Source organism: Flavobacterium aestuarii (assembly GCF_040049115.1).
Taxonomy (GTDB): domain Bacteria; phylum Bacteroidota; class Bacteroidia; order Flavobacteriales; family Flavobacteriaceae; genus Flavobacterium; species Flavobacterium aestuarii.
Map to the genome: position 1 here is coordinate 1 of NZ_JBDLZZ010000005.1, position 57,671 is coordinate 57,671.

Sequence of the window (57,671 nt, forward strand, 5' to 3'; positions counted from 1 at the left end):
AAAATTCCTGTTTTAACAACAGTATTTTACTATATTTGTTTGCAATTAAAACGGAGGTTTTTTCACAGACTGACGTTAGGTCGCATAACACCAAAATTGCAGATAATGAAGAAATTTTACTTTTTAATTTTAGTTTCTATTGGACTTGCAAGCTGCCATAAAAAGGAATCTGCAAAATGTGATTCTTTGAAAACGTACATTTATTCAGATGCAACTGAAGAAGAAGTTTATACATTGAAATTAACTTGCAATGACACAGTATTTCTAACAGAATATTTACCTAATCAAAAATCATTTTTCGCTATAAATGAGACAAAACATAAAATAAAAATAGATTCTTTAGTTGACAACATTGATTTTTCCAATTTAAAAGAATCATATTCTGAATCATCTGTACAAGACAGACACGCCTTTAAATTATTGATACAAAATGGAAAAAAACTTGATTCTGTATTCGTTTATGGAAAGAAAGCCCCAACTAATATCTATAAAATATCCGCTGAATTCAGGAAAATAATTAAATCATTAAAATTTTCTCCTTACACGAAAGATATAGATTACGGAAAACATATTGTTAGATTTCCTCCGCCACCACCACCGCCATCTGACAAAGAAACTGTTAATCAAACTATATTTAAAACTTGGAATTAGAAAAAAATGTAAAAGTTACGCTACCTAACAGCAACTCCTATGTAAAAACATCGTAAAGTTATTCACAACTTCAAACGGGATAGATCAGGAAAAACGCTTTAATTTTTGTTAATTATCAAAGAGTCTAAAAAACTTAGATAGGCAAAACCGTTGTGCTCTTCACTTCGGAAATAATAAAAAAACTGTTTATCAAAGACACTTCGGGCAGAATCGATAATTTCATCTGATGAAAATGATGATAACTTTCCATATCGGGCAATACAATCTTTAGCATATAATCAAAACTGCCTGAAACAAAATTACATTCTACTACTTCGGGCAAATTCAAAATCGCCTGATTAAAGCTATCGGAAATATCATAAGTCTGTTTAACCAAAGTCACCTGGCAGTAAACAGTGAGGTTTTTGCCTAGTTTTTTCTTATTCAAAATAGACACATACCGCTCTATAATCCCCTCTTTTTCAAGACGTTTAACTCTGTCATGAACAGGTGTCAGCGAAAGATTTATACGATTCGAAATATCTTTTAATGTCAAATGGGCATCTTCCTGCAGGAGGTGAAGTATTTTTCTGTCATTTTCATCTAAATTCATAACAAAAAACAAGTTTTATAGATTGATTTATAACAAAACAATCCGATTAATTTTCTCTTTAGGAATAAAAAAAGCTTTCAAAAAAGAATTATTTTATGCAAAAATACTAAATAAAAATAATATTTTCTTATTTCAACATCAACAGAACAAAAATTTTCTTTCTCCCTTAAATTTGTAATGTAATCTTGAATCAATCATTTAAAACATAAGTTATGATAATTGGAGTTCCAAAAGAAATTAAGAATAACGAGAATCGTGTAGCACTGACTCCCGCAGGTGCAGCTGAACTGAAAAATAATGGCCATACTGTTTATATTCAGGCAGCAGCAGGCGAAGGAAGCGGTTTTGCTAATGAAGAATATGAAGCCGCTGGTGCTGTTATTTTACCGACAATTGAAGAGGTTTATGCAATTGCTGAAATGATTATCAAAGTAAAAGAGCCAATCGCTTCAGAATATCCTCTTATCAAAAAAGACCAGTTACTTTTCACATACTTCCACTTTGCATCATCAGAGCCATTAACTCATGCTATGATTGAGCGCCAAGCCATCTGTCTGGCATATGAAACTGTTGAAAAAACAGACCGCAGCCTGCCATTATTAGTTCCAATGTCTGAAGTTGCAGGACGCATGTCTATTCAGGAAGGCGCTAAATACCTTGAAAAACCTTTGAAAGGAAGAGGAATTCTTCTTGGCGGTGTTCCTGGTGTTCCTCCTGCAAAAGTATTAGTGTTAGGCGGCGGTATCGTAGGAACTCAAGCTGCAAAGATGGCCGCAGGTTTAGGAGCTCAAGTAACTATTATGGATGTGAGTTTACCGCGTTTGCGTCAATTGGACGATATTATGCCTGCAAATGTTACAACTCAGATGTCTAACGAATATAACATCAGAAAAGCAATTACTGAAACGGATTTGATCATTGGAGCTGTATTGATTCCAGGTGCAAAAGCACCGCATCTGATTAAACGCGACATGCTGAAATCTATGCGTCCGGGAACCGTTCTTGTTGATGTAGCCGTAGATCAGGGAGGATGTATCGAGACTTGTACTCCAACAACTCACGAAAACCCAACATTTATTATTGACGATATTGTACATTACTGCGTGGCCAATATGCCAGGCGCAGTACCCTATACTTCAACACTTGCACTTACCAATGCTACTTTGCCTTATGCTTTACAATTAGCAAATAAAGGATGGCAGAAAGCATGTGCTGAAAATGAAGAACTAAAAAAAGGATTAAACATAGCCAGCGGAAAAATCCTTTACAAAGGAGTAGCCGAAGCTTGGAATCTTCTTTTTAATGAAGAGTTAGTATTAGAAAACGCAGTTTGTTAATATTAAATAAGTGCTTACTACACTAGAAGAACCCGTTTTGTTTATCAAAACGGGTTTTCTGTTTTAAAAAAATCCGTCTCGATTCATGAGACGGATTTGCTTAACTATTTTAAAACTGCAGACTTCAACTTGAGATCCAATTTCTGAATATTCTGAAGACTGCTATCTGAGTTCTGAATATTACTCTTTCGGTTTAGTTATATAGTAAATCGGAATTCCAATCAGCATTATAAAAACTCCCCAGCCGCATGTATCAGGTTTTGTATATAAAAGTGCAATACCAATGGCGAGAGCAATGACAATGTAAAGTGCTGGCAGAAAAGGATAACCAAAAGCCTTATAAGGTCTTTCTGCATTTGGCATTTTTTTGCGAAGAATAAAAATTCCGTAAATGGTCAGGATGTAAAACACCAAAACGATAATTACAACGAAGTCCAATAAATCACCATACCTCCCAGTCAAACATAAGGCGGAAGCCCAAAAACACTGTACCCATAATGCCCAAGCGGGTACGCTTGCATGATTAAGAGCTGCAGCTTTCTTAAAAAACAAACCATCCTGCGCCATCGTATAATAAACCCTTGCCCCCGACATAATCAAACCATTATTACAGGCAAAAGTAGAAATCATAATCATTAAGGCTATAATTAAGGTTCCAATATTACCGAAAATATTCTGGGATGCTACAACTGCCACTCTATCCGATTCTGCCGTAGCAATATCCTGCAGAGGAACCACCGCCAGATACATCACATTCGCTAAAATATAAATACAGCTCACAATCAGGGTTCCCAGAAACAAACTCAATCCTACATTGCGTTTTGGATTTTTGATTTCGCCTGCTATAAAAGTAACGCCTTCCCAAGCCACACTCGAAAACAATGAGCCCACCAATGCCGCTGACATTGCCGAAATTAAGGCTACACCGCTAATTGGAAGCCAAGAACCTGCTTCAACATCCAATGATTGAGAAGTCCAGGCGTTCGCCCAATTGGCATCCCAAACCTCAGATTTAGCAGCTAGAAATCCGAAGATAATTAATCCGAAAATCGAAGCAATTTTAATAACCGTCAAGACAGTCTGTAAAATTTTGCTGTTTTTTACCCCTCGGCTATTAATATAACTCAATAAAATAATGGTAATTATCGAAACAATCTGAGCAGCACTGAGCTTGAAATCACCCACTTCATAAATAATATTTTTTTCGCTGACAACAGGATACAAATAAGCAGTAAATTTCGAAAAAGCAACACCCACAGCGGCTATTGTACCCGTTTGTATCACCGCAAAAAAGCTCCAGCCGTATAAAAACCCAATCAGTTTTCCGTATGCTTCTTTTACATAGACATATTGTCCGCCCGCTTTGGGAAACATTGCACTCAGCTCGCCATAACTCACGGCGGCGATCACGGTAATGAATCCGGTAAGTACCCACATTGCAATGAGCCAGCCAGCAGAACCCAATTGGCGCACCATATCCGAGCTCACAATAAATATTCCAGAACCTATCATAGATCCTACGACAAGCATAGTTCCGTCTAATAATCCGAGTTCTCTTTTAAATTCTCCTGGTTTGTTTTCTTCCATTTTTTGGTTTATTTTTTTGGTTGGCTAAAGATATACTTTTTTGGGAAATTTGAAAGACAAAGAAAATAGAGAAAAGAGTATAGATAAAAGACAAAAAAACTCCTAAGTTTCCTTAAGAGTTTTAATAAATTTATTTTTAAAAGCTATTTAATTACACGATTCACCTGTGCAAAATTCCGCTGATAATAAGGTTCTTTAGTCGATGAGATAATCACTCCAGAATGTGTCGAGGAATGAATGAATTTAATCTCATCGGCAGCCACTTCAATAACCATTCCTACATGATTGATTCGGCTTCTGCCGTTGGTTCTAAAAAAAATCAAGTCTCCTTTCTGGGCATTTTCATTATTGATTTTTTCTCCTATAGAAGACTGCTCTATTGAAGATCTTGGCAATTTTATATCAAAGGCTCCAAAGGTGGAATACATCAGGCCAGAACAATCAAATCCTGCAGCCGAAGTCCCTCCGCTTCTATATCGTGTTCCTATTTTATCTGATGCAGACTGTATCAATTGATTAATTAAATCTTCATTGGCAAGTGGCAATTTTATAATTGTACTATCCAGTTTTTTTTCAGCTTGAACCACTGCCGTTTCTTCTTGTTTTATAGGCAATGCAATTGAATTATCAGAAACACGAATAGTTAATTTTGCACCTACTTCCAACTTTTGCTGAATTGCAGGATTCTGTTTTTCGAGATCAGCTACAGTGATGCCGTATTTTTTTGCAATACCATATTTAGTTTCTTTTGTTACCACTACATGAATAATTTCGGCAACGCTCTTATCAGAGTCGATTTTAGTTTCATTTACTTTGCTTTCGGCAGGAGCTGTCGATTTATTTTCTGCAACAGGAAGTTCTTTAGCTTTTATGATTTGGTCATCAGCAACAGCAGTTTGATTAGCAGCGGCAACTTCACCTGCTGTCAATTTTCCATCATTTGGAATGGTGATGGACTGCCCAATACTCAGCCCTTTTTTGCCAATATTTGGGTTTGCATTTTGCAATTGCTTTAATGTAATTCCGTATTGTTTTGCAATAGCATACAAAGATTCCTTCGCTTTTACCTGATGCATGATTGGCTGCAATGTTTCAATAGTTTCTTGCGGCTTGGCGTTTACTGCATTGGCAAGCTCCTGTTTGCTTAATCCTGAAGGCACAACAATAGTCTGGCCTATTTTTAAGCCTTCAGTTTCTAATTTTGGATTGGCTTTGTATAGTAATTCTTTTGTTGTTTTGAATTGCTTTGCTATCCCATATAATGTTTCCTTAGCCAATACCTGATGGTTAATGTCGGTGGTTTGTTCTGAAACTAAATTTTCGGAAATGGCTTCTTTTTTAGATTCAGAATTTGGAATTAATAAGATTTGATTAAGATGTAAGGTTTTTTTAGCTTTAGGATTCAGCTTGTAAATGGATGCAATAGAAACATTGTATTTTTGAGCAATACTGGAAATTGTTTCCCCTTTTACTATGCTGTGCTTGATGTTATTATCTTGCGAATATACACTAATGCTGCAGAAAAAAAGCGCTAAAACAACTACTCTAAAATATTTCATTCCTTTTTTAAATTTTTATCCGATTCTCATAATAGAAACGCCTTATTTGGCGAATTATTATTTTTCTATATTTTTCGCTTCAATAACTGATATTTTATCAAGAATTACAAATATATGTTTTTAACTAAATATGTGTGCTATGAGGCATGCAAAAAATTTAAAAAAAATCACATAGCTTTGATCAACAATTCATTTTATCTATTGAGTTTCTGTTCTGTTTTTAAATAAAATTGCTGCTTTTTTTTAGCCCTGATGGAATGGAAAGCCTTGTGAAATAGACTTGCATTTTTTATTGAAATAAAAGAGCGACCAGCGGAAGCTCCTTTTATTGCAATAAAAAAACAAGGATATGAACAAGCTTGAAAGGAGAGCAGGATTCAGCTCCTAATTATGAATTAATCAAAAAAAACTCCCAAGAACGTTGAGAGTTTTTTGATTATTATATTGGTAAGTGATTATGCGTTAGCTGCAATCAAATTTAGTGCAGAACCTGCTTTGAACCAGCCAATCTGCCCTTCATTATAAGTATGATTAGCCAAAATTATTTCTTTGCTTCCATCTGTGTGAACAAGTTCCAGACTTAATGGTTTCCCTGGTGCAAAATCAACTAAATCTGTGAAATTGATTGTATCGTCTTCCTGAATTTTATCATAATCTGCTTCGTTAGCAAAAGTCAATCCCAATAATCCTTGTTTTTTAAGATTGGTTTCGTGGATACGGGCAAATGATTTCACCAGAACTGCTTTTACACCCAAAAAGCGAGGCTCCATAGCGGCATGCTCACGGGAAGAACCTTCGCCGTAATTGTGATCCCCAACAACTATTGAAGGCACACCAGCTGCTTTGTAAGCACGAGCCACTGCAGGAACTGCATCAAACTCGCCTGTTAATTGATTTTTAACTGAATTTGCTTTTTGATTGAATGCATTAATGGCACCAATCAGCATATTGTTAGAAATATTATCCAGATGCCCGCGGAAACGAAGCCATGGTCCTGCCATAGAAATATGGTCTGTAGTACATTTTCCGAAAGCTTTAATCAATAATTTAGCTCCAGTAATATTTTTACCGTCCCAAGCTTCGAACGGTGCTAATAATTGTAAACGATCTGAAGCTGGGTCAACATTTACCTGAACATTCGACCCGTCTTCGGCCGGTGCCTGAAAACCTGCATCTTCTACATCAAAACCTCTTTTTGGCAATTCGTCACCATAAGGAGCATTCAATTTTACTTCCTCGCCGTTGTCATTCAATAAAGTATCAGTTAATGGATTAAAATCTAATCTTCCTGAAATTGCCAATGCAGCAACCATTTCCGGCGATGTTACAAAAGCATGGGTGTTTGGATTACCATCCGCTCTTTTAGAAAAATTACGATTAAAAGAGTGAACGATGGTGTTTTTTTCGCCTTTATCAGCACCAGCTCTGTCCCATTGTCCTATACAGGGTCCGCAGGCGTTTGTAAATACTTTTGTCCCCATTTTTTCGAAAGTGGCAATGATACCGTCTCTTTCGATGGTGTAACGAATCTGTTCCGAACCTGGATTGATTCCAAATTCTGCTTTTGGAGTTATTCCGTGTTCTACAGCCTGATTCACAATTGAAGCAGCACGTGCCATATCTTCGTACGAAGAGTTGGTACAAGAACCTATTAATCCCCATTCTACTTTTATTGGCCATCCATTTGCAGCAGCTTCCTCTTTCATTTTAGAAACTGGTGTTCCGCGGTCTGGTGTGAAAGGTCCGTTGATATGCGGTTCCAATTCGGATAAATTAATTTCAATAAGCTGATCAAAATACTGTGATGGATTAGCATTTACTTCTGGATCTGCGGTTAAATATGAAGCTACTTTATCCGCAGCATCCACTACATCCTGACGGCCTGTTGCAGAAAGATATCTCCGCATAGAATCATCATAACCAAATGTAGATGTTGTAGCACCTATTTCGGCACCCATATTACAGATTGTTCCTTTTCCAGTACAGGACATATTTGTAGCTCCTTCGCCAAAATATTCAACGATAGCACCTGTTCCTCCTTTTACAGTAAGAATATCAGCTACTTTTAAGATCACATCTTTCGGAGCTGTCCAGCCGGATAATTTTCCAGTCAATTTTACTCCGATTAATTTAGGAAACTTTAATTCCCAAGACATTCCGGACATTACATCTACAGCATCAGCACCTCCAACTCCAATAGCCAGCATCCCTAATCCGCCTGCATTTACAGTATGCGAATCGGTACCAATCATCATTCCTCCTGGAAAAGCATAATTTTCCAAAACAATCTGATGAATAATTCCTGATCCTGGTTTCCAGAACCCAATTCCATATTTATTTGAAACAGAGGACAAGAAATCAAAAACTTCTTTTGATTGAGTATTTGCAACAGCCAAATCTGCAGAAGCACCCACCTTTGCCTGAATCAGGTGATCACAATGAACCGTTGTAGGAACTGCTGCTTTTGATTTTCCAGCATGCATAAACTGCAGCAAAGCCATTTGAGCCGTTGCATCTTGACAAGCAACTCTATCTGGAGCAAAGTCAACATAATCAACTCCTCGAGAAAAAGCTTTTGAAACTGTTCCATCCCAAAGATGGCTGTATAAAATCTTTTCTGTCAAAGTAAGAGGACGACCTGTTATCTCGCGTGCAGCATCAACACGGCTAGTCATGTTGGCATACACTTTTTTAATCATTTCAATATCAAAAGCCATAAGATTTGTATAATGTTACTATTTCATTTTAAACATAACAAGGTACAAAAAAATAGAGTAAACTGCACAAAAAAAGCCCAAGTCATAGACTCAGGCTTTTAGATGATATAAAAAATTTATGCAATTACATTACCAATTGCTTATTAGAAGGAGCAAACTTAGTCAAGTTAATACCATCAACTGCAGCCGTATACTCATCCATAGTAGGAGTTCTTCCTAAAATTGTGGATAGAACCACAACAGGTGTAGACGAAAGCAGAGACTCTCCTTTTTTACCTTCAGTATCTTCAACAACCCTCCCTTGGAAAAGACGTGTAGAAGTTGCCATAACAGTATCCCCTTTAGCTGCTTTTTCCTGGTTACCCATACAAAGGTTACATCCCGGGCGCTCTAAATACAACATGTTTTCATATTCTGTACGCGCTGCACCTTTAGGAGCATTATCGTCAAATTCGAAACCTGAATATTTTTGTAAAACTTCCCAGTCACCTTCGGCTTTCAGTTCATCTACGATATTATAAGTAGGAGGCGCTACCACAAGAGGTGCATTAAATTCAACTTTCCCATTTTGTGCTTCAACATTTTTAAGCATCTGGGCAAGGATTTTCATATCTCCTTTATGAACCATACAAGAACCTATAAATCCAAGGTCTACTTTTTTTACACCACCATAGAAAGACAAAGGTCTAATAGTATCGTGCGTATATCGTTTAGAAACATCTGCATTGTTTACATCGGGATCAGCAATCATTGGTTCTGCAATCTGATCAAGGTCCACAACAACTTCAGCATAATATTTAGCATTTGCATCAGGAGTTAAAGCTGGTTTCTCGCCTGATTTAATCTCTGCAATTCTCTTATCAGCCTTGTTGATTAATCCCTGAAGAACCTGTCTGTGATTATCCATACCTTTATCGATCATAATCTGGATTCTGCCTTTAGCAATCTCCAATGATTCAATTAAAGTATCGTCTTCAGAAATACAGATTGAAGCTTTCGCTTTCATCTCTGCAGTCCAGTCTGTAAATGTAAATGCCTGGTCAGCTGTAAGAGTTCCAATGTGCACCTCGATAATTCTTCCCTGAAATACATTTTCTCCACCAAATTGCTTTAACATCTGGGCTTGTGTAGCGTGAACTACATCACGGAAATCCATGTACCCTTTCATGTCTCCTTTGAAAGTCACTTTTACAGATTCCGGGATTGGCATAGAAGCCTCTCCTGTAGCCAGTGCAAGAGCTACTGTTCCTGAATCAGCACCAAAAGCAACACCTTTAGACATTCTTGTATGAGAGTCACCACCAATAATGATGGCCCACTCATCAATTGTAATGTCGTTAAGAACTTTATGGATTACGTCTGTCATTGAGTGATAAACACCTTTTGGGTCACGAGCAGTAATCAAACCGAAATCGTTCATGAATTTCATTAATTTCGGAATATTTGCCTGCGCTTTTTTGTCCCAAACCGAAGCAGTATGACAACCTGATTGATAAGCACCGTCAACAATTGGCGAAATCACAGTAGCTGCCATAGACTCTAATTCCTGAGCAGTCATAAGACCAGTCGTATCCTGAGAACCTACGATATTTACTTCTACACGAACATCTGAACCTGCGTGTAATACTTTGCCCGGAGTTGTTCCAACAGCATTTTTATTAAATATTTTTTCTACTGCAGTAAGGCCTTGTCCTTCATGTGAAACCTCTTTTGATGGAGCAAACACAGTCGGTGCATCTATTCCTAAAGTTTTTGCAGCGAATGTCTGGATTTTTTTACCAAATACAATTGCATATGACCCGCCAGCTTTAATGAATTCTACTTTCTGGGGAGTAAAAGCTTTCGAAATATCAATTAGCTCCTGATCGCCATTGTATAATTTCTTCTTCTTTGTATTTATTGTAAGCACAGTACCCGTAGCAACAGAATAAGCTTGTTCCAAGATTGGATCACCGTTTGCATCACGAACAGGATTTCCATCTGCATCAAGCTTTTTTACCCAGTTTTTAAGGTCAAGACCAATACCTCCGGTAACATCAACAGTCGTCAGGAAGATTGGAGAAATACCATTTGTACCACCCACAATTGGAGCAATATTTACGAATGGAATATATGGACTTGCTTGTTTACCTGTCCAAAGAGCCACGTTATTTACACCAGACATTCTCGATGAACCAACACCCATAGTTCCTTTTTCTGCAATCAGCATTACTGATTTGTCAGGATGCTGCGCCTGAAGAGCTTTAATCTCTTCTTGCGCCTGAGGTGTAATCATACATTTACCGTGAAGTTCACGATCTGAACGTGAGTGAGCCTGATTTCCTGGGGAAAGCAAATCTGTAGAAATATCTCCCTCACCAGCAATATAGGTAACCACTTTAATTTCTTCAACTACCTCTGGCAGCTTTGTGAAGAATTCAGCTTGTGCGTAGCTTTCCAGTATTTCTTTTGCGATAGGATTACCGCTTTTGTAAGCTTCTTTTAAACGATCTGTATCAGCATCATATAGAAAAACCTGAGTTTTAAGAACCTCTGCCGCCTGTTTAGCAATTGAAGCATCACTACCCAAAGCCAAGTCAAGAAGCACTTCAATAGACGGGCCTCCTTTCATATGTGACAATAATTCGAAGGCAAAAGCAGGGGTAATCTCTTTTACTTCAGATTCACCAAGGATAATTTCTTTTAAAAACTTAGCTTTCTCACCAGCCGCACTAGTGGTTCCAGGCAAAGTATTGTAAATAAAAAACTTAAGAGAATCTTCTCTATAAACGTTATCTACATCTTTAATTTGCGCAATAATTTCGCTTAGCAATTCAGCACCATCAATTGGCTTCGGGTGTAACCCTTGACCTTTTCTTTCTTCGATTTCTTTGAGATAATCGTTATAAATATTCATAATAGAAGTTTTTTTCAATGTTAGAGGCCTATTTTCTTGATTATTTCAAAAAAAAAGCCCTTTATAATAAATGTTTTGTTTTTTTTGTCTCGCAAATTTAATAATTAAAGATGAGAGTTTAAAAGAATTTAATGTACTCAGAATTTTAAAAAAATATTATTGCAAAATTAGAAATTTGACCGCCTTAAATTGAGAAATAAGCATATTTCAAGTGTCATATTTACACAATTCACAATTTGAATTTTGATTTTAACAAAAATAAAAACTATTGTTAAACAAAAAAGTGTCACATCCCTACCAGAATACAACACTTTTCAATAATTTCTTATTTTTATCTTTTAAATCAGCTTTTCAATTATCATTTCCTCAGAAATTCCTTCTGCATCAGCTTTGTAGTTTTTAATAATTCTGTGACGCAAAATACCTATCGCTACTGCTTTTACATCATGTATATCCGGAGAAAACTTACCATGAAATGCGGCATGTGCTTTTGCTGCCAAAATTAAATTTTGCGAAGCCCTTGGACCAGCTCCCCAATCAAGATAATTTTTCACAAATTCATTCGAAAGAACATTATCAGGGCGGGTTTTACTCACTAACGTCACAGCATATTCCACCACATTATCTGCAACTGGAATACGACGGATTAAATGCTGGAAATCGATAATCTCCTGACCAGTAAACAATGCGTTTATTTTTACAGCAGAATCTGCTGTGGTTTGTTTTACCACCTGCACTTCTTCTGCAAAAGAAGGGTATTCTAATTTTATAGCAAACATAAACCGGTCTAATTGCGCTTCTGGCAGAGGATAAGTCCCTTCTTGCTCAATAGGATTTTGCGTAGCCAGTACAAAATAAGGCAAACTCAATTTATGATTAGCACCTGCTATTGTAACGGAACGCTCCTGCATAGCTTCTAACAGCGCAGCTTGGGTTTTGGGCGGTGTCCTATTGATTTCGTCTGCCAGAATAATATTAGAAAATATGGGGCCTTTTATAAATTTAAACTGTCGGTTTTCGTCCAGTATTTCACTCCCTAATATATCCGAAGGCATTAAATCTGGCGTAAATTGAATTCTTTTAAAATCCAAACCTAACGCCTGGGCTAAAGTATTCACCAGCAAAGTCTTAGCAAGACCTGGCACTCCAACTAATAAGGCATGGCCTCCAGAAAAAATACATAGCAAAATCTGATCGACAACAGCTTCTTGGCCTACTATAATTTTGGATATTTCTTTTTTTAATTCATTGCGTTTTTGAACTAAATCTTGAATTGCTGCTACATCAGACATTTTATATTTTTTTTTAATTAAAAAAGAGTTAGAATCATGAAAACATAAAACTAACTCTTTTATTTATTGAAAATTATTTTTTTACCCAATTATTAGTAAAAGGACAATCTTTGTATTCCTCTACGATCTTAATATAAGTATCTTTTATTTTTGCATCAAACCATTTGGCAATAGCCTTGATTTGTTTTTCTTTTAATGCTAGATCTTTAATTTTAATATAATCCTTAGCATAATCTGCAGTATGCGAATCGATTCTATTCGTTACTGTCATGATTTTATAATATTTCTTTCCTTCTTTATCCTCCAGAGATGGCATCGAAATTTCATTGTCTTTCAAATTAGAAACCTGTCTATATATAGAAGGATCCATGTTTGTCAATTCAAAATGGGTATCTTGGGTTTTAGGATTTATCAAAGCTCCGCCATTAGCTCTTGTTTCTATTTCATCAGACATGGTTCTTGCCGCTTCTGCAAAAGAAATTTCCTTGTCCAATATCTTTTTTCTGATTAAAGCAATTTTTTCTTTGGCCTCTTTTAATGATTCCTGAGAAACAGAAGGCGCCATCAATATATGCCTCAATTCAATCTCTTGTCCTTTTATTTTTTCAACATAAATAATATGATAACCATATATGGTTTCAAAAGGCTCAGATATTTCACCTTCCGCAAGACTAAAAGCAACATCTTTGAACTCTTTTACAAAAGCAGTTTTTCGGTTCATTTTATAATAGCCACCATTCTTGCTCGACCCTGGATCTTCCGAATATAAAACTGCCTTTGTTGCAAAACTGGCTCCTTCCATACACTCCTTCCTAAAACCATTCAACTTATCAATGATTCTTTTTTTATCTTCATCAGTAACTTTAGGCTTAATTGCAATTTGAGCAACCTCAAGTTCAGCACCAAAAACAGGCAGATCAGCTGCAGGTATTTTTTTAAAGAATTCACGAACTTCCTCAGGAGTAATTTCAACCTTTTCGATTATTTTTTTGGTCATTTCACTAGTAAGTTTCTGTTCTTTCAATACATCAAAGAAATAGGTTCTGAATTCCTCTTCAGAGTCTTTTTGATAATACTGCACCAGTTTTTCCATTGTTCCAACTTGCTGCAGCATATAACTCAGCCTTTCGTCCATCATCCCTTTTACTTCCGCATCACTCACTATAATACTATCTTGAACAGCTTGATGAGCATACAATTTTTGCTCCAGCAAAGTCCCTAAAACCTGGCATCTTGTAACATCTGCTGTTGATGCCCCTTGGCTTTTAATTTCCAAAAAACCTTTATCTATATCAGAATCCAGAATAATATAATCTCCAACAGTTGCAACTATTCCATCAACTTTCAGCTTTTTGCCGCTAGTCACATCAGCTTTGGCCACTGCAACAACACTGTCTTTTATAATTTCTTGGGCATTTACAAAAGTTAAAACAGAAAACAAAAGAAAAAAAGTAAACACAACTTTATTAGTTATGAATTTCATTTGTAAAAATTTTGAAGGCATTTTTTATTTTTTATATAATTATTATCTCAAAAAAACTTGCTCCAAAAGACGCATCTATATCAAATACAGCCCTTTAAAACCTAACAAACTGTTCATCATTGATCTTGAATGATTCAAACTCAATAATTTGTCAAAAAACTTACAATTAACCGAACATATAACGAACAAAAATAACAATTCGAATGCATTAAACAAGTTTCCTTAATACTATTAACAAAAAATTATTAAGTTCCCTTAAATACCTCTATTGTTTGTATAAGATCCCATAAATCCATAACTTTTTTTATATGTAATTTCAAAATCAATTGACCCGCATTTACCGTTATATATTTTTTTTCAAATAGCATTTATAAATAGTACTTTTGCAGACAATTGATATATAATTATGAGTTTTTTAAAAGAAATAGAAAGAAGACGCACTTTTGGGATTATTTCACATCCTGATGCCGGAAAAACCACACTGACCGAAAAATTACTTCTTTTTGGAGGTGCAATCCAAGAAGCTGGTGCAGTAAAAAGCAATAAAATTAAAAAAGGAGCCACGAGTGACTTTATGGAGATTGAGCGTCAGAGAGGAATTTCTGTATCAACTTCTGTATTGGCTTTTAATTATAAAGACAGAAAAATCAACATACTTGACACTCCGGGCCACAAGGATTTTGCCGAAGACACTTTTAGAACATTGACAGCTGTTGACAGTGTTATTGTAGTAATAGATGTCGCCAAAGGGGTTGAAGAGCAGACAGAAAAACTGGTTGCTGTCTGCAGAATGCGAAAAATTCCAATTATCGTATTCATTAACAAACTCGATAGAGAAGGTAAAGATGCTTTTGACTTAATGGACGAAGTTGAACAAAAGCTTGGACTAACAGTTACACCTCTTAGTTTTCCAATTGGCATGGGTTATGATTTCCAGGGAATTTATAATCTATGGGAGCAGAATATTAATCTATTTAGTGGTGACAGCCGTAAAAACATTGAAGAAACAATCGCTTTCTCTGATGTTCAAAGCCCTGAATTAGAAAAAATAATAGGCCAAAAACCTGCAGATCGCTTACGTGAAGAATTAGAATTAATAGACGAAGTTTATCCTAAATTTGACCGTCAGGATTATCTGGACGGTAAATTACAGCCAGTATTTTTTGGATCGGCATTAAACAACTTTGGAGTTCGTGAATTACTAGACTGTTTTGTAAGCATTGCCCCATCACCTAGACCAAAGGATTCCGAAACAAGATTAGTAGATCCAAAAGAAGAAAAAATGTCTGGTTTTGTATTTAAAATACACGCCAATATGGATCCGAAACACAGAGACAGATTAGCTTTTATAAAAATCGTTTCTGGAACTTTTGAAAGAAACAAACCGTATTATCATGTCCGCCAGAAAAAGAACTTAAAGTTTTCAAGTCCAAATGCTTTTTTTGCCGAGAAAAAAGAAATTGTAGACATCTCCTATCCGGGTGACATCGTTGGATTACATGATACTGGAAATTTCAAGATTGGCGACACCCTAACCGAAGGAGAAGTTATGAGTTTCAAAGGAATACCAAGTTTCTCTCCGGAACACTTCAGATACATTAACAATGCTGACCCTATGAAAGCCAAACAGCTGGACAAAGGCGTAGATCAATTGATGGATGAAGGTGTTGCACAGTTATTTACCTTGGAAATGAATAATAGAAAAGTAATCGGAACTGTAGGTGCATTACAATACGAAGTCATTCAATATCGTTTAGAACATGAATATGGAGCTAAATGTACTTATGAAAACTTCCCTGTTCACAAAGCCTGCTGGGTAAAACCTGATGATGCCAAAAACGATGAATTTAAAGAATTTATCCGTATTAAACAGAAATTTTTAGCTAAGGATAAATACAATCAACTTGTATTTTTAGCTGATTCTGATTTCACAATTCACATGACTCAAAGCAAATACCCAAGCGTGAAATTATTTTTCACTTCAGAATTTGATTAAAATAATAGAAAAAAAGACACAAAAAAACGCCAATTTTAATTGGCGTTTTTTATATATACAAATTAAATTCAACCTTAAATACTCGCTAGCAAGATTTAATATTAAGCGCTTTTTTCAAAAGCGTTTTAACCAACAAATGGTTTGGTTCTCTTCCAGATGTCATAAAACTTTTCTTAGAATACATACCATCATCTGAATAAGTTTTTCCAAAATCTCCTTTTGTTCCCATAAACCAAAGTATAAAATTCACATTTGAGTTCAATGTAGAACTGGATACTTTTACTGGGGTTTCAATTACTATATTATTGTTATTTAATATATTTTCGGTACTAACTTCTAAATTTTTAATTTGTGCGAATGCACTAGCACTTGAAAAAAAAGTAAACAGAACAATAAATAAAAAAATTTTATTGCTGTTGTTTTTCACAATACTAAAAACGTCATTCATTTCGCTCTCTTTATAAAAGTATATAAACTAAATTCATCGCGAAAGTAAAGGAATAGTTAAGTGAAGGGAAAAATAGTCGTTAAAGTACAGATAAAATCGTTGAAATGCATAAACAATTACACAACTAACAAAAAGATAACATTATAAAGTAAAAAAAAGACTCCATAAAGGAGTCTTTTGATTATAAAATTACGCTTGCCCCGCAGGACCAAAATTCAGCGGAATCGGAGCTTGCTCACCCTCTTTTATTTCACCATGAGCTACTTCAAAACGATGAACATTTTCACCAATTGCTTTAAGCAATCTTTTAGCATGCTGAGGCGTTAAAACAATTCTGGATTTCACTTTAGCCTTAGGAACACCAGGCATAATACAAACGAAATCTAATACAAATTCAGAAGAAGAATGATTGATAATAGCTAAATTTGAATAAATTCCCTCAGCTATTTTTTCATCTAATTCAATATTAATCTGTTCTTGCTGTTGGTTCGAATTGCTCATAAAATTTTAAATTATTCAATACTCTCTCCCTGTTTTCGCAGAGAGAGAGCATTGGGGAAAGAATTAATAAATATACTCTTCTTTATTTGCCATCATATCATTATAGTCTTCTCTAGAACCTACAATCGCATTATCATATTCTCTCATACCTGTACCGGCAGGGATTCTATGACCAACAATTACATTTTCTTTCAATCCTTCTAATAAATCAACTTTACCTGCAACAGCAGCTTCATTTAATACTTTTGTTGTTTCCTGGAAAGAAGCAGCAGAAATAAATGATTTAGTTTGAAGAGAAGCTCTTGTAATACCTTGTAAAACTGGTGTTGCAGTAGCTGTAATTACATCACGTGCAACAACAAGATTTTTATCCGTACGTTTCAATAATGAATTTTCATCACGTAATTGACGTGGAGTTATAATCTGACCTGGTTTTAAAACACTTGAATCCCCAGCATCTTCAACCACTTTCATTCCGTACAATTTATCATTTTCAACGATAAAATCTTTGGTATGAATTAATTGATCTTCTAAGAACAAAGTATCTCCTGGATCTTCAACTCTAACCTTACGCATCATCTGACGTATTACTACCTCAAAGTGCTTGTCATTGATTTTTACCCCTTGAAGACGGTACACCTCTTGAATTTCATTTACCAAATACTGCTGAACAGCAGCAGGTCCCTGAATTCTCAAAATATCATCTGGAGTAATTGCTCCATCAGACAATGGCACACCCGCTCTAACGAAGTCATTCTCTTGAACTAAAATCTGGCTTGATAATTTAACCAAGTATTTTCTAACATCACCAAATTTAGATTCAATGATGATTTCGCGGTTACCTCTTTTAATTTTACCAAAAGTAACAACACCATCAATCTCAGAAACTACAGCTGGGTTTGAAGGATTACGAGCCTCTAACAACTCTGTAATTCTTGGTAAACCTCCTGTAATATCCCCAGATTTAGAAGAACGGCGAGGAATTTTAACCAAAACTTTACCAGCCTTGATTTTCTCTCCGTTTTCTACCATCAAGTGAGCTCCCACCGGCAAGTTGTAAGAACGTATCAACTCTCCTTCTTTACCATAAACCAATAAAGTTGGAATTAATTTTTTGTTTCTTGCCTCTGAGATTACTTTTTCCTGGAAACCAGTCTGCTCATCGATTTCAACCATGAACGATTGTCCTTGCTCTAAATCTTCATAAGCAATTTTACCAGTGAACTCAGAAACAATAACCCCGTTATATGGATCCCATTTACAGATTACTGCACCTTTTGCTACTGACTCACCATCATTCACAAAAATACTTGAACCGTAAGGAATATTATGAGTACTTAATAAGATACCTGTTTTTTCGTCAATCAATTTCAATTCAGTAGAACGAGAAACTACGATATCAACTGCATTACCCTCTCCGTCTTCACCTTTTACAGTTTTTAAATCTTCGATTTCTAATTTACCTGCAAAACGTGTAATGATACTAGATTCTTCAGAGATACCTCCTGCAACCCCTCCAACGTGGAAAGTACGCAATGTCAACTGTGTACCTGGCTCTCCAATAGACTGTGCAGCAATTACACCAACAGCCTCACCTCTTTGAGTCATTTTACCAGTTGCCAAGTTTCTACCGTAACATTTAGCACAAATACCTTTTGTAGCCTCACAAACTAATGGCGAACGTACTTCAACTTTCTCAACTGGAGAAGCTTCGATACCTTTTACTAATGCCTCAGTAATCTGCTCACCAGCATGAACTAAAATCTCACTTGTCAATGGATTAATTACATCTTGCAATGCAACACGTCCTAAGATTCTTTCTCCTAATGATTCAACGATCTCCTCATTTTTCTTCAAAGCAGAAACTTCAATACCTCTAAGAGTACCACAATCCTCAAGATTAACAATAACATCTTGAGAAACGTCATGCAACCTTCTGGTCAAGTATCCAGCATCGGCAGTTTTAAGAGCCGTATCCGCAAGACCTTTACGAGCACCGTGAGTAGAGATAAAGTACTCAAGGATCGAAAGACCTTCCTTAAAGTTAGAAAGAATCGGGTTTTCAATAATTTCACCACCACCAGCAGTAGATTTTTTAGGCTTAGCCATCAAACCACGCATACCAGTTAACTGACGGATCTGTTCTTTAGAACCCCTCGCCCCGGAGTCAAGCATCATATACACAGAGTTGAAACCTTGTTGGTCTTCTCTAATGTTTTTCATTGCCAACTCTGTCAATTGAGCATTTGCTGAAGTCCATACGTCAATAACTTGGTTGTAACGCTCGTTATTGGTAATAAGACCCATGTTATAGTTAGCAGAAATACCTTCAACTTGTTCTCTGGCATCTGCAATTAATTTTGGTTTTTGTTCTGGGATTCTAATATCACCAAGAGAGAATGACAATCCTCCTTTGAAAGCGAATTTATAACCCATATCTTTCATATTGTCCAAGAAAGCTGCTGTTTCAGGTACACTAGTCGAACTCAATACGTGTCCGATAATGTCTCTTAAGTTTTTCTTAGTCAATACGTCATTGATATATCCAGCTGCTTCCGGCACTACTTCATTAAATAATACACGTCCAGCAGTTGTTTGGATAATTTGGTAAACCAATTCTCCATTTTCATTAAAATCTTTTGCTCTGATTTTTACACGAGCATTCAATTCCAATCTTCCTTCATTTAATGCGATATTTACCTCTTCAGCAGAATAGAATGTAATTCCTTCTCCTAAAATAGTTTTCTCTGGTGTAGACAAACGCTCTTTAGTCATATAATAAAGACCCAAAACCATGTCCTGAGAAGGTACCGTAATTGGAGCACCATTTGCAGGGTTCAAGATATTGTGAGAAGCCAACATTAATAATTGAGCCTCCAAAATAGCCTCTGGCCCTAATGGCAAGTGAACCGCCATCTGATCCCCGTCAAAATCCGCGTTAAACGCCGTACACACTAATGGGTGTAATTGAATCGCTTTACCTTCAATCAATTTTGGCTGGAATGCCTGGATACCTAATCTGTGCAAAGTGGGAGCACGGTTTAGTAATACTGGATGTCCTTTGATTACATTTTCTAGGATATCCCAAACTACTGGCTCTTTTTTGTCGATTATTTTCTTAGCAGATTTTACTGTTTTTACAATTCCTCTTTCGATCAATTTACGGATAACGAAAGGTTTGTATAATTCAGCTGCCATATCTTTTGGCAAACCACACTCAAACAATTTCAACTCTGGTCCAACGACAATTACCGAACGAGCAGAATAATCCACACGTTTTCCAAGTAAGTTTTGACGGAAACGACCTTGTTTACCTTTTAACGAATCAGATAATGATTTCAAAGGTCTGTTTGATTCCGTTTTTACCGCAGAAGCTTTACGAGTATTATCGAAAAGTGAATCTACAGATTCCTGCAACATACGTTTTTCGTTACGAAGGATTACTTCAGGAGCTTTAATCTCGATTAATCTTTTCAAACGGTTGTTACGGATGATTACACGACGGTATAAATCATTCAAATCCGAAGTTGCGAAACGACCTCCATCAAGCGGTACAAGAGGACGCAATTCTGGTGGAATAACCGGAATTACTTTCATGATCATCCACTCAGGGCGATTTTCTCTGTTCAAAGTTGACTCACGGAAAGATTCCACAACTTGTAATCTCTTTAACGCTTCAGTCTTACGCTGTTTAGATGTTTCGTTATTGGCTTTATGTCTTAAATCGTATGACAATTCGTCAAGATCAATACGAGCCAATAAATCCATAATACACTCTGCTCCCATTTTGGCAACAAATTTATTAGGATCAAAATCATCTAAATATTGGTTATCCGCAGGAAGAGTATCCAAAATATTCAAATATTCTTCTTCAGTTAAGAAATCTAATCTTTCAATAGATTCTCCATCTGCATTTTTGGCAATACCTGGCTGAATAACCACATATCTTTCATAATAGATAATCATATCCAATTTCTTAGATGGAAGACCTAAAATATAACCAATTTTATTTGGAAGGGAACGGAAGTACCAGATGTGAGCAATAGGCACAACAAGGTTGATGTGTCCTACTCTATCACGACGTACTTTCTTTTCCGTAACTTCAACACCACAACGGTCACAAATGATACCTTTGTAACGTATTCTTTTATATTTACCGCAAGCACATTCGAAATCTTTTACCGGTCCAAAAATTCTTTCGCAGAAAAGCCCGTCACGCTCAGGTTTGTGAGTTCTATAGTTGATAGTTTCAGGTTTCAACACTTCACCTCTTGATTCTTTCAAGATAGATTCAGGAGAAGCCAATCCTATCGAAATTTTGTCGAATCTTTTTACAGTATTCTTTTCTTTATTATTTCTGTTATTTATCATAGTTTTTACTATTGATTTATTTGCAATTAAAAATTGATTTTGTACAAACGTTGCACTGCAACGTCTCTACACCTCGGATTACTTCTCTAAACTTCAAACTCAAATTTGAAGTGCTAGTTATAAAATCTTTTGAAATTTTATAAAAAATCGGAACGGGTTACGGGGCTAAATCCTTAAAAACTCTTATGAAATTTAAATAGAGACGTTGCACCGCAACGTCTCTATCATGAATAATTTATTCTTCTAAACGAAGGTCAAGACCAAGACCTTTCAATTCATGCATTAATACATTGAATGATTCAGGTAATCCTGGTTCTGGCATGGTTTCACCTTTTACGATTGCCTCGTAAGATTTAGCTCTACCAATAACGTCATCCGATTTAACAGTCAAGATTTCACGAAGAGTACTTGATGCTCCATAAGCTTCAAGTGCCCAAACCTCCATCTCTCCAAAACGCTGACCTCCAAATTGAGCTTTACCTCCAAGTGGCTGTTGAGTAATCAACGAGTATGGACCGATAGAACGTGCGTGCATCTTATCGTCAACCATATGTCCTAATTTCAGCATATAGATAACTCCAACTGTCGCAGCTTGGTGGAAACGTTCTCCTGTACCTCCATCATAAAGGTGAGTATGTCCAAAACGTGGTACTCCAGCTTCATCAGTCAAAGCATTGATCTCGTCTAAAGAAGCACCATCAAAAATTGGAGTAGCAAATTTTCTACCCAAGTTCATTCCAGCCCATCCTAAAACAGTCTCATAAATTTGTCCGATGTTCATACGTGAAGGTACCCCAAGTGGGTTCAACACAATATCAACTGGTGTTCCGTCTTCCAAGAAAGGCATATCTTCATGACGAACGATACGTGCAACAATACCTTTGTTACCGTGACGTCCCGCCATTTTATCCCCTACTTTCAACTTACGTTTTTTAGCAATGTATACTTTAGCTAATTTCAAGATTCCTGATGGTAATTCATCTCCAACAGTAATTGTAAATTTCTCTCTACGTAAAGCACCTTGTAAATCGTTCAATTTAATTTTATAGTTATGAATCAAATCATTTACCATAGTATTTGTTGCATCATCAGCAACCCATTGACCTTTACTTAAGTGAGCAAAATCTTCAACAGCATAAAGCATTTTTTGAGTATATTTTTTACCTTTTGGTAAAACTTCTTCACCCAAATCATTCATTACACCTTGAGAAGTTTTTCCGTTTACGATGTTGAAAAGTTTCTCAATCAATCTATCTTTAAGCTCAACAAACTTCACTTCAAATTCCATTTCAAGTGCTCCTAAAGCATCTTTGTCCTGAGTACGTTTACGTTTGTCTTTTACCGCTCTTGCAAATAATTTTTTGTCTAAAACCACACCATGTAAAGAAGGAGAAGCTTTCAATGAAGCATCTTTTACATCACCTGCTTTGTCCCCGAAGATTGCACGAAGCAATTTCTCTTCCGGAGTAGGATCGGATTCTCCTTTTGGAGTAATTTTACCGATAAGAATATCACCAGGTTTAACCTCGGCACCAATTCTAATCATACCGTTTTCATCCAAATCTTTAGTAGCTTCTTCAGAAACGTTTGGTATATCATTTGTTAACTCTTCGTTACCTAATTTAGTATCTCTTACCTCTAATGAGTAATCGTCTACGTGAATTGAAGTAAAGATATCGTCACGAACTACTTTTTCAGAAATTACAATCGCATCCTCGAAGTTGTACCCTTTCCATGGCATAAACGCAACTTTAAGGTTTCTACCTAAAGCCAATTCTCCATTTTGAGTCGCATATCCTTCAGATAATACTTGACCAGGAATCACTCTGTCACCTTTTCTTACGATAGGTTTCAAGTTGATACTTGTTCCTTGATTGGTTTTTCTAAATTTAATTAAATTATATGTTTTCTCATCAGCGTCAAAACTCACCATTCTTTCTTCTTCAGAACGATCATATTTGATGGTAATGATATTAGCATCAACATATTCTACAACTCCATGTCCCTCAGCATTAATCAATACTCTAGAATCTGAAGCCACTTGACGCTCTAAACCGGTACCAACAATTGGAGCTTCAGGACGTATTAATGGTACAGCCTGACGCATCATGTTCGATCCCATCAACGCACGGTTCGCATCATCATGCTCTAAGAAAGGAATCAAAGATGCCGAAATAGAAGCAATCTGGTTAGGAGCAACGTCTGTATAATGTACTGCAGATGGTTCAACAACAGGGAAATCACCTTCCTCACGAGCAATAACATTGCTAGCTGTAATTTTACCAGAAGCATCCATTTCAATGTTTGCCTGAGCAATCATTTTTCCTTCTTCTTCTTCAGCACTTAAATATATAGGAGTAGATTCTAAATCTACAACACCATTGTCTACTTTACGGTAAGGTGTTTCAATGAATCCCATTCCGTTTACTTTCGCATAAACTCCAAGAGAAGAAATCAAACCAATGTTTGGTCCCTCTGGTGTTTCAATTGGACATAAACGCCCGTAGTGCGTGTAGTGAACGTCACGAACCTCAAATCCGGCTCTTTCTCTCGAAAGTCCACCTGGTCCAAGTGCAGATAATCTTCTTTTGTGTGTAATCTCAGCCAATGGATTCGTTTGATCCATAAATTGAGATAACTGGTTTGTTCCAAAGAAAGAGTTGATAACTGATGATAATGTTTTAGCATTAATCAAATCAATTGGTGTAAACACCTCATTATCCCTAACGTTCATTCTCTCACGAATGGTTCTAGCCATACGAGCCAAACCAACACCAAATTGTTGAGACAATTGTTCTCCAACTGTTCTAACACGACGGTTAGACAAGTGGTCAATATCATCAATCTCAGCTTTTGAGTTAATCAACTCGATCAAATATTTAACGATAGTAATGATATCTTCTTTGGTAAGCACTTGCTTTTCCATTGGAGTATCAAGACCCAATTTTTTATTAATTCTATAACGACCTACTTCACCTAAGTTATAACGTTGGTCAGAGAAGAACAATTTATCGATAATACCACGAGCAGTTTCTTCATCAGGCGGTTCTGCGTTACGCAATTGTCTGTAGATATGCTCAACAGCTTCTTTTTCAGAGTTTGTTGGGTCTTTTTGTAATGTATTATGAATGATAGAATAATCAACAGCGTTATTATCTTCTTTGTGCAACAAAATAGACTTAACGTTTGAATCAATTATTTCTTCCACATTATCTTTGTCGATAATAGTATCACGATCAAGGATAATCTCATTACGCTCGATAGAAACAACCTCTCCTGTATCCTCATCAACGAAATCCTCATGCCAAGTGTTCAATACACGCGCAGCAAGTTTTCTTCCAATATATTTTTTAAGACCTGTTTTTGAAACTTTAATTTCTTCAGCAAGGTCGAAAATTTCAAGGATGTCCTTATCTCTTTCGAAACCAATTGCACGGAATAAAGTTGTAACCGGTAATTTTTTCTTTCTATCGATATACGCATACATTACGCTGTTGATATCGGTAGAAAATTCTATCCAAGATCCTTTAAAAGGGATAACTCTCGCAGAATATAATTTTGTTCCATTTGCATGGAAGGACTGCCCAAAGAAAACACCCAGAGAACGGTGTAATTGAGAAACTACAACACGTTCAGCTCCATTGATAACAAAAGTACCACTTGGTGTCATGTAAGGTATTGTTCCAAGATAAACATCTTGCACAATAGTTTCAAAATCTTCGTGTTCAGGATCTGTACAATACAGTTTTAGCCTAGCTTTCAAAGGCACACTATACGTAAGACCTCTTTCTATACATTCTTGAATGGTGTAACGTGGTGGATCTACAAAGTAATCAAGGAATTCCAAAACAAAGTTGTTTCTTGTATCTGTAATTGGAAAGTTTTCCATGAAGGTATTGTATAACCCTTCGTCGCCTCTTTCGTCAGATTTAGTTTCTAATTGAAAAAAATCTTTAAATGATTTAACCTGAACATCTAGAAAATCCGGATAATCAGGAATGTTTTTCGTAGAGGCAAAATTCAATCTTTCAGTCTGATTTGTTATCATCAATGGACAAAATTTTGATTAAAAAAAAGTAGTTATTTGTGTAAAAACACTGTTCAATTTATAAAACAATCTATACTTTCTTTTTATAATCGATACATCTTTAAAAACAAACAAATTAAAACTTTGTAAATTTTCTTTCTTCGTATTGATTAAAAACCTTTTCGTATTTTAAACTATTTTATAATAAAACTTGATATAATTTTATTATACGAAAAATGGTTTAGACCGTTGGACGGTTTCGTCCAAGGTCTAAACCTACTTTAAAACTGACGTTTTGTTATTTTAACTCAACTACAGCTCCAGCTTCTTCTAAAGATTTTTTAAGACCTTCGGCCTCTTCTTTAGTTACACCTTCTTTAACGTTACTAGGAGCGCTATCAACTACATCTTTAGCTTCTTTCAAACCTAAACCTGTAAGTTCTTTAACTAATTTTACTACAGCTAATTTAGAAGCTCCAGCATCTTTCAATACTACTGTAAATTCTGTTTGAGCCTCTTCAGCAGCACCTTCATTACCACCAGCAGCAACTACTACAGCTGCAGCAGCTGGTTCGATACCATACTCATCTTTCAATATTGTTGCTAATTCGTTAACTTCTTTAACTGTTAAGTTAACTAATTGCTCTGCGAATTGTTTCAAATCTGCCATTTTTTCTATCTTTTTTTAAAATGATTTGTAAAAAATATAATTTATTTATTGTGCGCTAATTCAAGCAACAAGGAAATAAAGTTCCTTGTTTTGAGTATTATGCTTCAGCCTCTTCGCTGCCAGCGAATTGATTTTGTAAAGCAGCAATAACTCTTTGAGCTGGTGATTGTAATAATCCGATGATTTCACCGATAAGCTCTTCTTTAGATTTAATAGTTGCTAATGCATCTAATTGATCATCACCAAGATAAACTTCAGAATTAATATAAGCTCCTTTCAATACAGGTTTTGCAGATTTTTTTCTGAAATCTTTGATAATTTTTCCAGGTGCATTTGCAACATCTGCAATAAATATAGCACTATTACCAGTCAAAACAGTAGGTAAATCTCCATAGTCATTATCAGAAGCCTCCATTGCTTTTGCAAGCAAAGTATTTTTTACTACCTCTAATTTAACACCTGCCTTAAAACAAGCTCTTCTCAAGTTTGAAGTTGTTTCTGCGTCTAACCCAGAAATATCAGATACATAAATAATGTTTGTACCAGCTAACTGTGCAGTTAAATCTTCAATCGCGATTGATTTTTCTTCTCTAGTCATACTAAAAATTATTAACTACCAATTATACTGCTTTTGGATCCAATGCAATTGCAGGACTCATTGTGCTTGTAAGGTGAATACCTTTGATGTATGTACCTTTAGCAGCAGTTGGTTTAAGTTTGATTAATGTTTGAATAATTTCGTGTGCATTGTCATAAATTTGTTCAGCTCCAAAAGAAACTTTACCAATTCCTGCATGTACGATACCAGTTTTATCAACTTTAAAATCGATTTTACCAGCTTTAACCTCTGCAACAGCTTTTGCAACATCCATAGTTACAGTACCTGTTTTAGGGTTTGGCATTAAACCTCTAGGACCTAAAATACGGCCTAATGGTCCTAATTTACCCATAACAGCAGGCATAGTGATAATTACATCAACATCTGTCCAGCCGTCTTTAATTTTTTGTAAATAATCATCAAGTCCTACGTAGTCTGCACCAGCCTCTTTAGCTTCGGCTTCTTTATCTGGAGTAACTAACGCTAATACTTTAACATCTTTACCTGTACCGTGAGGCAAGGTTACTACACCTCTCACCATTTGATTCGCTTTTCTTGGATCTACACCCAAGCGAACTGCGATATCAACAGACTCATCAAATTTAGCAGAAGCAACCACTTTAATTAATGCCGCAGCATCTTTTAAAGTGTATAATTTGTTCTTTTCAATTTTTGAAGCAGCCTCTTTTTGCTTTTTTGTCAATTTTGCCATGTTTTTCTCTTAATTAAAAAGGAGAATCTCCTGATACAGTTATACCCATAGATCTAGCTGTTCCAGCAATCATACTCATAGCAGATTCGATTGTGAATGCATTTAAATCTACCATTTTATCTTCAGCAATTGCTTTGATAACATCCCAAGTAACACTAGCTACTTTTTTACGATTTGGTTCACCTGATCCAGACTTTAGCTTTGCAGCTTCCAATAATTGGACAGCGGCTGGAGGAGTTTTTACAACAAAATCAAATGATTTGTCTTTATACACAGTAATTTGTACTGGGCATATTTTGCCAGGTTTATCTTGTGTTCTAGCATTAAATTGCTTACAGAACTCCATGATGTTAACCCCAGCAGCTCCTAAAGCAGGTCCAACCGGTGGCGACGGATTCGCAGCACCTCCCTTAACTTGTAGTTTAACTACCTTACTAATTTCTTTAGCCATTTTTTAAAAAATTTAACACGACAATCATTGGAAGCGATTGTGTGGTTATTATAGATGTAACAAAAATTATACTTTTTCAACTTGCATAAAACTAAGCTCTAACGGTGTCTTTCTTCCGAAAATTTTCACCATTACTTCAAGTTTACGCTTTTCTTCATTTATTTTTTCAACAGTACCGTTAAAGCCATTAAATGGACCATCGATCACTTTAATAGTTTCTCCTAAGTTGAAAGGAATTGAACGAGTATCTGTATTTACTGCTAACTCATCAACCTTACCTAACATTCTATTTACTTCTGACATTCTTAATGGAACTGGCTCCCCGCCTTTTGTTTCCCCCAAGAACCCAATAACACTTGTGATAGACTTGATAATATGAGGAATCTCCCCAACTAAATTGGCTTCCAGCATAACATAACCAGGAAAATAAACTTTATCTTTCGATAATTTTTTACCCTCCTTTACAGTAACCACTTTTTCAGTAGGCACAAGAACCTGCGAAACATAATCACTCATTCCCAAACGAGCTATTTCTGTTTCGATATAAGCTTTCACTTTATTTTCCTGCCCGCTTACTGCACGAACGACATACCATTTTTTTAAATTATTATCAGCCATTACAAAAAATTATGCTTTTATCCAGTTAAAAAATATAGATAATGTTTTTGCACATACTTCATCAGTACCCCAAGTCGCTAAAGCAAATACCACTGAAAAGACAGCAACAACGATTGTAAGACGTTGCACTTCAGCCCACTCTGGCCAAGTTACATTTGATTTTAATTCCTCAAATGATTCTGATATGTAATTAACAACTTTTGTCATAGTGATTAGTTTATTTTGCACGGGCGGAGGGATTCGAACCCCCATCAACGGTTTTGGAGACCGCTATTCTACCCTTGAACTACGCCCGTAGTTATTAAAAACCAGTGTCGCCAAGACGACACTGGCCTTATTATGTATGGTAGTATTATTCTACAATTTCAGTTACCTGACCTGCACCTACAGTTCTTCCACCCTCACGGATAGCAAAACGAAGACCTACACTCATAGCAATTGGGCTTAATAACTCAACATTGATTGTTAAGTTGTCCCCTGGCATTACCATCTCTACACCTTCTGGTAAAGAAATAACTCCTGTTACGTCAGTTGTACGTACGTAGAATTGTGGACGGTAATTATTGTGGAATGGAGTGTGACGTCCACCTTCTTCTTTTTTCAAGATATAAACCTCAGCTTTGAATTTTTTATGTGGTTTAACAGATCCTGGCTTAATGATAACCATTCCTCTTTTGATAGATTCTTTATCAATACCTCTTAACAATAAACCTACGTTATCTCCAGCCTCACCTCTATCAAGGATTTTACGGAACATCTCAACTCCTGTAATAGTAGAAGTCAATTTTTCAGCTCCCATACCAATGATTTCAACAGCATCTCCTGTATTAGCAATACCAGTTTCGATACGACCTGTAGCAACAGTTCCACGACCAGTAATTGTAAATACGTCCTCAACTGGCATCAAGAATGGTTTCTCAGTGTCACGTACTGGCTCTTCGATCCAAGAATCTACAGCTTCCATCAATTCAAGAATTTTAGGAACCCATGCAGCATCATTATTCAATCCTCCTAAAGCAGAACCTTGAATAACTGGACAGTTGTCACCATCATATTCGTAGAAAGACAATAAGTCTCTGATTTCCATTTCAACTAATTCTAAAAGCTCAGCATCATCAACCATATCCACTTTGTTCATGAAAACTACCATTCTAGGAATACCTACTTGGCGACCTAAAAGGATGTGCTCACGAGTTTGTGGCATTGGTCCGTCAGTTGCAGCTACAACAAGGATAGCACCGTCCATTTGAGCAGCACCAGTAACCATGTTTTTTACGTAATCCGCGTGACCTGGACAGTCAACGTGTGCGTAGTGACGGTTAGCAGTTTCATACTCAACGTGTGATGTATTAATTGTAATACCTCTTTCTTTTTCTTCAGGAGCATTATCAATTTGATCAAATGATTTTGCTTGACAGTAACCAGCATCAGATAACACTTTTGTGATTGCTGCTGTTAAAGTAGTTTTACCGTGATCTACGTGTCCGATCGTACCAATGTTTAAGTGTGGTTTCGAACGGTTAAAGGTTTCTTTTGCCATTTTACTTAATTTTTAATCTAGTTTATATATTTATTTCAATTTCCTACTTACTTGAGCCAACTACGGGAATTGAACCCGTGACCTCTTCCTTACCAAGGAAGCACTCTACCCCTGAGCTAAGTCGGCAGAGAAATTTTGCTTAAAATTGTTTAAAAGTTTAAAGCTATTTTTAAACCATTTAAACCTTCAAACTTTAAACTTCAATTTGTGGGGAGAGCAGGATTCGAACCTGCGAAGTTCACACAGCAGATTTACAGTCTGCCCTCGTTGGCCGCTTGAGTATCTCCCCATTTTTTTTATCAATAATTGCATGAACTATTCCAAATCGCATTGGAAAAAAGAGCCGGCGGAGGGACTCGAACCCACGACCTGCTGATTACAAATCAGCTGCTCTAGCCAACTGAGCTACGCTGGCGATTTCAATAAAAAAAGTCCGCTATTTCTAACGGACTGCAAATGTAGAGATTTTATCTTTTAATCAAAACATTTTTTGAAAAAAATTTAAATTAAATATGTGTTCTTAACTTTTCTTTACGTTTTACCAGTAATCGCTCTAGTGATTCCGCTGCCTGCTCTACTGCTTCCTCAAAGGATTTGCATTGTTTTTCAACCAAAAAATCATCTCCGGGAACATTAATTTTTATCTCAACATTTTTATTTTCCTTTTCACTTGTCTTTTCTACTTTCAAAAAAACATCAGAAGACACAACTCTATCATAATATTTCTCCAATTTATCCATTCTTTCCTGAACGAAATCTACTAGCTTTTTGTCAACAGTAAAGTTAACTGCATGAACATTTACCTTCATAATCAATCTATTTAATGGTTAAACACTTTTTGAATTATTTTTTATTCCTAGGATGAGCTTCCTGATATACCTTTTTAAGCTCAAACAAACTGCTATGCGTATATATCTGAGTAGAAGCAAGACTAGAATGTCCCAATAATTCTTTAACTGAATTTAAATCGGCTCCGTTATTCAATAAATGAGTCGCAAATGTATGTCTTAATATATGAGGACTTTTTTTTACTTTCTCGGAGACACTACTAAAGTATGAATTTATTAATCGATACACAAAGGAATCGCTTAATTTTAATCCTTTTTTTGTGATGAATAAATACTCCTCATCATGTATTACTTCAAGCAATGACCGTTCCTTTATATATATCAACAATTGCTCTGCCACCACTGGCAAAACCGGCAGAATACGCTCTTTATTCCTTTTTCCTAAAACTTTTATTGTACCTCCTCCCAAATTTACATTTGAAAGCTTTAAATGAATAAGTTCTGTTCTTCGGATTCCAGCAGTATAAAACAATTCAACTATGAGTTTATCCCTTATCTCTTCAAATCCTTCTGGAACTGGATTTTGAGACAAAGCTTCAGCTAATTCTTTTTCCGAAAATGGTATCTGTAGTTTTTTTTCGGTTTTTAAAGCCTTATGCTTCAATAACGGACTAACCTGAATTTGCTTGATTTTTAATAAAAATTTATAAAAAGCTTTTAAGGAAGCTATTTTTCTGTTTATTGTTCCATTTGAAACACCATCATCTACAAGCGTAACAATCCAGCTTCTAATCTGACTGTAATTAACCTGATCAATAGTATCTTGTTCAAAATACTCCTTATTATATATCTCAAAACAAGAGATATCATTTAAATAAGCATTTATAGTGTGTGAAGAATATTTTTTTTCGAGTTGCAGATAATCCCTAAATGCATCTTTATTATTTGAAGCCATAAAAAAACCGTTAGCATCAAAGTTAAGAAACTTTAATAACTAACGGTAATTTATTTTAAAATGCGTTGACAGTAAATTAGATATTCTCTACACTATCTCTTAATCCTTGGATATAAGCCGCTTTTTGGAATTTCATTCTATTTGTAACAGATGGCTTAATAAAAGCTGTACGTGCTCTTAATTGTCTAACTGTTCCAGTTTTATCAAATTTTCTTTTATAGCGCTTTAATGCTCTATCGATATTTTCTCCGTCTTTAATTGGTATAATTAACATAATTTTATCACCCCCTTTCGTTAAGTGCGCAAAAGTAAATATTAATTATGAATTATCCGTTATAAATTACGAATTATTTTAAAATAAAAAAAAGAAGCACTTCTTTTTAATCTTTTAAAATATTTCTTGAAATAACCAATTTCTGGATTTCGGTAGTCCCTTCACCAATAGTACATAATTTTGAATCCCTATAGAATTTTTCCACAGGATAATCTTTAGTAAATCCATAACCGCCGTGTATCTGAATAGCCTCATTAGATACTTTTACGCAAACTTCAGAAGAATACATTTTAGCCATTGCGCCTAAAGTTGTAACAGGTTTATGCTGTTCTTTCAGAAAGGCAGCTTTATGCAATAATAATTCTGACGCTTCAATTTCGGTAGCCATATCAGCCAATTTGAATGAAATTGCCTGAAAATCGGAAATGGGCTGGCCAAACTGATGTCTCTCTTTAGAGTATTTCAAAGCTGCTTCATAAGCACCTTTGGCAATACCAAGTGACAAAGCACCAATTGAGATGCGGCCACCATCAAGAATTTTCATAGCCTGTACAAATCCATCTCCTACTTCGCCCAGCCTATTTGAGTCTGGTATACGGCAATTGTCAAAAATTAATTCAGCCGTTTCACTGGCGCGCATTCCTAATTTATTTTCTTTTTTTCCCGATGCAAACCCTTGCATTCCTTTTTCGAAGACAAATGCTGTCATTCCTTTGGAATCGCCTTTTTTGCCAGTCCGGACAACCACTACGGCAATATCTCCAGAAATAGCGTGGGTAATAAAATTTTTAGCTCCATTTACCACCCAATGATCGCCATCACGAACAGCGGTAGTGTTCATACCTCCAGCATCGGATCCTGTATTATGCTCAGTCAAGCCCCAAGCCCCAATATGTTCGGCAGTTGCCAGTTTTGGAATCCATTTTTTCTTTTGTTCTTCGTTTCCAAAAGTTAAAATATGATTTGTGCATAATGAATTGTGAGCTGCAACTGACAATCCAATAGATGGATCAACTTTTGAAATTTCCTCAACAATTGTAATATATTCATGATATCCTAATCCCGAACCACCTAATTCGGCTGGAACTAAAACACCCATAAAACCCATTTCTCCCAATTTTTTAAAAAGCTGCGTTGGAAAAATCTGGGCTTCATCCCACTCCATTATATAAGGTCTTATATTTTTTTCGGCAAAATCTTTTATAGATTGCGCTATTAAAGATTGAGTTTCGTTATAATCAAAATTCATCATAAAATGTCATTCATATTAAAAGCTCAAATATAAGCTAATATATTTTGCTTTATCAACAGGAAAGTCGTTAATTTTTGTCAAATCCTCAATATTTTTAAAGTCACCATTCATGCTCCTGTATTTTACAATCTGTCTGGCCAAGTCTTGTTTGAAATAAAAAAACTTAGACAGCTCCTTTAAAGAAGCATTATTTACATCTATTTTAATCAAATCTGGAGGTTTTATAATAGCAAAGTGCTTGTTCAAATTTAAAATTACTTCTGGAGACAATCCCCAAACTTCTTTAAGCTGTTCCATCGATACAAATGCTCCTAGTTTTTCTTTTTGAGATAGAATCCTTAGCGATATGGCTTCTCCTATTCCATTAATCTTGATTAAATCTTGTTGTGCAGCCTGATTTATATCAATAAGAACAATTTTTTCATTTTTAACGAAAGCCTTATCTGAAAAACTTTTATATTGATTACTGCCTTTTTTCTGATTTACCCAATCTGGAAATTTAAAAAATGGTGAAATTGCATGAAGCAGCGAATCCGAAATTTTTGTAACATCCTGAAACTCTTTGGCAGAATTGACAAATTTATTTTGTTTTCTAAAAGTCAATAAACGGTCTATTTCTTCTACGGACATTCCAAGTTTATATCCTTTATAATCTGAAATAAAATTTGGATTAAAAGGATACATTACAGGCTTATTACTGGTCTTATGCGATTTCAAAGAATCTACTGCTGCTTGTAAAGAAAGCCACTGCTGCCGAGCAGGTTCTTTTTCCTGAATTGGACTAAAATCAGCGAAATAATAAACAAACTGCAGGATAATGATAATTCCAAAAAGAAAAAAAATTCCTGACCGCTGCTGATTACTAAATTTAAAATATGGTGTTATCTGATTAAAATTCATTTACTAAAACATTTATCGTTTCTTGAGAATATAAAATAAGATAAAAAAATTCATTTTATTAAGAAAAATATCAAATTCACACCATTTACAACAACAATTAATTTCATTTTCAAATACTATACAACTAAATGATTATCAGAAGATAAACAGAATTCAAGATTATTCTCTTTCAAAAGTTAAAGTTTTTATAACTTAAAAGAAGATAAATGTTTTTATTTTTTGCAAAAAACGATACATTTGAAGCTTAATAATAATTAACCAATATATTATAGTATGTCAATTTGGAAAACTAAACCTCTTTCGGTATTGCTTGATGAAGCATCCGAATCTGAGAAAGGCCTAAAAAGAACCTTATCTTCACGATCACTTGTCGCATTGGGAGTTGGAGCCATCATTGGAGCCGGATTATTCTCATTAACAGGTATCGCCGCTGCAGAACATGCCGGACCAGCAGTTACTCTATCTTTTGTTTTAGCAGCCGTTGGATGTGCATTTGCAGGACTATGCTATGCAGAATTTGCTTCGATGATTCCTGTTGCAGGCAGTGCTTATACCTATTCTTATGCTACTATGGGTGAATTTATGGCTTGGATTATTGGTTGGGATTTAGTTTTAGAATACGCATTAGGAGCCGCTACCGTAGGGGTGAGCTGGTCACGTTATCTGCTTGAATTGTTAAATAAATATGGCATACATCTGCCCCACGAATTTATCTGTTCGCCCTGGGAAACACTAAAACTCAGTGATGGAACCGTTGTAGAAGGAGGAATTATAAACCTTCCGGCCATCTTTATTGTATCAATGCTATCCTTATTATTAATTAGAGGAACAAAAGAATCAGCTTCATTAAACAATTTTTTAGTTATTGTAAAAGTTGCCGTAGTTGTTATTTTCATCGTTTTAGGATGGAGTTTTATTGATACAGCAAACTACACTCCTTATATCCCAGAAAACACTGGAGTTTTTGGAGAATTTGGATGGACTGGAATTGCTGCTGGTGCTGGAACCGTATTCTTTGCTTTCATTGGCTTTGACGCCGTATCTACAGCAGCTCAAGAAGCTAAGGATCCTCAAAAAGGGATGCCAATTGGTATTTTAGGATCATTAATAATCTGTACACTATTATATGTATTATTTGCCCACGTAATGACTGGATTGGTAAACTATTCAGAATTTGCTGGAGATGCAAAACCTGCCGCTACAGCATTTGCAAAAACAGGATATGACTTTTTGCAAACTGGTTTAATTGTTGCGATCCTAGCTGGATACACTTCGGTAATGCTAGTTATGCTTATGGGACAAAGCCGTGTATTTTATACTATGAGCAAAGATGGTTTATTACCTCCGTTTTTCAGTTCAATTCATGCTAAATATCGTACTCCTTGGAAAACAAATCTTTTCTTCTTGATTTTCGTAAGTATATTTGCAGGCCTAGTCCCTGTTAGTGATCTAGGACACATGGTAAGTATTGGAACATTATTAGCATTTGTATTGGTTTGCATTGGTGTTATGGTTATGCGTAAAAAAATGCCAGACGCTCCAAGATCTTTCAGGACTCCATTAGTACCTTTTGTACCAATCGCAGGTATTATTATTTGCTTAGCATTAATGTATTCATTACCTAATGAAAGCTGGGTAAGACTGGTAGTCTGGATGGGCTTAGGGATAGCAATTTACTTTGTATATGGAAAGAAAAACAGCAAATTGAACAATCCTGAAAAATAATTTTATACAAAATAAGAAAAAGGGATTTTAAAGCTTAACCACTTTAAAATCCCTTTTTTTATATCAGAAACTTAGTTTTATAAATCAAAGACCGAAGTTCGTTTGGCTCGAACTAAATCTTTCAGCCTAATCCAGAAAGCTAAAGTTAAATACACTCCAAATCCTAAACCTGCAGTTACAAAAGATATATAGATAAAAAAAAGCCGGACATTTGTAACTCGCATCCCTAACTTATCTGCCAATCGGGAAGACACATGAAAACCGTATTTTTCCAAAAAAAATTTCAATCGTATTACTGCTCGCATAGTATTAGAAAATGAGTTTGTACAAAACTACAAAATTTATAAACATGCAAACTTATAAAATACATCAGCTCAATCCATCTTCTCCCAATAGTTAACCGCGAATAAATAATTGTCCTAATTATTTTTTCAGCAGCTCTATCCCAATAGCACAATCTAAGCATTTAGCCTTATTGCAATATTCATTCTTAAGCTGCAGTAATGCCTGAGTTTCAAATGCATTTTTAGACTTTATTCCATAAGATTCAAACTTATCTATTATTGAATTGTTTTCTGCTCCCACATTATTTAGAAAAGCTATTAAATCTTCTGAAACTTCTTTGCCTTGGCTCTTGGCATAAGCAAATTGAAGCGGAATTACAGTATTTAAAATCAGTAAATCCATAAAAGACTTTGATAATACCTTTTTCTTTTTTGGGCTTTCCTTATCGAACTGATAATGCGTTTCCCAATATGGCGTAACCGAAACTCTAAATATTTCATAGACTGCTTCGGCTGAATTCAAATTACTTATTTTAGAAAAGAGATTCTGCTGTTTATGAAATAAATTTGCTAATTGCGAGATCCGGATTGTGGGAAAATTATCTGGCCTATGTTTAAAAAACTGCACTGGCTCAATTAAGCTCTTTTCGATTTGATATTTATGAAGAAGATAAAAATACCGGAACTTCAAATCTTTAAAATAAACATCTTCTTTCTCAGCGTCCAGCAATCCAGCTGAGCCTAACAGTAAAGCTTCGAGATTTTCGGCTTCAAAACATTCTTTGCGGATTATTGAAAATGGAATAGACTGCGCAATTTTAAAAAACGTTTCTCCATTGGTATTCAATCCAAAATTCTTGGCTAGAAGACGGAACAACACAGTTTCCCAATCGTTATTAGTATCGTCTAATAATTGCAATATAGGCTGTGATTTTCGTTCCAGACGTTCAAAAAACAATCGTTCCTGCCAGTTGGCTAATGTGAATTGGGGAATATCTTTTAATTGCTTTTCGCAGAAAACCCATGACTTCGGAGCTAAAAGCTTTTGATAATTATTAAGAATAGATTGGTCTACGTAGTTTTTGAGCTCAAGAACGGGAATCTCCGAATTATCAGATCTAAAAACCTCTGAGTCATGTTCCCAGACGACATGCAAAATCACATTTTCATAACCCGCATCTTTTTCATGATGATGAATATACCAATCAGAGGATTTGGCATGCATCTCAACATTTCCAGCCCATTTTTGATTTCCAATAGTAATTTGCGCATTAAAAAAATCGGGACCTGCCAATTCCAGGTACTGCCCAGCATTACTGATTGTTATTTCCTCTTGATTATATGTTTTTAGATTTACGGTATCAAATTTCTTAAATTTCCAGATGTAGTGGAGAAAATCTTCTTTCATGATGCAGATTATTGACTTTTAGACTAAAGTAATAAAAAAATAACAATTTGTCCTACAAAATAAAAAAACTCATTTCACACTTTGCAAATAGAAAGAAAGCTAAGCTCAAAATTATCTTAACAAATACAATTTGGCGCAAGCCCTTGCATCAGATAAAGCCTCATGATGATTTAATTGGATATTCATTTCACGGCAGCAGTCGCTAAGCTTTGTTGGCTTTAACCCTTTTGACTTATATATTTTCACGGTGCATTCCCAGCGGGAGCCAATATTTAAATCGTCATAATTCAAGCCATGCAGCATCATTGATTTCATCAAAATATTCCGGTCGAAGCTTTCATTGTGAGCTACAACAACTCTGTTTTGAAGCCTTTTTTGAATTTCGGGAAAAACTTCTATAAAGGTTTTGGCATTTGCGGTATCTCTTGGTGAAATACCATGAACTTGAATTGTAAAAGGATTATACTCGTTATTTGGAGGCTTAATCAATGTTACAAATTCATCAACAACCAATCCGTTTTCAACCATTACTATTCCAACAGAACACGGATGATAAGCAGTTGCAGTTTCAAAATCTATTGCAGTAAAAGTCATGAAAATTTAAAATTTAAAAAGAACATTGCAGATTTTAACCATCAGTATAAAATCTGCAATATAAACAATATTATTTCATCGATCTTATGATGTCAGACTTTGTAATAATCTGATGATTTCCATTATTAAGATCAACTAATACGGCATCATTCCCTTTAGTGAATAATTTAGAAACTTCTTCAATAGAAGCATTCAATTTTACCACAGGAAAAGGTTTTCCCATCACTTCCTTGATTGGTTTATCGGCCACATTTTTATCGGCCACATAACTTCTAAATAAATCCGTTTCATCAACAGAACCCACAAACCCATCAATATCAACCACTGGTATCTGCGATATATTATACTTACGCATACGCTCGATTGCATGCGAAACCAATTCTTCGGTGCGCACCACGATTAATTGCTGATTGATATGATCTTTAATTACATCTTCAGCCGTTGTAACCTCTTCCTCTAAGAAACCTCTTTCACGCATCCAGTCATCATTGAACATTTTGCCCACATAACGGCTTCCTGAATCGTGAAATAACACCACTACTACATCGTCCGGCTTGAAATGCTCTTTGAGCTGTAATAATCCTTTTATGGCTGCACCAGCAGAATTTCCGACAAAAATCCCTTCCTCGAGTGCAATTTTTCGGGTATAAACAGCAGCATCCTTATCTGTTACTTTTGTAAATCCATCGATTAAAGAAAAGTCAACATTCTTCGGTAGAATATCTTCACCAATCCCTTCTGTGATATAGGAATAGATTTCATTTTCGTCAAAAATTCCAGTTTCATGATATTTTTTAAACACAGAACCATACGTATCAATTCCCCAGATTTTGATGTCCGGGTTTTTCTCTTTCAGATATTTCCCAACGCCGGAAATGGTTCCGCCAGTTCCTACCCCAACTACAAAATGAGTAATCTTTCCATCTGTCTGCTTCCAGATTTCTGGCCCTGTCTGTTCGTAATGTGCCAACGAATTGGATAAATTATCATACTGGTTTACATACCAGGAATTGGGAGTTTCGGCAGCCAGTCTTTTGGAAACCGAATAATAAGAACGTGGATCTGTTGGATCAACATCGGTTGGGCAAACTACTACTTTGGCACCTACTGCACGAAGAATATCCATTTTTTCCTTAGACTGCTTATCGGATATTACACAAATTAACTTATACCCTTTGATGATTGCCACTAGAGCAAGCCCCATTCCTGTATTTCCAGAAGTTCCTTCTATTATTGTTCCTCCAGGCTGCAAGCGTCCATCAGCCTCAGCATCTTCAATCATTTTTACAGCCATACGGTCTTTTACTGAATTCCCTGGATTGAATGTCTCCACTTTTGCTAAGACCAAAGCATCAATTGCTGCAGTAATTTTATTGAGTTTTACCAAAGGAGTATTCCCAATCGTGCCTAATATATTTTCAGAGTATTCCATTTAGTTATTTTTCAGAAGTTATAACTTAAACTATAGTATCTCTATAGTTATATGGAAGTAAAATTAGCATATTTTTTATTTAAACTAACTTTTTGAATAAATTTTGTTATAAATCAATTAAAGAAATTCCAAACCAGTCCAAAACGGATTAAAAAATCACGATAGGGATTATTGGTATCCGAGAAATAATTATTCTTTGAAAACAGTGAATTAAAATGCTCTGCTTTGAAATATATCCTGGTGCGCTGGATTTTAAAATTAACAAAATAATCAACCAGCGGGGAGTTCCCAATTTTTACCTTATCCTGAACAAAGAATTCACCAATTACAGGATTGTAATTATTAGTGTAGTAACTGCTGAAGTAATTAAACTCGATACCTGTCTGGAAATATAATTTTCTGTTAAACAAATAATTAGTGTAATACAATGTATTTCTTGTTACAAATTCAGGAACATTCAAAATTGCATCTGGCTGATCCACTTTCTGGAATAACAGCGTATTGTCTAATGCCCATTTGCCAACAACAAATTCCCTTGAAATCTTAAGTGAAGCATAATTTATTGTTTTACCATATTGATGAGGCTTAACAATCTGCATAGTGTCATTTCGTACTGCAGCATCGGAATCTGTATAATACAAATGATCGTTTATCGTATTCAGCTGGGCTGATAATGAAACCCATTTTGTGTCAGCCACAGCACTGATTGAGTTAATTTTTTCATTAACAAAATCATTTTGCCAATTATATTCCCTGTAACTGCTTTGAAACAAATTATAATTATTATTAGGCAGTTTATTCATGCTCTGATAGCGAAATGACAATTGATTTTCGTCATTCCAATCATATACTGCCGACACATCTAAATTAAATAAATTTTGATCTGTTACCGATTTAGAATATAAAATCTTGCCATTCCATTTGTCTTTGCGATAATTGTATTGCCCTCCAATAGTATTAATAGTCTGGCTCAGCAGATTTCCAACCGTTACGTCGCCATTCAAATATAAGATGTTGTTATAAAAATAATTGGTGCGCAAATCCTCTGCAAAAAAAGTAAAAGAACCCAAAGTGGTGTTCTCATATACCAGACCAGCTTTATTATACATTTTATTATAATCAGTTCTATCGTCCATTCCGCCTGTAACGAATGACTCGCCAAAACGATTCACCTCATTACCATCTACTATCGAAGGAATTGTTTCCTGCGTATAGCCGTACATGAATTTCTCGTAATTAAACTGCTCTGTAATATATAAATTGTTAGCCGCTTTTTTTGGATTTATCCTAAAGGCCTGATCTATAAAGAAACGTTTCCCTTTTAATTCTGAATTTGCATCTTCAAAATAAACTCCCAATCGCTGTCTGTTATCAAAGGTAGGATCGCCACTTGTAAAATTGCTTACATTGCTTATACCTCCATTTTCTTCATTCTGAAATCTTTGAGAGGTGTAATGCATATTGGCAATATAACGTCCATTTTTGGAATTATAACTTGTAGTAAATCTAAAATTTCCCGATTTTGCCTGCTGATTGATATATCTTCCCTCCGATCGCAAAGCTCTGAAAGCTATAGAAAAATTAAGTCTTGGAGATACATTTATAGCAAAATACGAATCGGCTGACTGCCCTTGCTGTATGGTTGTCTTAAAATATAATTCGGTCACTGGAGTGGCAACATTGGCATATTTAATATCATTTGCCCTCATATAATTAAACTGTTTTGCCGTAAAACCAAATTCTGGATAAGGCGAAAAACCATTTAATCCATACTGCAATGTATTGTATGTCTGTCCATCATTAGGAAAAGCCAAAAGTCCAAAATTATCTTTTCGCAAATAATTATGACTGTAGGATTTCCTGATAGACTGTGTAGTATCTATATAAGTCGTATCCCGATCCAGAGAAATAAACTGATACATATCATAAGTAGCCTCAGGCGCTTTTTTCTTCTTTATCGAGTCCGAAGAATTATATTTACTATTATAATCCATTTCTTTAGCACTGTTAACCTGTTTATTTTTTTGCGAGAACAGCAGTATCGGAAAAGCTAAAAAAATTAAAGAAAAGAAAATCCTCATTTGAAACGATTATAATTAGGCAATTATTTTACAGATATATCCAGCAAAGGTAAAGGATAAAAACGTATAAATAAAAAAACACCCCAATTTATAAAGTAAACCTTAACACATATTTTTTTTGCAAACTGATACTTTTTATTTTCAAATATTTTGGCGAGCTACCTTCCTGATAAAGGGATCCCTATTCTTTGCGTATATTGGCCCTTCTAACTGACTGCTGTCAGGATATCGCTCCGTGGCGCGAATTACTGCTATCCTTCTCGCTGACACAACAATCCAAGTGCAATAGCCTCCACATATATTTTTGAAAAACCATTGACATTACAAAAAATCAAGAAAAATTTTTATAATATTTGCCATTCAAAAATTTCATAATGCTTCTAAATAATTTCTCCTCATATATATTAGAAACCGGTACTGACGAAGCGGGGCGCGGCTGTCTGGCTGGACCAGTAACAGCGGCAGCAGTAATTCTTCCAATGGATTTTGAAAACAGCATTTTGAACGATAGTAAACAGTTATCCGAAAAAATCAGGGAAGAATTAAGGCCTATTATCGAGCAGCATGCCGTTTGTTATGCCGTAACTCATCTGCATCCTGAAGAAATAGACGAAATAAATATCCTGAATGCCTCGATGAAAGGGATGCAGGAATGTGTTTTGAAGCTGCACAAAACCCCCGAATTTATTATTGTAGATGGAAACAGGGCATTGAATGCTAAATTAGGTTTAAAGAATACTTTTGGCAAACAATTCTCGAAAACTGAAATTGAATTACTAAAATCGATTCCTAATCAAAGCTTTATAAAAGGAGACTCTAAATTTCTGAGTATTGCAGCCGCTTCTATTTTGGCAAAAACCTATCGTGATGAATACATGAATAAAATTCACGAAGAATTCCCAATGTACAACTGGAAACAAAACAAAGGTTACCCCACCCTGGAACACCGCGAAGCCATCAGGAAATATGGCACTACAAAATACCACCGGATGAGTTTCAGGCTATTGCCGGAACAGCTCACTTTGGAATTCGAATAAAAAAAAGCTTGTCATGCAAGCTTTTTTTATTCCTTAAAACTGAAACTTATATCCAAAATCAGGAGAGAAACCTATTTGATCTTTTTGATCCACACTATTGGTTATTCGGTTATAATCCCTGCTAAAAACATTGGTATGATTAGTAACATTCTGAAAATCGACATAAAACTGATGAAACCTTTTCTTGGATTTACTGTTTATTTTTATTCCAAATTTCACATCGAGCCTTAAATACGGATCATATTGCTCACTGAAAGCATTTGCATTATCTCTAATTTCATAACCCGCATCGTTTGACGCAACTAAATCTACCGGAGTATAATAACGTCCACCAGCTGTTGTAAATTTTGTGTCAATTGAAAAAACATTTTTCTTTGTCTTTCCAATTTTAAATTCTTTTCCTCCCAAAAGATTAATTACATATCCATTATTAAAAGGAGAATTACGTTCTACACCATCACTTCCGCTATATTTGCTTTCAAAAAGAGAAGTAGTAAACAATCCATAATAACCTTCGCTAAAGAATTTTTCGACCGTAAATTCAATTCCCTGATTATGGCCTTTACCATTGCTCGTCAAAGAAGTCTTATCAATTGAATATCCAAAATCCGAACCTTCGGTCAATGTCGAATAACTGCTGGGAAAAGATTCAGCACCCGCTTTTGTAATGTCCTGATAATACAACTCAATTTTCCCCCTCCATTTGCTGGCCAGCCTTACATCGTATCCCAAAACATAATGCTGGCTCTGTACTAAATCTAAATCTCTATTGGTTTGAACCTTCGCTCCGTCTACATATTCATTAAGGAACAAAATAGGAACTGGCACACTTTGATGATGCTGGCCATAACCCAGACTGATAGTGTTTTTAGCATTGAAAGCATAAGACAGAGCTGTTCTTGGCTCGAAAGCAAATTCATCGTTTATAGAAAAATACTGCCCATGAACTCCAGCATTGAAAGTTAATTTCTCCGTCAAGCGAAACTGTCCCTGAACAAACGGCTGAATAATATTATAATTCCCATCCTGAGTAACCAATTCCACCAGGTCTGGATAACCGTCACCATCATTGTCCTGCTGTCTGTCCCGGGATGAAATCTGGGAATCCAGCGTATAATTTTCAAAAAGCAGACCAGCTCTAAGAGTTGTTTTTTTATTGATTTTAGAATTGAACAAAGTCGAAAATGTAATTCTGTCTTCAGAATTATCAGTATCCATAAAACGCAATTTATTTTCGGCAGGAGTTTGATAATTATAATAACGGTCATTCTTATAAGTATTTCCAGCCGCAGCATAACCAACTATCGTTTTCAGATACGAGTTATTGCCAATCTCTAAATTATGTTTTAGGCCAAAAGAACCAAACTGTGAAGTGACAAAACTATCTTCATCCTGCGCCGCAAAAGGGTCTTCCTCATCAATTTTGCTGCCTAAAAAATCAATATCTGAAGTGCCATAAATTCCGAAAATAGAGAAATTACCTATTTTGCTTTTTCCAAAATCTACATTAAAACTAATGTCACTATAATTTGGCTGTGCAGCAGTTCCTGCCAAACCCGTGACTCCCACAAAACCATACCTTGCCGATGCTATAAAAGAACCACCCTTTTTGCCCAAAGGTCCTTCTGCCATGAACTCCAATCCTGGATAAGCACCTGCACTAATCATATATTCGTAATTATCTGGATTTCCCTTTCGGAAACCGAGATCAAAAACCCCAGCAATCGCGTTGCCATATTCAGCTGGAAAAGCGGAAGTCAAGAAATCAGAATTAGCCAAGAGATTAGGATTTAATGCCGAAACTGGTCCTCCTGTGGTTCCCAATGTAGAAAAGTGATTGGGACTTGGAACCGGCATTCCTTCAAGACGCCACAACATACCCGAAGGAGAGTTTCCGCGTACAATGATATCATTACGGCTGTCGTCACCTGTTGAAACGCCAGCAAAATTAGAAACCAGACGTGCCACATCGCTTCTGCCTCCAGCATAACGGCTTACTTCTTCGGTAGTAAATTGCTTAGTAGATATGAGTGCCATTTTATTAATAGCTTTTGCTTTGCTTGAACCCGAAGTAACAACAATTTCATCTAACGTATTGAACTTTTCTGTCATTGAAATAGTCAGCAGATTATCTTTTCCTGTGGTAACATCCAGATCCGCGACTGAAGTACTTTCATAACCTTCAAAACTGATATTCAGATTTTGTCTTCCAATTGGAATATTGGATATTTTGAAATTACCATCTGCATCGGAAACCGCTTTTAAATCTTCACTTCCTGCTAAAGAAATTGCAGCTCCTGCTATTGGTTTCTCGGATTGCTTGTCAATTATTTTTCCTTTTATAACACCAGTCTGAGCCGTAGAAGCTAAACTGAAAAATAATATAATAACCAGAAATAAATGTTTCATTTTTTTTGTTTTATAATTATAAAAACAAAAATAAAGCGTTGAAATATCTTAAAAATTGACTTAAGTTAAGATTTTTCGTTTAATGTTATTCTGCTTCTGATACGGCTTAAACTTTCGGGCTTTACGCCTAAATAACTAGCGATGTGTTTTAGAGAAACTCTTTCTACCACTTTGGGACGGTATTTTATTAATGCCAAATAACGTTCCTCGGGATTTAGCAATGTCATAGACATCCCTTTCCCTGTAAGTCCTTTGATTGTTCGCTCCATCATCTCACGCAAAAAATCATTAAAGACAGGATATTGATTTACTAATTTGTCAAAATCATCTTTGTAAGCTAGATATAATTCACAATCCTCAAGTGCTTCTATATTAATCTTTGAAGGTTTTCCATATAAAAAGCTTTCAAAATCTGAGTACCATCCATTTTCAAAGAAAAAATTACCTGTTGCTTCTATACCATCATTTAAATAATAGTGTCTGATACAGCCTTTTTGAATAAAAACACCAAAATTACAAAACTCTCCTTCTACTAAAAGATGCTCCCCTTTTTTAAGTTTTTTAAATTTTAAAATACTTCCAAATGCGTTTCCTTCTTCTTCACTGAACTTTAAAAATTCTGATAAATTTGAAATTACACTTTGCATACCTTACTAATTTTGAAAGAAAAATGCTAAGTTAAATAAAACAATCGAATTTATTATTATAGAGCAGATATTCAACAAATTAAACACAAAAACCAAAAAAAAGTATGTACTGATTATTTCTTGAACTGTTTAAAAAGTAATAAACTCTGCTTCGAATAATTGGGTGAAATGCTTTAAGATTTTTGCTTTCACTTCGGCTTCATCCACTTTATCAATACCAAGTTCAACATTCAAGGAAGTCACAGCTTTACCACGGATTCCACACGGAATTATATTATCAAAATAACCCAGATCGACATTAACGTTTAGAGCAAAACCGTGCATCGTTACCCAGCGGGAAGCCCGGACACCCATAGCACAGATTTTTCGGGCAAATGGTGTTCCAGCACCAAGCCATACTCCAGTTTCTCCCTCGCTTCGTCCAGATTCAATACCATATTCTGCCAAAGTCAAAATGATGGCTTCCTCCAGAAAACGCAGGTATTTATGAATGTCAGAGAAAAAATTCTCCAGATCAAGAATGGGATAACCCACAATCTGTCCTGGACCATGATACGTAATATCGCCGCCGCGGTTGATTTTGTAGAAAGTGGCTCCTTTGGCTTCGAGCTGTTTTTCGGAAAGTAATAAATTTTCCAAATCACCGCTTTTGCCTAAAGTGTAAACGTGAGGATGTTCGACAAAAAGTAAATAATTGGGAGTTGGAACATGGGTTTCTTCCCTCCTGTTTTGGATTTTTAAATCGACAATTCCCTTAAACAATTCTTCCTGATATTCCCAGGCAGTTTTGTAATCTTTATTTCCTAAATCCTGAAGCTGGATGGTTTTGTTCATTTTTTTGAAGACACTAAGTTTCTTAGATATTGAGATTCTAAGATTTATTTTTTGCAAAGGTACAAATGTTTCCGGCTTACTAACAGGTTTTAAAAAACTGTTAGGCATAATATTATTCAAACTAAACCATAAAAATCCTAAAAGGTGTTGAAAACCTTCAAAAGTTCTAGATCTATATTTCCAAGAATCAATTACCAGTTTTTCATCATTCCGTAGGATCCCCAGGTTGCTTGCTCACATAACTGAGATTCCTACCGAATGACAAACTTTGAGTTATCTTATCTTATCTTATCTTATCTTATTAGCTAAAATTTTAAAACTAAAAACTGCTGGATACCTAACAGGTTTTCGCAACCTGTCAGGATAAATCTAATCTGCTTCAGGTTCCAGAACTACTTCGAGATTTGTGCTGATTGGATTCTGAAGACAATCGGACAAAAGAAATTCCAGTTTTAATGATTTTTTGTCGGAGCTAATTTCGGCTAGAGCATTGGAAACTGACTCAATTTTTCGAGGAAAATGGTAATTCAAAACATATTTCTGAACCAATTTCAGCCCTTTGTATTTGGCTTTTAACTCTTCAATTTTATCAAATTGTTTTTTTTGTTCCAAAGTATCTGTAATTGCAACAATCCTGTAAAAACGATTCCCGGCATAATCATAGCGAACTTTGTAATAATGTTCTTCGGCGCTTAAGGCATAGTTGTTTTTTATATCGTCAATGTAATGATCAGTTTTAGAGAGGTCAACTATATCAGATGCTTTTTGAAAGTTCTGAGTATAAGCAGATCGGAATTCTTTTTCGTAGGAACTCTGTTTTTTATGAACTTTTACATCTGAATATTTCAAAAATACATTTTGATCAGCAACTGGGGTTCTAGAAAAGGTATCGTCGTGCTTTTTGATATAATCACCAAAGACATACGTTGTATCTCTATAAATATTTTCTTTAGAATAATTTTCTCTCGCCAATTGCATGTAACTGTTTTCGTCTCGCAGCATGACTACTTCAATCGTTCCACTGCCATCTGGATTGAGATGAATGGTTTCTGTGATTTGACAGCTTATCATTAAAAGCGGCAGGAGTACGAAAAAATATTTTTTCATTATTTGAATTTCATTATTTGTAAGAACGAAGTTATAAAATAACCGTAAGGGATGCAAAGCTTAGCGTAATTTGAGTAATTCTTTGCGAATGATGCGGTTAAAATAGTGTGATAAAAAACCAAATTTCCGGCATAGCCCTGATGGAAACGGCATCCTTTTATGGCGGGGTTCGCCATAAAAGATATAGTGTACAGCAGGTGGAATTATGAAAAAAAACTGAGAATTTCTACTCTAAAAAATCTAAAAACTGCATTCTGAAATCTGCAATCTATTTGTTATCTTTGCGCACTTAAAAAACAGTATATAATGGCATTATCAGAACAAGAAATCATCCGAAGAGAAAAACTTCAATCATTACGTAACTTGGGAATTAACCCTTATCCTGCTAATCTTTTTCCTGTAAATCATACTTCGAAGCAGATAAAGGAATCTTTTGAAGAAGGTAAGAAAGTGATTGTTGCCGGGCGTTTGATGAGTGTGAGAGATCAGGGAAAAGCTTGTTTTGCCGAATTGCAGGACAGCGAAGGACGTATTCAATTGTACGTGAACCGCGATGTTTTATGTGAAGGCGATGATAAAACTTTATATAATCAGGTTTTTAAAAAATTGACCGATTTGGGCGATTTTATTGGTATTGAAGGTGAATTGTTTACAACACAAGTGGGTGCCAAATGTATCCGTGTGAGCGGTTTTACTTTTTTGAGCAAAACGCTTCGTCCGCTGCCATTGCCAAAAGTAGATGAAGACGGAAAAGTACACGACGCTTTTAACGATGCTGAATTGCGTTACAGAATGCGTTATGTGGATTTGACGGTAAATCAGCATGTGAAGGATACGTTTATAAAACGGACCAAATTGTTTACTGCAATGCGTGGTTATTTTAACGATGCTGGTTATCTTGAAGTGGATACTCCGGTTTTGCAGTCCATTCCTGGCGGAGCTTCTGCACGTCCGTTTATCACACACCATAATTCGCTTGACATTCCGCTTTATATGCGTATTGCAAACGAATTGTATTTAAAAAGATTAATTGTTGGCGGTTTTGAAGGTGTTTATGAGTTCTCCCGAAACTTCCGTAATGAAGGAATGGACAGAACGCATAATCCTGAATTTACAGCAATGGAAATATATGTAGCCTACAAAGACTACAACTGGATGATGGAATTTGCAGAAGGTTTACTGGAACATTGCGCGATTGCAGTAAATGGAACCAGTGAAGTTACTTTTGGCGAGCACAAAATCAACTTTAAAGCGCCTTACGCTCGTGTAACGATGACCGATTCCATCAAGCATTTTACTGGTTTTGATATCTCTGGTAAAACAGAACAAGAATTGTTTGAAGCAGCACGCGGAATGGGAATCGAGGTTGACAACACGATGGGTAAAGGAAAACTGATTGATGAGATTTTTGGAGCGAAATGCGAAGGAAATTATATTCAGCCAACATTCATCACTGATTATCCAAAGGAAATGTCGCCGCTTTGTAAAGAACACCGCAATAATCCAGACTTGACTGAGCGTTTTGAATTAATGGTCTGCGGTAAGGAAATTGCAAATGCCTATTCGGAATTGAATGACCCGATTGACCAAAGAGAGCGTTTTGAAGACCAAATGCGACTAGCAGAAAAAGGTGATGATGAAGCCAACGGAATTATCGATGAAGATTTCTTAAGAGCGCTTGAATATGGCATGCCTCCAACATCAGGTATGGGAATTGGAATGGACCGTTTGATTATGTATTTGACAAATAATGCTTCGATTCAGGAAGTTTTATTGTTCCCGCAAATGCGTCCGGAGAAAAAACAAACAATTGAACTTTCTGATGAAGAGAAATTTATCGTAGACTTATTGAAAGGAAATGACAATAAAATGGATCTTCAGCAATTAAAAATTACGGCTAACTTAAGCGGTAAAAAATGGGATGCTTCTATGAAAAATTTATCTAAACACGGTTTAACAAAAGTGGCTGTTGAAGGTGAGTTTAAGTTTGTGGAATTGGTGGAGTAATTTTCAACTTGATATAAATACCAAAAAAGGAACTTCGTAACGGAGTTCCTTTTTTTGAATAAATCCTAATTATAATTTCTTATTTTTGAAATATGGAAAGAGCAAAACTTATTGTTAAAAATTTTGGACCTCTAAAAGATATTGAAATAGAAGTTAGAGAAATGGTTACTTTTATTGGAGCGCAGGCTTCGGGTAAAAGTACATTGGCTAAATTGCTTGCAATTCTTGAAGATAAAGATTTCAGAAGTAAAGATGAAATTCTCTTTGAAGATGAGTTAAAAAAATATAACATCTTTTCTTATTTAAACAAGAATACTATTATAATCTATACGAATACAGGCTCTAAAAAAAGTCCTTTTGGATTTGATTATTCAAATAATGAATCTTTTAAAAACAATATTGAAAACCACATTTTAAGTTATAAAAAACTAAAACTGAGAAGTGTTGAAAGTGAAAAATTATTTAATACTGTTAAAAATAAATTTCCAGAAAAAGATTCAATTTTTCAACAGTATATTGAACTTCAGGACATTGTGCGTCAGACTGAAAACGACTTTAAACGTCTAATAAGAGTTCATATAAATTTACATTTAATTTTGCATGAAAAAGAGTTGATGCAATTTTTTAAGAACCGAGAACAATTAATAAAATTCAAATCATTTTTACGAAATAGAAATAAAAATGAAGATTTGTCAGTTAAAGAAATAGAAATAATTTTTGAAATTTTAGAAAAAAATAATTCGACTGAAAGTTACATTGAATTTTTCGAAGATATAATCTCTCTTTTTCCCAATTTTTATTTATTTGATTCTATTTATATTCCAACTGAGAGAAATTTTATTCATTTAATCGCAGAGAATGCTTTAGGATTAATTAACAACAACGTTAAAATACCTAAGCATCTCTTGAACATTGGTCAAGAATACGAAAAAGCAATTCAAACTGTAAAAGAATTACCTCTTACTATCATTGACAAAAATTTTAAATATAAAAGAGAAGGAAAAACGTCTTACATCTATCATAATGAAAACGAAAAAGTAGATTTATTGGAATCAGCTTCTGGTTTACAATCTATAATTCCGATTTTACTTTTGGTTGAATATTCAAAGTCATTAAAAGAAAAATACAATTTCAACTTTGTAGTTGAAGAACCTGAATTAAATTTATACCCAAAAGCACAACACGAGTTAATTAAATATTTAGTTAAAAACTGTTTGTTTGAAAGAAAGAATTTAATTCTTACAACTCATAGTCCATTTGTTTTAGCTTCTATCAATAATTTGCTTTTAGCTTTTGATAAAGGAAAAACAAATCCTAAAGAAGTCAACAAAATTATTAAAAAGGAATCTTGGCTTAATCCTAAAAACTTTATTGCCTACGAATTGAGAAATGGTAAAGCAAAGAAAATAATGAATGATAAGCTGGGACAGATTTCAGAAAATATGATTGATGGTGTTTCGGATGCTTTTGCTGATGAATTTGATAAATTATTGGATTTATGAGTTTTGAAGAATTATTAGCTAATTTTCCTGATCTTAAAAAAGACATTTGTTATAAGATATTAGAAAATCCCGTTTATTATCTTGAAGATATTAAAGATGCACCAACTATCTTTAAATCTGACACAGAGTATTGGAATCTTTGTCTAGAAAATAGTTTACCAACAAAAATTCTATTGTTGGAAAATGAGTTTTCTATAATGAAAGATGAAACTAGTAAAAAATGTGATTGGGTTTTGTTTGAAAACAACAGACTTTACTTTGTTGAATCAAAAGATGTCAAGATGAAACAACGTAATAAAGAAAGAAAAGATGCAACAAAGCAATTAATTGCATCAATCGAATTTTACAAATCCAAACTAGATTTAACTTCAATAACAATTTTGTCGCAAATTTGCTTTAAATCCAATTCTCGAATTATTAAAGCTGGAGACCAGGCACGAAAAATTTTATTTAAACAGTATAACTCAGAGTTTAAAGAAAGTAATTTTATTATATTTGAATAGTATTTACAAAAGAAGCTTCAAGTTGAAGTTCCTTTTTACATTCAAGAACTTTGAATAAAGTTAAATAATCATTTCCCTTTTCGTTAACTTTGACTATTCAAAATCATTCAATTATGAGTACTTTAGAATTAAAACTAGAAATATTTGACAAACTAAAATCCGTAGAAGATGAGAGCTTGTTAAAAAAAATTATGGGTTTACTCCAAACAATTGATAAAGATAAAATTTACCATTTAAGCGAATATGAATTAAATATGGTTAAAGAAGGAGAAGAAGATATAAAATTTGGAAGAGTCATTTCGCAGGAACAATTAGACAAAGAAGATTTAGAATGGTTGTCAAAACAGTAATCTGGACAGATACAGCCGTTCGTGAAAGAAGAAAAATATTGAAATATTGGACAAAAAGAAATAAATCTTCAGCTTATTCAGAAAAACTAATTTATGAAATCTTGGCTAGAGTACAATTTCTACTCAAAAATCCAGAAAGTTTCGTTAATACTAATTACAAAGACATTAGAACCTCGACTTTAGGTAATTACAATATTTACTACAAAACAACCGATAAAGAATTAATTATTGTTGCTTTTTGGGACAATAGACAAAACCCACAAAAGCTTTTTAAGATTCTAAAAAACAATAAATAAAAGGAGTTTCTAATTTGAAGCTCCTTTTTTTATTTCAATTCGCCATAATTTATCTTCTTCAGCTCGCTGAACCCCTTTTTTAAAACCCAAAACTCAGGTTCACGAAGAAATTCCTTCCTTTTCGGGGAATATTATTCCAGTCGGAAAAAGTTGAATAATACGTGTCTAAAATATTTTCGACACCTGCTTTTAAACCGCATCGGCTTTTTTCCAAAACAAAATTATAGCCCGCCGAAGCGTTCAAAATGGCATAACTTGGCGTTCTGTCTTCACCATAAAACGGATTATATTGCGATTGCACTGCATTTCCCTGAACACCTATTTCGGATGTAAATTTATTGATGTGATACTGAACAGATGATGCATATCGCAATGGGCTTATAAATGGCAGATTATCCTGACGATTATCTTTTCCGCAGCTGTAGACCAATTTTCCTGTCCATTTCAAATTTTCCATAAACTGATATTCCAAGCTGCAATCGGCATTAACAATTGTGGCATAATCCAATGCTGTATATACTTTTACTCCCGCCGCACCAATTGTCATTGGTATTAAAGAATCATCGGGTTTCCCTACTATATAATTAGAAATATGAAAGTACGAAGATATAATCTTTACACTGAATTTTTCGGCAGCAAAACCAATTGAGGCATTTGCTTCCAGTGAACTTTCATTTTTCAATTCTGGGTTGCCAATATAATCGTAGCGGTCAAAACTATTGAACAAATAGAATCCATACCCTTCCGAAACCGAAGGTGCACGATCTCCGTAAGCCAATCCTAAACTATAAGAAAAATTATTTTTATCGGCTAAATAAGCAGCCGAAAAACTTTTTAAAACGCGGTTTTTACTATCCTTCATTTCGGGGTAAAAAATCTGCAGGCTTTCCAATCCCAATTCATTAGTTACTTTATTGGAATGATTTGCAACACTTGCCGTGAATTTAAAGCTTGAATGACAATTGAGCACATAATTGTCTTCCAAAAAAAGTGCATTATAAAGCGTTCGGACATCTGGCCAGGTATACATAAACATTAAGTTTTCAGCTGGATCTGAAGGATACATTGTCATACTGGCAATCGAACGGTTATAAAACGAATTCAGATCGGCCATAAAATGGTGTGCATTATAAACGCCATTCACTTTAGAATAAAACCCATAGGTATCACTCCAGCCCGGCATATCCATGTGTACAGGAACAAAAGGACGTTTTGTATCATCCATTTTGTGTGTTATGGTGTTGTAATACATTTTGGTTTCCCACTTTTCCAGCAATGACGATTTAGGAGCGTATTCGTATTTTAACGAAGTGATTAAGGCTTCCGCCAAAGAAACATCCATAGGAAGAGCGGGATAGCCAACATCTGTCGCTTTATCATAAATTACCGAGGCTTCAATCAATTTATTTTCATTAAAAGAAAAACCCGAAGTTCCTGAAATATTGAATTTTCGAAACTGTGAAAACAGAACTTCCTCTTGATTTCCTGCATCGTAATTTCCAGCATCGCGAAACATAAAATCGGTATCGATATAAAATTTAGGCGCAGCATAATTAATAGCAGTACCTAAAATTTTCTGATTGCTATTGGTTTCATATCCCGAATTCAGCGTGCCATCCCAACCCGAATCGGAGAAACCGCTTCTGTTTCTCTTTAAATCAATACCTCCGCCTATTGTGGCTCCGTGACAGCTGCCCTGTTGTCCTGACTGCACCGTGGCTTCGGATAAATTTGAAACCTCCACATAGGAAGTTATAGGATCCATTTTATCGGTACATGCGCCAAAAACACGCATTCCGTCAATGGTTACCAGCGTACGTTCGGTTGCCATACTGTTAAGCAGCGGTTCCCAAGCATAACCGCCTCTTTTTATCATATCAATTTTTCCTGACTGCTGCAAATAATCATCTACAGTAGTCAACGGCTTGGCTTGTTTTTGGGACAGCTGCATTTTTTTTCCAATAACAATTACTTCGGTTAGTGTTTTGGGAGCAAGCGAGTCTACTGTTTGTTCTTGTGCCAAAAGGGGGATCGCACCAGAAAAACAAAATAGCATTAGAAAGAATAACTTTTTCATTTGGCCGAATTATAAGATTTTAAAAAAGGCCAAAAACATTTTGACCTTTTTAATACAATTTGAAATTAGAATTCTAACTCAAAATAAATACTGCTTGCAGGAACAGATTCTGTAACAGCTTCGCCTTTTAAAACCTCATTATTTGCATTCAAAAGCTGTAGATTAATTTTCCAGTAGCCAGTCATAGTAAGTGACATTTTTCCGTGGTATAATTTATCTGCAGCTGATTGGGTCAAATCTACATTATTGGGTGAACCGTGATTACCCATACTTGGCATTCTTGGATCAATTTTAATCTTAAAATTATCGACCACAGAAAAATTCATCATGGACTCCATTTTATAAAGACCAACAGTCATCTCGTTCAAAGCCACTTTTGGGTGATGAGGCTCAGCATAGGCCAGAATATATTTTACATTATCTGAACCTGTAAACGAAGTCACTCTTTGCTTAGCCGAAGCCGGAACATCAATTACCGAAGTCGCTGTATAAGCAGTCCCATTGATCGAATAATCAATTTTTAAATCCCAATATTCGGTGGTGTTTTGTGCCATCTGAAAAACAATGGTACCTTTATAAACGGTGCCGCTTGCGCCAGCTGTTTCAATTGCTGATTTTGGGCAAGAGTGTGTCATCATTGTCATGTGCATTAACGGAAGCCAGCTGACTGTGGCATTTTGAACATACTTTCCAGATGCATTGTCCTTAATTTTCAGGGAAATTTCATTATAGCCCTGCTGTACTGGCTGGTGCGAGTACAATTCAATAGTATGAGTTGTATTTGTAATTTCCTTAAACTTGGTAAGTCCTTCCAATTCATCTACAGCTGGAGTGGCATCATCTGAGGAACAAGAACCCAATGCTAAGGTTATACATATTATGGCAATTATATTTTTTATTTGAAATTTCATTTTCTTAATTTTTAATTTTTTAAAACAATACATTATTATGCTATGCATTAGACAATTTAGTTTAATACAAAGCATACTCCATCATCTGCCGCAGGCAACAGTGAAAGAATTAAATAAATCTAAATTTTAAGAAATAAAAATAGGAGGACGAAATACAGTATCACTATTCAGATAGAAGTAAAAATCAGAATAGCCTGGGTTTATTTTTTTTGTATAAGAAGAATAAAGAGTGCTGATATTATAAGATTTTATTTCCTCAAAAAACAACACTTCTATTGGCTGGGCTGAACCTTTTTTGTCTGATGATTTAGGATTTTCGGCATCAGATGCTTTTGCCAGCTCTTTCATCAAATGACATTTACCATTACAATGCATTTGGGGTTTTGCCTTATTTTCGCAAAGCACTTTTGTAATGTATTCATAATTCACTACGTAGTCCACAACCGGAAATATCGGTTTTGCGAGCATGAGCAGCACTATTATGAATATCATTTTTTTCACGGTGCAAAAATATATAATTATATTTTAAATTTTGTTCTTAAAATGCATATTTGCATCCAAACATTTGATTGAAAAAAAGGAGTTCTATTGAAACCCCTTTTTTCAATACAAGAATTAACAATTATTCAAAAATTGAAAGTCGAAAATCATAAAGTTTGTAAAACCCAATCCAAAAAGGATTGTTTGTGTTTTTAAATAAATCCCTTTCGGCTTTAAAAACTTTCTGACTTGCGGCTCTGGGAATTATTTAAAAGAAAAAATCTGTGGATTAACATTGATCATAACCCAAGCCCAATTGTTGGTATGATCGACATCTCCGCCTTTTACTCTCTGCATCGTATCGGTTCCAAACATCTGGGAGTAGCCACCAGTAATATTGATAAATTTGTGAACAGCGTAAGCAGCTGTAAAATCAATCTCGGTACCTAGATAGCTGTTCATTTCATTTCCATTACTGTCCAAAACCGTGTTTGCAGAAGTAAATGCGTGCGGCAATAAGTTGAACTGCCATTTTTTTGCAGTATAACCAAATTTCAAAAAGGCATCCTGCAGTCCCACCGAATTTTTGTGATTACCAACATAGAAATAATCCATATACCCGTTGAATCCATGATTGGTACCGAAAAGAGGGTTGAATGATTTTATATCACTGCTCGTATCTCCCTGGCTTTTTCCTGATAAAAATTCGTATCCTAACCCTGCTTTAAACTTGGATGTCACTGCATAATTAAAATTAAGAGCAGCATCGAATGCACTAACGGTATTGGTACTGTTTTTTCCGGTTTGGCCGTAAAACCATGCATTTCCATCCCAATTTTCGCTTTTTGTATTGAAATAGGTTCCAAAAGTCTGCATGTAATCTACCTTTAATTCGGGTGTTGGCGTAGGGATTGGCGCGGTCAATTTGTTTTCGTAACCTGTATTTAAGAATAACAAACTCACATTGATTTTATCTATCGCTGTGTGATACCAGGCATATTGCATTGTTTTGTAGGCTGCAACTGCATAAGGAACTGCAATATCTGTTTCGCTATTAGCATTTAGGGCAAATGCCATATCCAGCTGGTTTTTTTTGTTTTTATAGGTTACCAATACGGCATCGTGACTTTGTGCCTGCTGAGCCCAATCTACTTCTCCAAGGATACGCTGATTGTCATACGAAATTACCTGACGCCCTAAACGGGTGCTCCATTTTTCGTTGAAATTATATTGCGCCCAAGCTTCGAATAGCTGGATTCCATTGACATCGGATTTTGTGTTTGGTGCAACATCACCCCAAACGCGGACATTTTGAAATGTGAGTTTGGTTACAAATTGATCCTGCTTAAAATTTAAATTAAGACGTGTTCTACCAGATATAAATTGAGCAGGTGTTTCTCCGTACGGAATAGGTGCTTTAAAACCGTTTCTGAATTCGTAACGAGGCCTGATTTGCAGATTGGCATCAAATTCCTGGGCAAAAGTATGTATGCTGACCATTGATATACATACCAATGCCATTTTTTGTAGTAGCTTCATGTGGGTTAGATTTTAGTTTAGTTTCGCTGCTTCTTCGGTTATTTTCTGGATGGTTGCATCAGAGTTTACCCCCAATCCTTCCTGCTGATAAGCCAATTCGCCTTCGGCATTAAAAACGCTTATAATATTAGAATGTGAAAAATCCATTGGAGATATTTTTTTATAATTCACAGCCAGAACTGCTGCAAATTCTCTGGTGTTTTCTTCGGTAGATCTCAAAAATTCCCATTGAT

47 protein-coding genes and 4 tRNA genes (1 of these 51 running past the window's edge) are annotated in these 57,671 nt (G+C 35.3%); 10 read left to right on the forward strand and 41 right to left on the reverse strand.

What is annotated here, in order from left to right:
* Positions 1-105 precede the first annotated feature (105 nt).
* Positions 106-651 (forward strand): hypothetical protein, encoded by a 546-nt coding sequence (locus ABEG11_RS06435; RefSeq protein WP_348823367.1) that lies wholly within the window; start codon positions 106-108, stop codon positions 649-651.
* Positions 652-784: 133 nt separating this feature from the next.
* On the opposite strand, the gene ABEG11_RS06440 is transcribed toward ABEG11_RS06435, so the two are convergent.
* Complete coding sequence (locus ABEG11_RS06440; protein ID WP_348823368.1) at positions 785-1,243, reverse strand: Lrp/AsnC family transcriptional regulator; 459 nt, start codon at positions 1,241-1,243, stop codon at positions 785-787.
* Positions 1,244-1,455: 212 nt separating this feature from the next.
* Between ABEG11_RS06440 and ald the strand changes: the two genes are divergently transcribed.
* Positions 1,456-2,580, forward strand: a complete 1,125-nt coding sequence (ald, locus tag ABEG11_RS06445) for an alanine dehydrogenase (RefSeq protein ID WP_348823369.1) — start codon at positions 1,456-1,458, stop codon at positions 2,578-2,580.
* A 180-nt stretch (positions 2,581-2,760) separates the two neighbouring features.
* Here the strand turns inward: ald and ABEG11_RS06450 are convergent, their stop codons facing one another.
* The 6 genes from ABEG11_RS06450 to ABEG11_RS06475 form a co-directional block, all read right to left on the reverse strand.
* Complete coding sequence (locus tag ABEG11_RS06450) at positions 2,761-4,167, reverse strand: APC family permease (RefSeq protein ID WP_348823370.1); 1,407 nt, start codon at positions 4,165-4,167, stop codon at positions 2,761-2,763.
* A gap of 143 nt (positions 4,168-4,310) precedes the next feature.
* Positions 4,311-5,726: a LysM peptidoglycan-binding domain-containing protein gene (locus tag ABEG11_RS06455; RefSeq protein ID WP_348823371.1), complete on the reverse strand. Its 1,416-nt coding sequence runs from the start codon at positions 5,724-5,726 to the stop codon at positions 4,311-4,313.
* A gap of 455 nt (positions 5,727-6,181) precedes the next feature.
* On the reverse strand, positions 6,182-8,443 hold the full coding sequence (locus ABEG11_RS06460; protein ID WP_348823372.1) for an aconitate hydratase: 2,262 nt from the start codon (positions 8,441-8,443) through the stop codon (positions 6,182-6,184).
* 124 nt (positions 8,444-8,567) lie between these two features.
* Positions 8,568-11,339, reverse strand: coding sequence for a bifunctional aconitate hydratase 2/2-methylisocitrate dehydratase (locus ABEG11_RS06465; RefSeq protein WP_348823373.1), 2,772 nt, complete (start codon positions 11,337-11,339; stop codon positions 8,568-8,570).
* Positions 11,340-11,677: 338 nt separating this feature from the next.
* Positions 11,678-12,631 carry an AAA family ATPase gene (locus ABEG11_RS06470; RefSeq protein WP_348823374.1) on the reverse strand — a complete coding sequence of 318 codons (954 nt, stop codon included), beginning with the start codon at positions 12,629-12,631 and terminating at the stop codon, positions 11,678-11,680.
* Positions 12,632-12,704: 73 nt separating this feature from the next.
* A complete protein-coding gene (locus tag ABEG11_RS06475) occupies positions 12,705-14,114 on the reverse strand; it encodes a peptidylprolyl isomerase (protein ID WP_435302834.1) in 1,410 nt (469 codons plus the stop codon).
* 406 nt (positions 14,115-14,520) lie between these two features.
* Here ABEG11_RS06475 and ABEG11_RS06480 point away from each other — a divergent pair, with 406 nt between their 5' ends.
* Positions 14,521-16,110: a peptide chain release factor 3 gene (locus ABEG11_RS06480; protein WP_348823376.1), complete on the forward strand. Its 1,590-nt coding sequence runs from the start codon at positions 14,521-14,523 to the stop codon at positions 16,108-16,110.
* A gap of 85 nt (positions 16,111-16,195) precedes the next feature.
* Here the strand turns inward: ABEG11_RS06480 and ABEG11_RS06485 are convergent, their stop codons facing one another.
* The 20 genes from ABEG11_RS06485 to ABEG11_RS06580 form a co-directional block, all read right to left on the reverse strand.
* Entirely contained in the window at positions 16,196-16,558 is a 363-nt protein-coding gene (locus ABEG11_RS06485; RefSeq protein WP_348823377.1) for a hypothetical protein, read from the reverse strand.
* Positions 16,559-16,747: 189 nt separating this feature from the next.
* Positions 16,748-17,059 (reverse strand): DUF3467 domain-containing protein, encoded by a 312-nt coding sequence (locus tag ABEG11_RS06490; RefSeq protein ID WP_315157867.1) that lies wholly within the window; start codon positions 17,057-17,059, stop codon positions 16,748-16,750.
* A gap of 63 nt (positions 17,060-17,122) precedes the next feature.
* On the reverse strand, positions 17,123-21,430 hold the full coding sequence (gene rpoC, locus ABEG11_RS06495; protein ID WP_348823378.1) for a DNA-directed RNA polymerase subunit beta': 4,308 nt from the start codon (positions 21,428-21,430) through the stop codon (positions 17,123-17,125).
* 235 nt (positions 21,431-21,665) lie between these two features.
* Positions 21,666-25,478, reverse strand: a complete 3,813-nt coding sequence (rpoB, locus tag ABEG11_RS06500; protein ID WP_348823379.1) for a DNA-directed RNA polymerase subunit beta — start codon at positions 25,476-25,478, stop codon at positions 21,666-21,668.
* 277 nt (positions 25,479-25,755) lie between these two features.
* The gene (gene rplL, locus ABEG11_RS06505; protein WP_348823380.1) at positions 25,756-26,127 is read right to left on the reverse strand and encodes a 50S ribosomal protein L7/L12; all 372 of its coding nucleotides are present in this window, start codon (positions 26,125-26,127) and stop codon (positions 25,756-25,758) included.
* A gap of 97 nt (positions 26,128-26,224) precedes the next feature.
* On the reverse strand, positions 26,225-26,725 hold the full coding sequence (gene rplJ, locus ABEG11_RS06510; RefSeq protein WP_348823381.1) for a 50S ribosomal protein L10: 501 nt from the start codon (positions 26,723-26,725) through the stop codon (positions 26,225-26,227).
* Between the two features lie 22 nt (positions 26,726-26,747).
* Positions 26,748-27,437 carry a 50S ribosomal protein L1 gene (gene rplA / locus ABEG11_RS06515; RefSeq protein ID WP_348823382.1) on the reverse strand — a complete coding sequence of 230 codons (690 nt, stop codon included), beginning with the start codon at positions 27,435-27,437 and terminating at the stop codon, positions 26,748-26,750.
* A gap of 13 nt (positions 27,438-27,450) precedes the next feature.
* Complete coding sequence (gene rplK / locus ABEG11_RS06520) at positions 27,451-27,888, reverse strand: 50S ribosomal protein L11 (RefSeq protein ID WP_035639405.1); 438 nt, start codon at positions 27,886-27,888, stop codon at positions 27,451-27,453.
* Between the two features lie 66 nt (positions 27,889-27,954).
* Positions 27,955-28,506 (reverse strand): transcription termination/antitermination protein NusG, encoded by a 552-nt coding sequence (gene nusG / locus ABEG11_RS06525; RefSeq protein ID WP_348823383.1) that lies wholly within the window; start codon positions 28,504-28,506, stop codon positions 27,955-27,957.
* 9 nt (positions 28,507-28,515) lie between these two features.
* Entirely contained in the window at positions 28,516-28,713 is a 198-nt protein-coding gene (gene secE, locus ABEG11_RS06530; RefSeq protein ID WP_348823384.1) for a preprotein translocase subunit SecE, read from the reverse strand.
* Positions 28,714-28,731: 18 nt separating this feature from the next.
* Positions 28,732-28,802 (reverse strand) — tRNA-Trp (locus ABEG11_RS06535).
* Positions 28,803-28,858: 56 nt separating this feature from the next.
* Complete coding sequence (tuf, locus tag ABEG11_RS06540) at positions 28,859-30,046, reverse strand: elongation factor Tu (RefSeq protein ID WP_348823385.1); 1,188 nt, start codon at positions 30,044-30,046, stop codon at positions 28,859-28,861.
* Positions 30,047-30,100: 54 nt separating this feature from the next.
* Positions 30,101-30,172, reverse strand: a tRNA-Thr gene (locus ABEG11_RS06545).
* Positions 30,173-30,254: 82 nt separating this feature from the next.
* Positions 30,255-30,335, reverse strand: a tRNA-Tyr gene (locus ABEG11_RS06550).
* A 52-nt stretch (positions 30,336-30,387) separates the two neighbouring features.
* A tRNA-Thr gene (locus ABEG11_RS06555) sits at positions 30,388-30,461 on the reverse strand.
* A gap of 91 nt (positions 30,462-30,552) precedes the next feature.
* The gene (gene hpf / locus ABEG11_RS06560; RefSeq protein ID WP_115813442.1) at positions 30,553-30,855 is read right to left on the reverse strand and encodes a ribosome hibernation-promoting factor, HPF/YfiA family; all 303 of its coding nucleotides are present in this window, start codon (positions 30,853-30,855) and stop codon (positions 30,553-30,555) included.
* A gap of 34 nt (positions 30,856-30,889) precedes the next feature.
* Positions 30,890-31,789, reverse strand: coding sequence for a tyrosine-type recombinase/integrase (locus tag ABEG11_RS06565; RefSeq protein WP_348823386.1), 900 nt, complete (start codon positions 31,787-31,789; stop codon positions 30,890-30,892).
* A gap of 76 nt (positions 31,790-31,865) precedes the next feature.
* Positions 31,866-32,063: a 30S ribosomal protein S21 gene (gene rpsU, locus ABEG11_RS06570; RefSeq protein ID WP_348823387.1), complete on the reverse strand. Its 198-nt coding sequence runs from the start codon at positions 32,061-32,063 to the stop codon at positions 31,866-31,868.
* Between the two features lie 106 nt (positions 32,064-32,169).
* Positions 32,170-33,312: an acyl-CoA dehydrogenase family protein gene (locus tag ABEG11_RS06575; RefSeq protein ID WP_348823626.1), complete on the reverse strand. Its 1,143-nt coding sequence runs from the start codon at positions 33,310-33,312 to the stop codon at positions 32,170-32,172.
* 18 nt (positions 33,313-33,330) lie between these two features.
* Positions 33,331-34,215, reverse strand: a complete 885-nt coding sequence (locus ABEG11_RS06580) for a ComEA family DNA-binding protein (protein ID WP_348823388.1) — start codon at positions 34,213-34,215, stop codon at positions 33,331-33,333.
* Positions 34,216-34,488: 273 nt separating this feature from the next.
* Here ABEG11_RS06580 and ABEG11_RS06585 point away from each other — a divergent pair, with 273 nt between their 5' ends.
* On the forward strand, positions 34,489-35,940 hold the full coding sequence (locus ABEG11_RS06585; protein WP_348823389.1) for an amino acid permease: 1,452 nt from the start codon (positions 34,489-34,491) through the stop codon (positions 35,938-35,940).
* Between the two features lie 77 nt (positions 35,941-36,017).
* Here the strand turns inward: ABEG11_RS06585 and ABEG11_RS06590 are convergent, their stop codons facing one another.
* The 5 genes from ABEG11_RS06590 to ABEG11_RS06610 form a co-directional block, all read right to left on the reverse strand.
* Positions 36,018-36,245: a PspC family transcriptional regulator gene (locus tag ABEG11_RS06590; protein WP_100841929.1), complete on the reverse strand. Its 228-nt coding sequence runs from the start codon at positions 36,243-36,245 to the stop codon at positions 36,018-36,020.
* 118 nt (positions 36,246-36,363) lie between these two features.
* Positions 36,364-37,632 (reverse strand): DUF2851 family protein, encoded by a 1,269-nt coding sequence (locus ABEG11_RS06595; protein WP_348823390.1) that lies wholly within the window; start codon positions 37,630-37,632, stop codon positions 36,364-36,366.
* Between the two features lie 111 nt (positions 37,633-37,743).
* Positions 37,744-38,226 (reverse strand): 3'-5' exonuclease, encoded by a 483-nt coding sequence (locus tag ABEG11_RS06600; protein ID WP_348823391.1) that lies wholly within the window; start codon positions 38,224-38,226, stop codon positions 37,744-37,746.
* A gap of 70 nt (positions 38,227-38,296) precedes the next feature.
* Positions 38,297-39,658, reverse strand: a complete 1,362-nt coding sequence (locus tag ABEG11_RS06605) for a pyridoxal-phosphate dependent enzyme (RefSeq protein ID WP_348823392.1) — start codon at positions 39,656-39,658, stop codon at positions 38,297-38,299.
* Between the two features lie 113 nt (positions 39,659-39,771).
* The gene (locus ABEG11_RS06610; protein WP_348823393.1) at positions 39,772-41,652 is read right to left on the reverse strand and encodes a putative porin; all 1,881 of its coding nucleotides are present in this window, start codon (positions 41,650-41,652) and stop codon (positions 39,772-39,774) included.
* Positions 41,653-42,113: 461 nt separating this feature from the next.
* Between ABEG11_RS06610 and rnhB the strand changes: the two genes are divergently transcribed.
* Positions 42,114-42,776, forward strand: a complete 663-nt coding sequence (gene rnhB / locus ABEG11_RS06615; RefSeq protein ID WP_348823394.1) for a ribonuclease HII — start codon at positions 42,114-42,116, stop codon at positions 42,774-42,776.
* A gap of 33 nt (positions 42,777-42,809) precedes the next feature.
* On the opposite strand, the gene ABEG11_RS06620 is transcribed toward rnhB, so the two are convergent.
* From ABEG11_RS06620 to ABEG11_RS06635, 4 genes are all read right to left on the reverse strand, one after another.
* Positions 42,810-45,185, reverse strand: a complete 2,376-nt coding sequence (locus ABEG11_RS06620) for a TonB-dependent receptor (protein ID WP_348823395.1) — start codon at positions 45,183-45,185, stop codon at positions 42,810-42,812.
* Positions 45,186-45,250: 65 nt separating this feature from the next.
* On the reverse strand, positions 45,251-45,832 hold the full coding sequence (locus ABEG11_RS06625) for a Crp/Fnr family transcriptional regulator (protein ID WP_348823396.1): 582 nt from the start codon (positions 45,830-45,832) through the stop codon (positions 45,251-45,253).
* A 129-nt stretch (positions 45,833-45,961) separates the two neighbouring features.
* Positions 45,962-46,666 carry a lipoyl(octanoyl) transferase LipB gene (lipB, locus tag ABEG11_RS06630; RefSeq protein WP_348823397.1) on the reverse strand — a complete coding sequence of 235 codons (705 nt, stop codon included), beginning with the start codon at positions 46,664-46,666 and terminating at the stop codon, positions 45,962-45,964.
* Between the two features lie 369 nt (positions 46,667-47,035).
* Positions 47,036-47,773, reverse strand: coding sequence for a hypothetical protein (locus ABEG11_RS06635; RefSeq protein ID WP_348823398.1), 738 nt, complete (start codon positions 47,771-47,773; stop codon positions 47,036-47,038).
* A gap of 306 nt (positions 47,774-48,079) precedes the next feature.
* On the opposite strand from ABEG11_RS06635, the gene lysS reads away from it, so the two are divergent.
* The 5 genes from lysS (at position 48,080) to ABEG11_RS06660 (ending at position 52,431) form a co-directional block, all read left to right on the forward strand.
* A complete protein-coding gene (gene lysS, locus ABEG11_RS06640; protein ID WP_348823399.1) occupies positions 48,080-49,780 on the forward strand; it encodes a lysine--tRNA ligase in 1,701 nt (566 codons plus the stop codon).
* A gap of 92 nt (positions 49,781-49,872) precedes the next feature.
* Positions 49,873-51,282 (forward strand): AAA family ATPase, encoded by a 1,410-nt coding sequence (locus ABEG11_RS06645; RefSeq protein ID WP_348823400.1) that lies wholly within the window; start codon positions 49,873-49,875, stop codon positions 51,280-51,282.
* Entirely contained in the window at positions 51,279-51,785 is a 507-nt protein-coding gene (locus ABEG11_RS06650) for a hypothetical protein (RefSeq protein WP_348823401.1), read from the forward strand. Before ABEG11_RS06645 ends, ABEG11_RS06650 begins: the two co-directional genes overlap by 4 nt.
* Before the next feature lie 113 nt (positions 51,786-51,898).
* Positions 51,899-52,135, forward strand: a complete 237-nt coding sequence (locus tag ABEG11_RS06655) for a hypothetical protein (protein WP_348823402.1) — start codon at positions 51,899-51,901, stop codon at positions 52,133-52,135.
* Positions 52,117-52,431 carry a type II toxin-antitoxin system RelE/ParE family toxin gene (locus tag ABEG11_RS06660; protein WP_348823403.1) on the forward strand — a complete coding sequence of 105 codons (315 nt, stop codon included), beginning with the start codon at positions 52,117-52,119 and terminating at the stop codon, positions 52,429-52,431. Before ABEG11_RS06655 ends, ABEG11_RS06660 begins: the two co-directional genes overlap by 19 nt.
* Positions 52,432-52,510: 79 nt before the next feature.
* Here the strand turns inward: ABEG11_RS06660 and ABEG11_RS06665 are convergent, their stop codons facing one another.
* From ABEG11_RS06665 to ABEG11_RS06685, 5 genes are all read right to left on the reverse strand, one after another.
* On the reverse strand, positions 52,511-54,508 hold the full coding sequence (locus ABEG11_RS06665) for a TonB-dependent receptor plug domain-containing protein (protein WP_348823404.1): 1,998 nt from the start codon (positions 54,506-54,508) through the stop codon (positions 52,511-52,513).
* A 65-nt stretch (positions 54,509-54,573) separates the two neighbouring features.
* Entirely contained in the window at positions 54,574-55,419 is an 846-nt protein-coding gene (locus ABEG11_RS06670; protein WP_348823405.1) for a hypothetical protein, read from the reverse strand.
* 126 nt (positions 55,420-55,545) lie between these two features.
* The gene (locus tag ABEG11_RS06675; protein WP_348823406.1) at positions 55,546-55,911 is read right to left on the reverse strand and encodes a hypothetical protein; all 366 of its coding nucleotides are present in this window, start codon (positions 55,909-55,911) and stop codon (positions 55,546-55,548) included.
* A 252-nt stretch (positions 55,912-56,163) separates the two neighbouring features.
* Positions 56,164-57,438, reverse strand: a complete 1,275-nt coding sequence (locus ABEG11_RS06680; RefSeq protein ID WP_348823407.1) for an alginate export family protein — start codon at positions 57,436-57,438, stop codon at positions 56,164-56,166.
* Positions 57,439-57,450: 12 nt separating this feature from the next.
* A protein-coding gene (locus ABEG11_RS06685) for an SCO family protein (RefSeq protein ID WP_348823408.1) crosses the window boundary here: on the reverse strand, positions 57,451-57,671 show its 3' end. 418 nt of this gene lie beyond the right edge of the window; only the last 221 of its 639 coding nucleotides appear in the window; its start codon lies off the right edge, out of view — the gene reads right to left on this strand; the stop codon is at positions 57,451-57,453.

Coding starts and splice junctions, on each gene's coding strand:
- ABEG11_RS06485 (WP_348823377.1), bottom strand. CDS start 16,558: ATGAATGACGTTTTTAGTATTGTGAAAAACAACAGCAATAAAATTTTT.
- rnhB (WP_348823394.1), top strand. CDS start 42,114: ATGCTTCTAAATAATTTCTCCTCATATATATTAGAAACCGGTACTGAC.
- ABEG11_RS06650 (WP_348823401.1), top strand. CDS start 51,279: ATGAGTTTTGAAGAATTATTAGCTAATTTTCCTGATCTTAAAAAAGAC.
- ABEG11_RS06480 (WP_348823376.1), top strand. CDS start 14,521: ATGAGTTTTTTAAAAGAAATAGAAAGAAGACGCACTTTTGGGATTATT.
- lysS (WP_348823399.1), top strand. CDS start 48,080: ATGGCATTATCAGAACAAGAAATCATCCGAAGAGAAAAACTTCAATCA.
- ABEG11_RS06645 (WP_348823400.1), top strand. CDS start 49,873: ATGGAAAGAGCAAAACTTATTGTTAAAAATTTTGGACCTCTAAAAGAT.
- rplA (WP_348823382.1), bottom strand. CDS start 27,437: ATGGCAAAATTGACAAAAAAGCAAAAAGAGGCTGCTTCAAAAATTGAA.
- ABEG11_RS06635 (WP_348823398.1), bottom strand. CDS start 47,773: ATGAAAAAATATTTTTTCGTACTCCTGCCGCTTTTAATGATAAGCTGT.
- ABEG11_RS06580 (WP_348823388.1), bottom strand. CDS start 34,215: ATGAATTTTAATCAGATAACACCATATTTTAAATTTAGTAATCAGCAG.
- ABEG11_RS06460 (WP_348823372.1), bottom strand. CDS start 8,443: ATGGCTTTTGATATTGAAATGATTAAAAAAGTGTATGCCAACATGACT.
- ABEG11_RS06655 (WP_348823402.1), top strand. CDS start 51,899: ATGAGTACTTTAGAATTAAAACTAGAAATATTTGACAAACTAAAATCC.
- ABEG11_RS06450 (WP_348823370.1), bottom strand. CDS start 4,167: ATGGAAGAAAACAAACCAGGAGAATTTAAAAGAGAACTCGGATTATTA.
- ABEG11_RS06565 (WP_348823386.1), bottom strand. CDS start 31,789: ATGGCTTCAAATAATAAAGATGCATTTAGGGATTATCTGCAACTCGAA.
- ABEG11_RS06610 (WP_348823393.1), bottom strand. CDS start 41,652: ATGGATTATAATAGTAAATATAATTCTTCGGACTCGATAAAGAAGAAA.
- ABEG11_RS06625 (WP_348823396.1), bottom strand. CDS start 45,832: ATGCAAAGTGTAATTTCAAATTTATCAGAATTTTTAAAGTTCAGTGAA.
- ABEG11_RS06680 (WP_348823407.1), bottom strand. CDS start 57,438: ATGAAGCTACTACAAAAAATGGCATTGGTATGTATATCAATGGTCAGC.
- ABEG11_RS06440 (WP_348823368.1), bottom strand. CDS start 1,243: ATGAATTTAGATGAAAATGACAGAAAAATACTTCACCTCCTGCAGGAA.
- ABEG11_RS06435 (WP_348823367.1), top strand. CDS start 106: ATGAAGAAATTTTACTTTTTAATTTTAGTTTCTATTGGACTTGCAAGC.
- rpoB (WP_348823379.1), bottom strand. CDS start 25,478: ATGATAACAAATCAGACTGAAAGATTGAATTTTGCCTCTACGAAAAAC.
- ald (WP_348823369.1), top strand. CDS start 1,456: ATGATAATTGGAGTTCCAAAAGAAATTAAGAATAACGAGAATCGTGTA.
- rpoC (WP_348823378.1), bottom strand. CDS start 21,430: ATGATAAATAACAGAAATAATAAAGAAAAGAATACTGTAAAAAGATTC.
- ABEG11_RS06600 (WP_348823391.1), bottom strand. CDS start 38,226: ATGACTTTTACTGCAATAGATTTTGAAACTGCAACTGCTTATCATCCG.
- secE (WP_348823384.1), bottom strand. CDS start 28,713: ATGACAAAAGTTGTTAATTACATATCAGAATCATTTGAGGAATTAAAA.
- rplJ (WP_348823381.1), bottom strand. CDS start 26,725: ATGACTAGAGAAGAAAAATCAATCGCGATTGAAGATTTAACTGCACAG.
- ABEG11_RS06590 (WP_100841929.1), bottom strand. CDS start 36,245: ATGCGAGCAGTAATACGATTGAAATTTTTTTTGGAAAAATACGGTTTT.
- ABEG11_RS06475 (WP_435302834.1), bottom strand. CDS start 14,114: ATGAAATTCATAACTAATAAAGTTGTGTTTACTTTTTTTCTTTTGTTT.
- nusG (WP_348823383.1), bottom strand. CDS start 28,506: ATGGCTGATAATAATTTAAAAAAATGGTATGTCGTTCGTGCAGTAAGC.
- ABEG11_RS06605 (WP_348823392.1), bottom strand. CDS start 39,658: ATGGAATACTCTGAAAATATATTAGGCACGATTGGGAATACTCCTTTG.
- ABEG11_RS06675 (WP_348823406.1), bottom strand. CDS start 55,911: ATGATATTCATAATAGTGCTGCTCATGCTCGCAAAACCGATATTTCCG.
- rplK (WP_035639405.1), bottom strand. CDS start 27,888: ATGGCTAAAGAAATTAGTAAGGTAGTTAAACTACAAGTTAAGGGAGGT.
- tuf (WP_348823385.1), bottom strand. CDS start 30,046: ATGGCAAAAGAAACCTTTAACCGTTCGAAACCACACTTAAACATTGGT.
- ABEG11_RS06585 (WP_348823389.1), top strand. CDS start 34,489: ATGTCAATTTGGAAAACTAAACCTCTTTCGGTATTGCTTGATGAAGCA.
- ABEG11_RS06470 (WP_348823374.1), bottom strand. CDS start 12,631: ATGTCTGATGTAGCAGCAATTCAAGATTTAGTTCAAAAACGCAATGAA.
- ABEG11_RS06660 (WP_348823403.1), top strand. CDS start 52,117: ATGGTTGTCAAAACAGTAATCTGGACAGATACAGCCGTTCGTGAAAGA.
- rpsU (WP_348823387.1), bottom strand. CDS start 32,063: ATGTTAATTATACCAATTAAAGACGGAGAAAATATCGATAGAGCATTA.
- ABEG11_RS06670 (WP_348823405.1), bottom strand. CDS start 55,419: ATGAAATTTCAAATAAAAAATATAATTGCCATAATATGTATAACCTTA.
- ABEG11_RS06575 (WP_348823626.1), bottom strand. CDS start 33,312: ATGAATTTTGATTATAACGAAACTCAATCTTTAATAGCGCAATCTATA.
- ABEG11_RS06465 (WP_348823373.1), bottom strand. CDS start 11,339: ATGAATATTTATAACGATTATCTCAAAGAAATCGAAGAAAGAAAAGGT.
- ABEG11_RS06490 (WP_315157867.1), bottom strand. CDS start 17,059: ATGAGCAATTCGAACCAACAGCAAGAACAGATTAATATTGAATTAGAT.
- rplL (WP_348823380.1), bottom strand. CDS start 26,127: ATGGCAGATTTGAAACAATTCGCAGAGCAATTAGTTAACTTAACAGTT.
- lipB (WP_348823397.1), bottom strand. CDS start 46,666: ATGAACAAAACCATCCAGCTTCAGGATTTAGGAAATAAAGATTACAAA.
- ABEG11_RS06665 (WP_348823404.1), bottom strand. CDS start 54,508: ATGAAAAAGTTATTCTTTCTAATGCTATTTTGTTTTTCTGGTGCGATC.
- ABEG11_RS06620 (WP_348823395.1), bottom strand. CDS start 45,185: ATGAAACATTTATTTCTGGTTATTATATTATTTTTCAGTTTAGCTTCT.
- hpf (WP_115813442.1), bottom strand. CDS start 30,855: ATGAAGGTAAATGTTCATGCAGTTAACTTTACTGTTGACAAAAAGCTA.
- ABEG11_RS06455 (WP_348823371.1), bottom strand. CDS start 5,726: ATGAAATATTTTAGAGTAGTTGTTTTAGCGCTTTTTTTCTGCAGCATT.
- ABEG11_RS06595 (WP_348823390.1), bottom strand. CDS start 37,632: ATGAAAGAAGATTTTCTCCACTACATCTGGAAATTTAAGAAATTTGAT.